The organism is Methanomethylovorans sp. (genome assembly GCF_041305605.1).
In the GTDB taxonomy this organism is placed as follows: domain Archaea; phylum Halobacteriota; class Methanosarcinia; order Methanosarcinales; family Methanosarcinaceae; genus Methanomethylovorans.
Genome location: NZ_JBFYLB010000170.1, coordinates 1 through 57,401, shown reverse-complemented (window position 1 = coordinate 57,401; position 57,401 = coordinate 1). Strand labels below are relative to the sequence as shown.

At 44.4% G+C, this 57,401-nt stretch carries 63 protein-coding genes and 1 tRNA gene (1 of these 64 running past the window's edge); 29 read left to right on the top strand and 35 right to left on the bottom strand.

Annotated elements, in window-relative coordinates:
- From rrp42 to ACCM36_RS10660, 20 genes are all read right to left on the bottom strand, one after another.
- Nucleotides 1-713 carry the 5' portion of an exosome complex protein Rrp42 gene (gene rrp42, locus ACCM36_RS10755; RefSeq protein WP_370573753.1) on the bottom strand. The gene continues 79 nt to the left of window position 1, outside the view, so the window shows 713 of its 792 coding nt (coding positions 1-713); the start codon lies at nt 711-713; its stop codon lies off the left edge, out of view.
- Nucleotides 694-1,677 (bottom strand): exosome complex exonuclease Rrp41, encoded by a 984-nt coding sequence (gene rrp41, locus ACCM36_RS10750; RefSeq protein ID WP_370573752.1) that lies wholly within the window; start codon nt 1,675-1,677, stop codon nt 694-696. The genes rrp42 and rrp41 overlap by 20 nt, the downstream gene beginning before the upstream one ends.
- A 64-nt stretch (nt 1,678-1,741) precedes the next feature.
- A complete protein-coding gene (gene rrp4 / locus ACCM36_RS10745) occupies nt 1,742-2,560 on the bottom strand; it encodes an exosome complex RNA-binding protein Rrp4 (RefSeq protein WP_370573751.1) in 819 nt (272 codons plus the stop codon).
- An 11-nt stretch (nt 2,561-2,571) separates the two neighbouring features.
- Nucleotides 2,572-3,264 carry a ribosome assembly factor SBDS gene (locus tag ACCM36_RS10740; protein WP_370573750.1) on the bottom strand — a complete coding sequence of 231 codons (693 nt, stop codon included), beginning with the start codon at nt 3,262-3,264 and terminating at the stop codon, nt 2,572-2,574.
- Between the two features lie 52 nt (nt 3,265-3,316).
- Nucleotides 3,317-4,102 (bottom strand): archaeal proteasome endopeptidase complex subunit alpha, encoded by a 786-nt coding sequence (gene psmA, locus ACCM36_RS10735; protein WP_370573749.1) that lies wholly within the window; start codon nt 4,100-4,102, stop codon nt 3,317-3,319.
- 68 nt (nt 4,103-4,170) lie between these two features.
- A complete protein-coding gene (locus ACCM36_RS10730) occupies nt 4,171-4,536 on the bottom strand; it encodes an Rpp14/Pop5 family protein (protein ID WP_370573748.1) in 366 nt (121 codons plus the stop codon).
- Nucleotides 4,533-5,267: a ribonuclease P protein component 3 gene (gene rnp3, locus ACCM36_RS10725; RefSeq protein ID WP_370573747.1), complete on the bottom strand. Its 735-nt coding sequence runs from the start codon at nt 5,265-5,267 to the stop codon at nt 4,533-4,535. The genes ACCM36_RS10730 and rnp3 overlap by 4 nt, the downstream gene beginning before the upstream one ends.
- Nucleotides 5,260-5,691, bottom strand: a complete 432-nt coding sequence (locus ACCM36_RS10720; protein ID WP_370573775.1) for an RNA-binding protein — start codon at nt 5,689-5,691, stop codon at nt 5,260-5,262. The genes rnp3 and ACCM36_RS10720 overlap by 8 nt, the downstream gene beginning before the upstream one ends.
- A gap of 20 nt (nt 5,692-5,711) precedes the next feature.
- Nucleotides 5,712-6,302, bottom strand: coding sequence for a 50S ribosomal protein L15e (locus ACCM36_RS10715; RefSeq protein WP_370573746.1), 591 nt, complete (start codon nt 6,300-6,302; stop codon nt 5,712-5,714).
- A 162-nt stretch (nt 6,303-6,464) separates the two neighbouring features.
- The gene (locus ACCM36_RS10710) at nt 6,465-7,475 is read right to left on the bottom strand and encodes a response regulator (protein WP_370573745.1); all 1,011 of its coding nucleotides are present in this window, start codon (nt 7,473-7,475) and stop codon (nt 6,465-6,467) included.
- A 319-nt stretch (nt 7,476-7,794) separates the two neighbouring features.
- Nucleotides 7,795-7,982, bottom strand: a tRNA-Trp gene (locus ACCM36_RS10705).
- 549 nt (nt 7,983-8,531) lie between these two features.
- Nucleotides 8,532-9,596, bottom strand: a complete 1,065-nt coding sequence (cobT, locus tag ACCM36_RS10700) for a nicotinate mononucleotide-dependent phosphoribosyltransferase CobT (RefSeq protein ID WP_370573744.1) — start codon at nt 9,594-9,596, stop codon at nt 8,532-8,534.
- Nucleotides 9,597-9,636: 40 nt separating this feature from the next.
- Entirely contained in the window at nt 9,637-11,073 is a 1,437-nt protein-coding gene (proS, locus tag ACCM36_RS10695) for a proline--tRNA ligase (protein ID WP_370573743.1), read from the bottom strand.
- Nucleotides 11,074-11,206: 133 nt separating this feature from the next.
- Nucleotides 11,207-12,061 carry a hypothetical protein gene (locus ACCM36_RS10690; protein WP_370573742.1) on the bottom strand — a complete coding sequence of 285 codons (855 nt, stop codon included), beginning with the start codon at nt 12,059-12,061 and terminating at the stop codon, nt 11,207-11,209.
- A 95-nt stretch (nt 12,062-12,156) separates the two neighbouring features.
- The gene (locus tag ACCM36_RS10685) at nt 12,157-12,960 is read right to left on the bottom strand and encodes a hypothetical protein (protein WP_370573741.1); all 804 of its coding nucleotides are present in this window, start codon (nt 12,958-12,960) and stop codon (nt 12,157-12,159) included.
- Between the two features lie 95 nt (nt 12,961-13,055).
- A complete protein-coding gene (locus ACCM36_RS10680; protein WP_370573774.1) occupies nt 13,056-13,781 on the bottom strand; it encodes a redoxin domain-containing protein in 726 nt (241 codons plus the stop codon).
- A 78-nt stretch (nt 13,782-13,859) separates the two neighbouring features.
- Nucleotides 13,860-14,495: a ZPR1 zinc finger domain-containing protein gene (locus ACCM36_RS10675; RefSeq protein ID WP_370573740.1), complete on the bottom strand. Its 636-nt coding sequence runs from the start codon at nt 14,493-14,495 to the stop codon at nt 13,860-13,862.
- Complete coding sequence (sepF, locus tag ACCM36_RS10670; RefSeq protein WP_370573739.1) at nt 14,492-14,872, bottom strand: cell division protein SepF; 381 nt, start codon at nt 14,870-14,872, stop codon at nt 14,492-14,494. Before sepF ends, ACCM36_RS10675 begins: the two co-directional genes overlap by 4 nt.
- A gap of 133 nt (nt 14,873-15,005) precedes the next feature.
- On the bottom strand, nt 15,006-15,491 hold the full coding sequence (locus ACCM36_RS10665; protein WP_370573738.1) for an RNA-binding protein: 486 nt from the start codon (nt 15,489-15,491) through the stop codon (nt 15,006-15,008).
- A gap of 89 nt (nt 15,492-15,580) precedes the next feature.
- Nucleotides 15,581-18,181, bottom strand: a complete 2,601-nt coding sequence (locus ACCM36_RS10660; protein ID WP_370573737.1) for a valine--tRNA ligase — start codon at nt 18,179-18,181, stop codon at nt 15,581-15,583.
- 204 nt (nt 18,182-18,385) lie between these two features.
- On the opposite strand from ACCM36_RS10660, the gene ACCM36_RS10655 reads away from it, so the two are divergent.
- The 3 genes from ACCM36_RS10655 (at nt 18,386) to ACCM36_RS10645 (ending at nt 19,518) form a co-directional block, all read left to right on the top strand.
- Complete coding sequence (locus ACCM36_RS10655) at nt 18,386-18,736, top strand: DsrE family protein (protein WP_370573736.1); 351 nt, start codon at nt 18,386-18,388, stop codon at nt 18,734-18,736.
- Between the two features lie 30 nt (nt 18,737-18,766).
- Nucleotides 18,767-18,964: a ferritin-like domain-containing protein gene (locus ACCM36_RS10650; RefSeq protein ID WP_370573735.1), complete on the top strand. Its 198-nt coding sequence runs from the start codon at nt 18,767-18,769 to the stop codon at nt 18,962-18,964.
- Nucleotides 18,965-19,167: 203 nt separating this feature from the next.
- Nucleotides 19,168-19,518 carry a class II SORL domain-containing protein gene (locus ACCM36_RS10645; protein ID WP_370573734.1) on the top strand — a complete coding sequence of 117 codons (351 nt, stop codon included), beginning with the start codon at nt 19,168-19,170 and terminating at the stop codon, nt 19,516-19,518.
- A 204-nt stretch (nt 19,519-19,722) separates the two neighbouring features.
- Here the strand turns inward: ACCM36_RS10645 and ahbC are convergent, their stop codons facing one another.
- The 6 genes from ahbC to ACCM36_RS10615 all read right to left on the bottom strand — a co-directional run bounded on the left by ahbC (nt 19,723) and on the right by ACCM36_RS10615 (nt 26,771).
- Nucleotides 19,723-20,925, bottom strand: coding sequence for a 12,18-didecarboxysiroheme deacetylase (ahbC, locus tag ACCM36_RS10640; RefSeq protein ID WP_370573733.1), 1,203 nt, complete (start codon nt 20,923-20,925; stop codon nt 19,723-19,725).
- A gap of 115 nt (nt 20,926-21,040) precedes the next feature.
- Nucleotides 21,041-21,844, bottom strand: a complete 804-nt coding sequence (locus ACCM36_RS10635; protein ID WP_370573732.1) for a uroporphyrinogen-III synthase — start codon at nt 21,842-21,844, stop codon at nt 21,041-21,043.
- A 5-nt stretch (nt 21,845-21,849) separates the two neighbouring features.
- On the bottom strand, nt 21,850-22,614 hold the full coding sequence (cobA, locus tag ACCM36_RS10630; protein ID WP_370573773.1) for a uroporphyrinogen-III C-methyltransferase: 765 nt from the start codon (nt 22,612-22,614) through the stop codon (nt 21,850-21,852).
- Nucleotides 22,615-22,758: 144 nt separating this feature from the next.
- Entirely contained in the window at nt 22,759-23,160 is a 402-nt protein-coding gene (locus tag ACCM36_RS10625; protein ID WP_370573731.1) for a DUF1699 family protein, read from the bottom strand.
- Between the two features lie 101 nt (nt 23,161-23,261).
- On the bottom strand, nt 23,262-24,542 hold the full coding sequence (gene hisD, locus ACCM36_RS10620; RefSeq protein ID WP_370573730.1) for a histidinol dehydrogenase: 1,281 nt from the start codon (nt 24,540-24,542) through the stop codon (nt 23,262-23,264).
- Nucleotides 24,543-24,566: 24 nt separating this feature from the next.
- Nucleotides 24,567-26,771: an ATP-dependent DNA helicase gene (locus ACCM36_RS10615; RefSeq protein ID WP_370573772.1), complete on the bottom strand. Its 2,205-nt coding sequence runs from the start codon at nt 26,769-26,771 to the stop codon at nt 24,567-24,569.
- A gap of 159 nt (nt 26,772-26,930) precedes the next feature.
- Between ACCM36_RS10615 and ACCM36_RS10610 the strand changes: the two genes are divergently transcribed.
- Complete coding sequence (locus ACCM36_RS10610; protein ID WP_370573729.1) at nt 26,931-27,875, top strand: mechanosensitive ion channel family protein; 945 nt, start codon at nt 26,931-26,933, stop codon at nt 27,873-27,875.
- A gap of 69 nt (nt 27,876-27,944) precedes the next feature.
- On the opposite strand, the gene ACCM36_RS10605 is transcribed toward ACCM36_RS10610, so the two are convergent.
- The gene (locus tag ACCM36_RS10605; protein WP_370573728.1) at nt 27,945-29,249 is read right to left on the bottom strand and encodes a TrpB-like pyridoxal phosphate-dependent enzyme; all 1,305 of its coding nucleotides are present in this window, start codon (nt 29,247-29,249) and stop codon (nt 27,945-27,947) included.
- A 205-nt stretch (nt 29,250-29,454) separates the two neighbouring features.
- Between ACCM36_RS10605 and hisS the strand changes: the two genes are divergently transcribed.
- From hisS to ACCM36_RS10545, 12 genes are all read left to right on the top strand, one after another.
- Nucleotides 29,455-30,696: a histidine--tRNA ligase gene (hisS, locus tag ACCM36_RS10600; protein WP_370573727.1), complete on the top strand. Its 1,242-nt coding sequence runs from the start codon at nt 29,455-29,457 to the stop codon at nt 30,694-30,696.
- A complete protein-coding gene (locus tag ACCM36_RS10595; protein ID WP_370573726.1) occupies nt 30,693-31,187 on the top strand; it encodes a hypothetical protein in 495 nt (164 codons plus the stop codon). Before hisS ends, ACCM36_RS10595 begins: the two co-directional genes overlap by 4 nt.
- A 25-nt stretch (nt 31,188-31,212) precedes the next feature.
- The gene (locus ACCM36_RS10590; RefSeq protein ID WP_370573725.1) at nt 31,213-31,809 is read left to right on the top strand and encodes a hypothetical protein; all 597 of its coding nucleotides are present in this window, start codon (nt 31,213-31,215) and stop codon (nt 31,807-31,809) included.
- On the top strand, nt 31,790-32,290 hold the full coding sequence (locus tag ACCM36_RS10585; protein ID WP_370573724.1) for a hypothetical protein: 501 nt from the start codon (nt 31,790-31,792) through the stop codon (nt 32,288-32,290). Before ACCM36_RS10590 ends, ACCM36_RS10585 begins: the two co-directional genes overlap by 20 nt.
- 15 nt (nt 32,291-32,305) lie before the next feature.
- Nucleotides 32,306-33,499 (top strand): hypothetical protein, encoded by a 1,194-nt coding sequence (locus ACCM36_RS10580; protein WP_370573723.1) that lies wholly within the window; start codon nt 32,306-32,308, stop codon nt 33,497-33,499.
- Nucleotides 33,500-33,667: 168 nt separating this feature from the next.
- Nucleotides 33,668-34,126: a 30S ribosomal protein S15 gene (locus ACCM36_RS10575; protein ID WP_370573722.1), complete on the top strand. Its 459-nt coding sequence runs from the start codon at nt 33,668-33,670 to the stop codon at nt 34,124-34,126.
- A 217-nt stretch (nt 34,127-34,343) separates the two neighbouring features.
- Nucleotides 34,344-35,558 (top strand): bifunctional sugar-1-phosphate nucleotidylyltransferase/acetyltransferase, encoded by a 1,215-nt coding sequence (glmU, locus tag ACCM36_RS10570; RefSeq protein ID WP_370573721.1) that lies wholly within the window; start codon nt 34,344-34,346, stop codon nt 35,556-35,558.
- Nucleotides 35,559-35,568: 10 nt separating this feature from the next.
- Nucleotides 35,569-37,398 (top strand): glutamine--fructose-6-phosphate transaminase (isomerizing), encoded by a 1,830-nt coding sequence (glmS, locus tag ACCM36_RS10565; RefSeq protein WP_370573771.1) that lies wholly within the window; start codon nt 35,569-35,571, stop codon nt 37,396-37,398.
- A gap of 18 nt (nt 37,399-37,416) precedes the next feature.
- Nucleotides 37,417-38,715, top strand: a complete 1,299-nt coding sequence (gene glmM, locus ACCM36_RS10560) for a phosphoglucosamine mutase (RefSeq protein WP_370573720.1) — start codon at nt 37,417-37,419, stop codon at nt 38,713-38,715.
- On the top strand, nt 38,715-39,908 hold the full coding sequence (gene glmU, locus ACCM36_RS10555) for a bifunctional sugar-1-phosphate nucleotidylyltransferase/acetyltransferase (RefSeq protein WP_370573719.1): 1,194 nt from the start codon (nt 38,715-38,717) through the stop codon (nt 39,906-39,908). Before glmM ends, glmU (ACCM36_RS10555) begins: the two co-directional genes overlap by 1 nt.
- 11 nt (nt 39,909-39,919) lie before the next feature.
- Nucleotides 39,920-41,266, top strand: coding sequence for a DHHA1 domain-containing protein (locus ACCM36_RS10550; RefSeq protein ID WP_370573718.1), 1,347 nt, complete (start codon nt 39,920-39,922; stop codon nt 41,264-41,266).
- On the top strand, nt 41,263-41,496 hold the full coding sequence (locus ACCM36_RS10545) for a KEOPS complex subunit Pcc1 (protein WP_370573717.1): 234 nt from the start codon (nt 41,263-41,265) through the stop codon (nt 41,494-41,496). The genes ACCM36_RS10550 and ACCM36_RS10545 overlap by 4 nt, the downstream gene beginning before the upstream one ends.
- 49 nt (nt 41,497-41,545) lie before the next feature.
- Here the strand turns inward: ACCM36_RS10545 and ACCM36_RS10540 are convergent, their stop codons facing one another.
- The 3 genes from ACCM36_RS10540 to ACCM36_RS10530 all read right to left on the bottom strand — a co-directional run bounded on the left by ACCM36_RS10540 (nt 41,546) and on the right by ACCM36_RS10530 (nt 43,468).
- Nucleotides 41,546-41,731, bottom strand: coding sequence for a YegP family protein (locus ACCM36_RS10540; RefSeq protein WP_370573770.1), 186 nt, complete (start codon nt 41,729-41,731; stop codon nt 41,546-41,548).
- Nucleotides 41,732-41,934: 203 nt separating this feature from the next.
- Entirely contained in the window at nt 41,935-42,528 is a 594-nt protein-coding gene (locus ACCM36_RS10535) for a uracil-DNA glycosylase (RefSeq protein ID WP_370573716.1), read from the bottom strand.
- Nucleotides 42,529-42,544: 16 nt separating this feature from the next.
- Entirely contained in the window at nt 42,545-43,468 is a 924-nt protein-coding gene (locus ACCM36_RS10530) for a ketopantoate reductase family protein (protein WP_370573715.1), read from the bottom strand.
- Nucleotides 43,469-43,729: 261 nt separating this feature from the next.
- Here ACCM36_RS10530 and ACCM36_RS10525 point away from each other — a divergent pair, with 261 nt between their 5' ends.
- Nucleotides 43,730-45,238 carry a serine--tRNA ligase gene (locus tag ACCM36_RS10525; RefSeq protein WP_370573714.1) on the top strand — a complete coding sequence of 503 codons (1,509 nt, stop codon included), beginning with the start codon at nt 43,730-43,732 and terminating at the stop codon, nt 45,236-45,238.
- Between the two features lie 175 nt (nt 45,239-45,413).
- The gene (locus ACCM36_RS10520) at nt 45,414-46,001 is read left to right on the top strand and encodes a 30S ribosomal protein S3ae (protein WP_370573713.1); all 588 of its coding nucleotides are present in this window, start codon (nt 45,414-45,416) and stop codon (nt 45,999-46,001) included.
- 103 nt (nt 46,002-46,104) lie between these two features.
- Here ACCM36_RS10520 and ACCM36_RS10515 read toward each other — a convergent pair whose 3' ends face one another.
- Complete coding sequence (locus ACCM36_RS10515) at nt 46,105-46,344, bottom strand: transposase (protein WP_370573712.1); 240 nt, start codon at nt 46,342-46,344, stop codon at nt 46,105-46,107.
- 80 nt (nt 46,345-46,424) lie between these two features.
- Nucleotides 46,425-47,345, bottom strand: coding sequence for a YbgA family protein (locus ACCM36_RS10510; protein WP_370573769.1), 921 nt, complete (start codon nt 47,343-47,345; stop codon nt 46,425-46,427).
- Nucleotides 47,346-47,513: 168 nt separating this feature from the next.
- On the opposite strand from ACCM36_RS10510, the gene ACCM36_RS10505 reads away from it, so the two are divergent.
- Both ACCM36_RS10505 and ACCM36_RS10500 read left to right on the top strand, forming a co-directional pair.
- On the top strand, nt 47,514-47,942 hold the full coding sequence (locus ACCM36_RS10505; protein WP_370573711.1) for a winged helix-turn-helix domain-containing protein: 429 nt from the start codon (nt 47,514-47,516) through the stop codon (nt 47,940-47,942).
- A gap of 421 nt (nt 47,943-48,363) precedes the next feature.
- A complete protein-coding gene (locus tag ACCM36_RS10500) occupies nt 48,364-49,578 on the top strand; it encodes a PLP-dependent aminotransferase family protein (RefSeq protein WP_370573710.1) in 1,215 nt (404 codons plus the stop codon).
- A 69-nt stretch (nt 49,579-49,647) separates the two neighbouring features.
- Here the strand turns inward: ACCM36_RS10500 and ACCM36_RS10495 are convergent, their stop codons facing one another.
- Nucleotides 49,648-50,136: a hypothetical protein gene (locus ACCM36_RS10495; RefSeq protein WP_370573709.1), complete on the bottom strand. Its 489-nt coding sequence runs from the start codon at nt 50,134-50,136 to the stop codon at nt 49,648-49,650.
- A 135-nt stretch (nt 50,137-50,271) separates the two neighbouring features.
- Here ACCM36_RS10495 and queC point away from each other — a divergent pair, with 135 nt between their 5' ends.
- The 6 genes from queC (at nt 50,272) to ACCM36_RS10465 (ending at nt 54,627) form a co-directional block, all read left to right on the top strand.
- Nucleotides 50,272-50,973: a 7-cyano-7-deazaguanine synthase QueC gene (gene queC, locus ACCM36_RS10490; RefSeq protein ID WP_370573768.1), complete on the top strand. Its 702-nt coding sequence runs from the start codon at nt 50,272-50,274 to the stop codon at nt 50,971-50,973.
- Between the two features lie 17 nt (nt 50,974-50,990).
- Entirely contained in the window at nt 50,991-51,548 is a 558-nt protein-coding gene (locus ACCM36_RS10485; RefSeq protein WP_370573708.1) for a DUF366 family protein, read from the top strand.
- Complete coding sequence (locus tag ACCM36_RS10480) at nt 51,548-52,264, top strand: 7-carboxy-7-deazaguanine synthase QueE (protein ID WP_370573707.1); 717 nt, start codon at nt 51,548-51,550, stop codon at nt 52,262-52,264. The genes ACCM36_RS10485 and ACCM36_RS10480 overlap by 1 nt, the downstream gene beginning before the upstream one ends.
- Complete coding sequence (queD, locus tag ACCM36_RS10475; protein WP_370573706.1) at nt 52,264-52,602, top strand: 6-carboxytetrahydropterin synthase QueD; 339 nt, start codon at nt 52,264-52,266, stop codon at nt 52,600-52,602. The genes ACCM36_RS10480 and queD overlap by 1 nt, the downstream gene beginning before the upstream one ends.
- Before the next feature lie 83 nt (nt 52,603-52,685).
- Nucleotides 52,686-53,618: a nitrogenase cofactor biosynthesis protein NifB gene (gene nifB, locus ACCM36_RS10470; RefSeq protein ID WP_370573767.1), complete on the top strand. Its 933-nt coding sequence runs from the start codon at nt 52,686-52,688 to the stop codon at nt 53,616-53,618.
- 31 nt (nt 53,619-53,649) lie between these two features.
- The gene (locus ACCM36_RS10465) at nt 53,650-54,627 is read left to right on the top strand and encodes a methanogenesis marker 2 protein (RefSeq protein ID WP_370573705.1); all 978 of its coding nucleotides are present in this window, start codon (nt 53,650-53,652) and stop codon (nt 54,625-54,627) included.
- 51 nt (nt 54,628-54,678) lie between these two features.
- Here ACCM36_RS10465 and ACCM36_RS10460 read toward each other — a convergent pair whose 3' ends face one another.
- Both ACCM36_RS10460 and ACCM36_RS10455 read right to left on the bottom strand, forming a co-directional pair.
- Nucleotides 54,679-54,966, bottom strand: a complete 288-nt coding sequence (locus ACCM36_RS10460) for a hypothetical protein (RefSeq protein ID WP_370573704.1) — start codon at nt 54,964-54,966, stop codon at nt 54,679-54,681.
- Nucleotides 54,967-55,057: 91 nt separating this feature from the next.
- The gene (locus ACCM36_RS10455) at nt 55,058-55,462 is read right to left on the bottom strand and encodes a pyridoxamine 5'-phosphate oxidase family protein (protein WP_370573703.1); all 405 of its coding nucleotides are present in this window, start codon (nt 55,460-55,462) and stop codon (nt 55,058-55,060) included.
- A gap of 159 nt (nt 55,463-55,621) precedes the next feature.
- On the opposite strand from ACCM36_RS10455, the gene ACCM36_RS10450 reads away from it, so the two are divergent.
- The 3 genes from ACCM36_RS10450 to ACCM36_RS10440 all read left to right on the top strand — a co-directional run bounded on the left by ACCM36_RS10450 (nt 55,622) and on the right by ACCM36_RS10440 (nt 57,242).
- Nucleotides 55,622-56,317 carry a radical SAM protein gene (locus ACCM36_RS10450; RefSeq protein ID WP_370573702.1) on the top strand — a complete coding sequence of 232 codons (696 nt, stop codon included), beginning with the start codon at nt 55,622-55,624 and terminating at the stop codon, nt 56,315-56,317.
- Nucleotides 56,318-56,383: 66 nt separating this feature from the next.
- Nucleotides 56,384-56,695, top strand: a complete 312-nt coding sequence (locus ACCM36_RS10445) for a DUF5611 family protein (protein ID WP_370573701.1) — start codon at nt 56,384-56,386, stop codon at nt 56,693-56,695.
- 34 nt (nt 56,696-56,729) lie between these two features.
- Entirely contained in the window at nt 56,730-57,242 is a 513-nt protein-coding gene (locus ACCM36_RS10440; protein ID WP_370573700.1) for a chorismate pyruvate-lyase family protein, read from the top strand.
- Nucleotides 57,243-57,401: the final 159 nt, after the last annotated feature.

The window sequence follows — 57,401 nt, the reverse complement described above, 5'->3', positions numbered from 1 at the left end:
TGTGTTAGCATGCCCTCTCCTGTTTTCTGCATTGCAGAGATCGAGCCGTTCTGGTTGGATGCTATGGTCAATTTTGAATCTGCTACAGTTTCCTCTGAGAGTCCCGGATCGAGCATCAATTCCCCACCTATGTCCACCAGTGTAATACCTACGGGTATATCCCTGATTGGCATCATCATGTCTTCTCCCTTGCCTTCTCTTTTGGCCGGGATCTTTGCAGTCATGAGGGCAGCGATCGCACCAAGGCATGAGGCATCCTGAAGATTGCCATCGTCATTCAGTACATGCACATCTATGAATACGATCCAGACTTCTTCTCCTTCCGTAATACATAACTTGTTTAAATCAATTGCGCCTGATTCCCGGATTCCTCTGTCGGTGACCCTCGCCATCTCAATTGCGCCCTCTTTTGGTGGTCCTGCCTCGAAGTCCGGTGAAGCAAGTGGATTCATCTCCAGGTTTGTGATAATTACTCCTTCGTCCGGTGAATCGGGGAAAGGGGCACCTACCTGTACTTTAACACCTACCAGTACCTGGGTCTCTCCGATGCATACCTTTGCAGAACCTTCAGCCTTATCAATAACATTCGTCTGCACGGTAATTTTTCGATACTCATCGAACGAGCGACCATCTTCGCGTTTCCCTTTGAGCATCAGGTTGTAGATGTAGTCCTTCTTCAGTGAGGCCATTACTTCACTGCTCATATTTTTCACCTACCTTCTCTGCTTCAGAATCCTCGGAATCAGCCTTTTCGGAGTCTTCATCGTCAGTAAATTCTGTAAACTCATCATCGGAGGTCACTTCAGCAGGCTCAGATGCATCTGTTTTAACTACGATCACTTCGATGCCTTCTTCATCTTCAAAGTCGCATGCTTCAATATCTTCTTCGATGATCTCTATCTCATCCGGTATATCATCCAGCTTTTCTTCATCTACTTCTACAAGGCTTTCTACGACTTCCTCGCGAGATGCGAACTTCTTTTTCAAGGCTTCCTTCTGGATCTCAAGAATTTGTTGGCAGCCTTCTTTTGCCATTTCCAATGCTCTTTTGAACTCTTCCTTTGTCAGGTTTCCATCCATCTGGAGGAGAGATATCTCGCCATCCTGGGTCATGGCAATAGGGAGGTCCGCATCTCCAAAGTTGTCTTCATCTTTGTTAAGGTCAAGTACAAGCTGACCATTCACTTTACCCACGGCACATGCTGATATTAGTCCTTTCATAGGAATTCCGGCATCTGCAAGGGCAATGGATGCGGCGTTAATAGCTGCTGTCCTTGTACCTGCATCTGCCTGAAGCACTTCTGCAAACACGTCTATTACTGCGCTTGGGTAATACTTCGTCATAATAATAGGAGCAAAAGCATCTCTGCTCACTTTTGAGATCTCAATGCTCCTTCTGTTTGGTCCCGGTCTTGCCCGGTCCTCCACAGAAAAAGCTGCCATATTATATCTGTATCTTACTATTGCCTCATCGGGTTTCTGCATCCTGCGGGGGTGCAGTTCCCTTGGACCATATACGGCCGCCAGTATCTTGTTCTTGCCCCACTCCAGATAACATGAACCATCAGCCCTTGATAAGACACCTATCTCGATGGTCATGGGCCTGATCTCATCAACTGCCCGTCCATCCAGGCGCAGGCCGTTCTCATCAATGAACTTCTCAGGTTTATTAGCCATAATACATTCTCCAATATACACCAATCTTAATTCTTCCGATCATATGCAGAACATACAGTAACTTTCAGTTTTCCTCTGTATCAAGTAACTGATCTACTTTTTTGCTGGTTTCGTCTATCTTTTCCACGTCTTCAGCATCTTCTTCATCTTCAGAGGTTACAGTTTCTACTGTTTTCTCCAGATCGGCATCAATTTCTTCTACTCTCTCTTCTTCATGGTCCATTTCATTTTCTTTTTGTACTTCCAGGAATTGGCTGATCTTATCTGTCAGGCCAGATGTGTGGGATTCGCGGATGATCATATCAATGGCTTCTGAAAGTTTATCCATATTCTCATCTTTGCCATTTATCCATATCCTCCCATTCTGCCCGACAAATATCTCACAGTCAGTTTCCTTCTTCAACATTGAGACCATGGAACCATTGTGTCCGATAACACGAGGAACCTTCGAAGGCGGTACTTCAAGCAGCCTTCCTCCTTTGATCTTCCTTAACCCTTTCTCTCTAAGGGTAAGTTCTATCTTCATGGAAGCATCAACATCTTTTATTCTGAGGATAGCACAATCCCCTATGTTGAATATCTCTCGCATCATGGAAGATTCCACACGTCGTGGGTACTCTGATACATGCAACAGACCATCATAAGGAGAGCCAATATCAAAGATCCAGTTGGAAGAGGTTATCTCAAAAACAGTACCTATTACAAAATCCTTTCTTGAAGGAATGTACTTTCCTGAAAAAGGAATAACCGATATCCTGTTCTTTACATTAGTTACTCCATAAAGAAGGGAATATACCTTTCCCTCCTTTACATAGGTTCCGGAGCCCGATTCATTCGTATTCTCGGAAAGAAGTTGACCCGGAACTACAATTTCTCTATCCATTATCTAGCCTCTTATAAAAGTTTAGTTTCAGCATCACCCTTGGTGAGATGGTTCACAAGACCATAAAAATCGTTCTGCATTCCCGCTGGCATTTTTACAATGCCTACCCAGGAGCCATCACGTTGCCACTCTTCCCTGATCAGAGTTCCAAACTTGGCGATCTCCCCATATGATTTCGGTGCATATTCCCCAGGTACCTTTACGGCTATCTGCACTTCTTCAAAGCGTATGGGTATGATAGGCCGGATTGCCTTCATGACGATCATTACTTGTTCATCCACGGGTTTAAATGGATCGATATGCACCTTTGCCTCTTCCATGGCCTTCTCTATTCTGGAAGGGGGGTGTGGGGCTTTGGTCTGTGGATTTATTGCATTCTGTGCGATCGTACTAATTATGCGCTTGGTTTTCTCTTCAAGGATTCTCTTTCTCTGCTCCTTGGTTAACTGCAGTTCTCCATGTGAAATGATCTCCTTTGCAATGACCAGGGCATCTACTGTACCAAAAATATTGAGTAGATCGGATTCAGATGCATGTTCTCCCTGGCCTGCATCAGTAAAAATGGATTCTACTGCAATGATGTCTTCGATCTTTGCATCATCTCCTTTTCTCAATGCCAGTGCTCCCTCTGGCTCAACAAAGACCTCGTAGTGATTCTTGCCCTTTTTAAGCCTTGCAATAACGGATTCATCAAGAGATACCATCTTATATCCCCCTCTTTCATACACGGAGTAATTTTATATCACGTGAGTTCTTTCACTCGCCTGCAGCTTCATTATTGGAAATAGAGCCTGTGTCCTCTTTTACTTCTTTCTTCTGTTCTTCAAGGACCTTCGATACATATTGCTGTACTTCTTCTTCTGCAAGCTTGCGGAATGTGCGGTCCTGCAGTGTGACTACTCCTACTTCCAGTGTTGCAGCATCAAGCTTTCCTTCGGTGGACTTGTATAAGGCAGTCATTCCAAGCAGAATTGCTTCATCAATGCTCAGATCCCCGCGATACTCAGCCTCGAACACTTCCATAAAAGTGTTTCTCCCGGCACCAATAGCCGTGGCTTTATATTCCAGTAAGGCACCACTTGGATCACTTTCAAATAGTCTTGGTCGGGTATCGTCTACACCTGCTATAAGAAGTGCAGTTCCATAGGGCCTGACCCCTCCAAACTGTGTGTAATTCTGTTTGTGATCGCAAATCTTCTTTGCAAGCACTTCAACACCTATGTTTTCATCGTAGGATACTTTGTTGATCTGTGCTTCAACTCTGGCTCTGTCAACCAGTGAACGGGCATCGGCCACTAATCCTGAAGTAGCAACACCTATGTGGCTGTCTATCTGGAATATCTTCTCTATGGATTCAGCTTCGATTAGCCTGCTGGTAATTCTTTTATCCACTAGAAGTACAACGCCTTCCTTTGCCTTGATGCCTGCCGCAGTTGTTCCTCTTTTCACGGCTTCTCTGGCATATTCCACTTGAAAGAGCCTTCCATCCGGACTAAATACTGTGATGGCACGATCATAACCCATCTGTGGCGTCATTTGCATATCTAATCATCTCCTATTATTATCAAATTGTCTATTCTTCGGCTCTGTTCTATGAACATTGTTATTACTTATATATTAATGTGCTCGGTTTCTGATATGGCTGCACACTGTATATACTTTTGTGTCGCACCTTGCACAGTTCCTGATATGCCCAGCACATGTACTATTGCACGTTGCCCTCCAATACTGGTTATAGTGGCAAGCGCTGCACGAGATCTCTCTGCCATCATATGGGAACAGCGAAGTATACCTTTCTGTTTCTCAAAATCCAGCAATCTTAATCCGCATTCACTGGAACCTATATCACCAAACAGTGATCCTGTGGCAGCGAACATCTCGCGTAAAAGTTCTTCTCTTGACACATCACGTTCTGTTATTATCTCTATTGCAAGATAACGTTTCCTTTCTCTCAAACTGGATGGAAGTATTTTCAACAGAAATCCTCCTGCTTTTCAGGATAAACCTGTTCTTCCATGAGTTCAACACCATCCATAATATAGCTACTAGCTTTTCTTTTTGTTTTAAGTATAGCAGTGGGTGTAAGTGTCATGGCTTCTATTGCTTCTTCCTTTGACATCCCGAATAAACTTGCCAATGCTATGAGCTCTCTTGGTCCTCTTATGTCGTAAATGGACCGCGCACCACTTGTTAGCACCATATGCACTTTGAACTTTCTTGCAAGCATCAGGCGCTGCTCAAGTTCTGATAGTGCATGCACTCTTTTCCCGCCTCTATATCTTATCAGTGATCCCACATCGAATTCTAAGGCAATTCCTCTGTCAGCAGCAGATTTTGCGATCACATGATCTAGGCCACTGTCCTTAATGCCAAAAGGTAATGATAATATATCCACATTCGAGGTTTCAACTGCCGACCTGTTGAGTTTATCCGACCCTCCCTGCACTATCACAAAATTAGCCTTTCGAGCATATCGACTGATCTGGGAGTGCAATTTTGAAGGATTCTCTTCATGTATCTCTATTCCATGCACAAGGTCAAAAAAAGTATTGCATGGGCTAGTATATGGTAAAGGCCCTTTATTAGATACTTCCATTATACCCGCACCTGTGAATCCGAAATGTTTTGTAAGTGAGAGGAATCTTTCCATTGCTGGATCATCTTCAGGCACGTAACGAATGCAAAGGTCATAATAACCTTCAACCAAATAACTCCTCCACTATCTTTCCAGCCATTTCCCTGTTCTTAGGGTATGTTTCTATCTTCACTTTAGCAGTAATGGCATCGGAGGATGACACGAGTTTTACACGACCCATGTAAGCTTCTTGTTTATCAAAGCGCAGATGAAATAACTGATCCTCATCAAGCCTGTCGGGCATTTCTCTTCTAAGGATTTCAATATCTTCCAATGTCATATTATTGTGGACGAACTCAGAGAAAGCCTTTGTGTCATGCTTACGGGTGAGCTGTATGCTGAAAATAGTTATTGGGTTCCCATAGTGTCCTTCAGCTTCGACCGTATCAACTATCTCTGCCAAAGAATTGGGAAACTTCTTCTTGAGAGAGTTCTTTAAAAACAAACCCAGGGTATCCATAACCCTGGATTTTTCTTCTGTCGAGTGAGCTATCACTCGCAAACTTATATGGTGGATCACTTGCCCCTGTTCATGTTAGACCTGATACTGGGCCGGTTCTTTTCGGTTCCCGTACCACGTTTCCCCATACCTCTGCCCTTCATGCCGGCACTGGTCTTTCCACGGAATACACGCCTCTTCTGGCTGCTGTTGCAGATCCAATTAAGGTTGCTATCGCTCTTGATCACAGGATGGCTCGGGTCCAGAAGGATCACTTCGTACCACTTGGCTTTACCGTCCTCGCCTACCCAGTAGGAGTTAAGAACTTCCATGTTGGGATATTTTCTCGCTGCACGCTCTTCAGCCATTCTCTGTATGCTTTTGCCTGCAGTGGTCTTGTTCTTACCCATGTTGTGGCTGCGTCTTCCGCGTACATATCTTGGATTCCTGCGGCTGCCTCTTCTTACTTTCGCACGCACCACTATTATTCCTTGTTTTGCCTTGTAGCCAAGAGACCTTGCACGGTCTATACGGGTAGGCCTTCTTATCTTCACGATGGAACCCTGTTCTCTCCATTCCTGGAGCCTCTCCCATCTCAGATCCTTGACATAAGTGGCATCAGGGTTCTTCCAGGCATCTCTTATATATCCATAAAATGATTTAGACAATTGTTTTCACCTTGTTTCATTTTCAGTTTCACGGTTCAGCCCGATTGTGGGCCACATTCCCACGGGATCTCTCCCGAATGAAACGTGACTTAGTACACACTTGATATGATTTAAATGTTTTTGCCAAATGCTGTCTCTCTACTTAATGTAATTCCAACACTTCTATTGCAATTGCTCGCCGGGCTGCCGTTCCAAATAAGCTGAGGCATTCTTCAGAGTCTCGACCATATTCGATATATTTTGCATTATTTTCTCGATATATGCTCTATTCTGTGTTTTTGTCTCCTGGTCCAGGAGCACTTGTACATAATCCTGTATAGCAGATACCGGACCAAGCAAGTCCTGGTTGAGCAGGCCAGTGAACATTTCTCTCATTTCATTTAAACTTAGTAACAGCTCATCTTTCATCCGTAATTCAGTGATGTCCTTTCCGGAACATATCAATGCCTCGATATTCCCATCGCTGTCATAAATAGGTGACTCGCTCCAGCTAACAATTATCGTCCCTCCGTCCTTCTTTAGGATCTTTCTCTCAATAAAGGATGGAGTATCTATTTTCTTCGTTATTATATTGTTGAAAATCTCTTTTTCTCTCTCTCTGTCCTCAGGTAAGACCAGCACATCGAACATATTCTGCCCAATAAGTTCAAACTCATCATAACCAAGGGATTCATTTCCCGTACGGTTCATAAGGTTGATCTTTTGTTCACGGTCCACTACGAGCATTACAACCCCAGCTACATCGATACACTGGTATGCATAATTACGTTCTGCAAGTATCCGGTCCTGGAGATGTTTTATTCTTGTAAGGGATTTTACACGTGTCACAAGTTCAAGCCTATTCACAGGCTTACTTAAGAATTCGTCTGCACCGGACTCAAGGCCTTTGATCTTTTCATCCTTTCCTGAAAGTGCTGTTACCATTATTATAGGAATGAATTGGGTCTCTACAGACGTCTTCAAGACCTTACATACCTCATATCCGTTCATATCAGGCATCATCACATCAAGGATTATTACCGAAGGCTTCTCGGACCTGGCTTTCTCAAGTGCCTCCTTGCCATTATATGCTCTGATTATTTCATAATCTGACTTGAGATAAAGTTCCATAAGATCTACGATAGCTGGCTCATCATCAACTACTAGTACCCTGTCAAGATTTGATCCTATCATGTTAACCTCTACTACAATCTGTTATTCAGGGAAGAATGTATGGTCGTTTTGAATTTGCTATCATCTGGTATAAAGTTCCCTCCACAGCATATATAATTTTTGTGAGCCATTTTTTCAAAGACCTTAATATCATCTATGTCTTTGTACACTCTGTTTCTAAACATGCTATTATCCATCCTTTATACATCTCATTTCCTCATAAAGTCCATATCTATTTGAATAAGTAAATAAGTATCGTATCATCTAAAAGTTCAAAAATAGTAACTACTTTTTGTCAAAAATCTCATGTCTCTTTCAAGTCACATAGCATAATAAAAAATGGGGTTGGTGAGATTTGAACTCACGATCGACGGGTCTCTCCGAACAAATGCTTCTCAGCATTCCGAGCACATATCAGTGCTCCAACGGCTCCTCACCGATAAGCCCCGTCGGGCATATCTCAGTAGACCCGTTGTTCATCATCTATCCGCTGGAGCCCGTCGCCATGCCGGGCTAGGCCACAACCCCTGATAGGTGTATCCCCCTGAATACATCTTATTACTGATATATCTATCGGTAATGGCTCTCGAATCTATCTGTTATTTTCCCTGTATATGATTTCTGCTAAGATGCAACTTTATTTATTTACCGCATGAAATAGTATAGAAAATTGTTAACTTATGTTCATGAATACTTTTAAATAATATTACTTCACATCTTAATCTGGGTTAGGAAGAGAGAATAAGAAAGTTGTATGATCTACATCATATGTTCTTAAAAAAGTCAACTATATCTCTGTGCTTTAGAACTGTGTACCTAAGTGTACTTTCTCTTCCCTATCTACTCAATTTATGGAGAGAATAATGTGTCACTTGCAAGCAGTAAAAATGTTTGTTCTATTGAAGAGCAGCATCTGAATGGCGAATCTCTGAAAAATAATCTTAGTGCACAAGTCAAATTATGCAGTTTTTGCCGAACACCTCTGAAAAAGCAGGTGATCGGCTCAAATATAGTTTACTACTGTAAACACTGTGGATGTACCCGATCCACATAAATTCCTTTTTTTAGTTTTATATCTTACTTCACTCTGTCAATATCTCCATACTTTGAGAGTTTTTCGCAGAGTATTTCTATCTCAGTTCTCAGTCTTTCTACGGGGATGCCGAACATCTGTGTGAGGTATATGGCTCCGCCTGCACCAACTCCTTCTTTTACGAATCCGGCCTCATATTGTCTAAGGCCCTGCAGGCGTGATTGCCCGAATCCAGGGTCAGTGGCATAGGCTTTTGCACCCAGTTCCTCTGCAAGCTGGGCAAAGTGGGCAGAAGTGTCATTCATCACATAGCAAGTTGTCACAATGGTGATGTTATCTGTCTTATGTCCAAGGTGTTTGATCACGCCGAACACTGTTGCCATCTGAGTGCCGCCTGCAAGGATCACCGGTATATCTTCGAGCCCTACAGCTATCCCTGCCACTGCTGCCATCATAGGATCACCCACGCATCTGATAGCTTCCATGGGATTGTTGCGAAGATCGCCTGGTTTGATGCCGGAAGAATCCAAGGCTTCACTTACAACCTGTTTTTTAAGTTCTAGTGGATTGGTGGAAGCACTACTGCTTACATTTCCATTATAACCAAGGGCTGCCAGCACCGCATTAGCAGTAGTGGTGCCTGCTGGTATGCTTTCACCTATCATTACAAAGTCATATTTATCCTTAAGCTCCCTGCCCAGCTTAAACCCGCGTTCAAAGATGCCCTGTGCATCAGGGACAGCTATCGGCTCACGTATATCTTTTCCCGGCGATCCGCTGATATCTATAAGAGGTACTATTTTCGCAGGCAGGATCTTCAGTCCTGCATTAACGAGCATATGTTTAACGCCGGTAAGGTCAAGAGCCACCCTGGTAATAAGTGCAGGGGTAGGTGTATCGTAAGGTGGTGTCATGGGTAGAATGGGAATGTCCACGACCATGCCAGTCTCAAGAACCTCGGCGTCTCCCGGTGGTGTGTAGTCTGTCAGTTTTGCTGTCTTACCGGCAGCAGAGAGACCTTCTATGTAAGCCGTCTCAGTATTTGCCAACACGCACAGGAACAATGGTCTTTCAGGCATCTTCATATTTTCCGGTGATGGTCCTTCCATGATACACCCCTCTTTTTCAGCAAAAAGTAAGTTGCAGGAATCAATATTTCCTTGCTACATAAACTTTTACACTTGCATCCTTACCGCATACAGGGCACTGTCCCTTGTGGTCTTCTTCCTGTCCGGTGGGTATTCCCAGAATGCCTGCACCTATCTCCTCCTCTATCTGCAAACCACATGCCTTTTCGCCACACCAGGGGATCAGTGCGATGCCTTCAGGCAATTTCTCTTTGACATCTTCAAGAGAAGAGCAAGTAAATATGCGTGCTTTTACATCTGCGACTGCTTTCTCAAAGAGGCTGGACTGAATAATTTTAAGTGTCTCTTCAACTTCCGGCAGTATGTTTTCAATAGGTGCCTGTCTTTTTTCGCCAGTATCTCTGCGAACCAGCACAGCAACACCATTTTTGAGATCGCGGGGGCCAATTTCAAGTCTCAGGGGAACACCTTTCATTTCCCATCTATAATATTTGGCTCCGGGGCGATCGTCGCTGACGTCTATTTTCACGCGGATTCCAGCGTCTTGCAGAAGTTGTTGTACCTTTTCGCATGTAAGGATCACATCAGATGGATCCTTGAACACTATGGGGATGATCACTACCTGTATAGGGGCGATTTCCGGGGGCAATACAAGACCTTTGTCATCGCCGTGTATGGATATCAATGCAGCTATTGAGCGTTCTGAAACACCATAGCATGTCTGATTGGCATACACCTGTTCTCCTGCCGGGTTCTCATACTTTATTTCAAATGTCTTGGCAAAGTTGTCACCAAGATGATGGGCCGTACCTACCTGTAAGGTCTTACCGTCAGGCATCAATGCATCAACAGCTATGGTATAATCGGCTCCCGGGAATTTATCCCAGTCAGGACGTTTTGAAGCAAGCACAGGCACTGCCAGTCTGCGATAGAACTCTGTATAGATCCTTATGGCCTCATCCACCTGTTCTGCAGCTTCTTCCCAGGTTGCATGTACGGTGTGGGCCTCTTTGAAAGAAGTGATCTCTCTTAATCTTATTAGTGGCCGGGTATGCTTTGTCTCATACCTGAACGTGTTAACTACCTGATACAATTTCAAAGGCAGATCTGCATGAGAACGCACCCATAATTTGTACATAGGATAAATAGCAGTCTCGCTGGTCGGCCGCAGGGCAAGTTTCACATCCAGGGGAGAAGTACCGCCATGAGTGACCCAGTATACCTCATCCTCAAAGCCCTTTATGTGCTCAGCCTCTTTCATGAACTCATGTTCAGGGATAAGAAGCGGGAACAGTGTTTCCATGTGGTCCTTGTCCAATAGTTCCCTTATTATATTGTATACATTTTTTCTGATCGTAAAACCGAATGGGTACCATACATACAGACCTTTCACAGGATACCGCACATCCATTATTTCAGCTACCTGTAAGAGTTCATTATACCATTCACTAAAATCCTTCTTCGCAGGAAGGGTTGCTTCTTTCTCCTTTTCTGTCATGAAGTCACCTGCTATCTTGATCTGCAGGTATAAACAGATGCATTGCTTATAGGCATTTCCTTCTTAAAGTTGCATTGCCAGTATGTTAATAGTAAAAAAGCAGAGAATGCCTGGAAAGCATCCTCTTCCCATCTTATCTTTTAAGCGATTTCTTTCCCATGAAGATTACAGTAAAAGCAAGTGCTATAGCTGCGCATAGACCACTGAATCCTGGTATTCCAGGTTTTTCTGCTATTGCAGTTTCTTCTGCGGTAGGTTCTTCTATAGGGGCAGCGGCTTCTATAAGGTTATACATCACAGGCTGCTTAAGTTTCATCTCTTTAGGTATGACAGAATCTGTGGCTTTTGTGTTTGCAATTATCTCCCCGTTTTCTACAAGTTGGACATTGAAATCATATTTTTTATCAAGGGGTAGGGTCATGCGTATGGTGCCTCTAATTCTCTCACCAGCTTTGATGTTTCCTATACTGTCAGTTCCAGTTACAACGGTATATGGGTCAACAGCTGCTATGACTTTTATTTTAATTGCATCAGAATCTCCTGCCGGGTTAAATATCCCCGGATATATATCCACAACAGCATCTTTTCCATAGTTGGTAACCTGTTGCATCTCTATTATCATGTCTGTAAGTATTACATCGGATGGAACAGTTTCAGTCTGCATGGAGTTGATTTCCACATTAGTTGTATACTCGTCAACAACAATGTTGTCTTCAAAAAGTTCTACTTCTATTGTCTGTGCTCCTGATATTGGACTTGTAAGAGAAACAGTGTTAGTTACCTGTGAATTGGCTTTTAGATATCCAATATCTTTGGCCTGTTCTGCAACTATAAGGTTTGTTTGTGGATCTCTTGCTTTCACTTTGATTGAAAGGGCTCTAGTATCCATATTCTGCTGATTGTAAACATACACTGTAGCTGTTAGCTTGAATCCATCGCCTTGGGGGGTGGACATTACATCAACTTTGCTAATGTAAAGATCAGCCACATCTTCCCTTTCAACGCAACCACAGGGAAAAAGGCATAGTATGATTGAAAAAAGAAAAAGAAAAGCAAATGAAGATTTCATGTTCTTTCCCAGCCTTATAGCTTCACTACCAGTGTCAAAGTTTGTTCATCAAGCACGTAATCGTCCATCAAAAGCCTGACCTTAACTTCGGTTTCTCCATTAGGTGAATCGCTTTTAACAGGCAGCAAGACTCCTTTTGTGTATGAAGTACCATTCTTTGCCATGGCCTGTTCTATATAAATGGATGTGTTGCCAGCCATAAGTTCATTTTCAGCTTCAAATCTGACTACGAGGGAGTTGGCATTTATGGTGGACTGGCCATTGTTCTTAACAGAGAAACTAATGGTGGCATTTTCACCTTTCTTCAGTTCCCACTTCGGCACAGTCGCATCTCTTAACGTACTCATGTTCTTTACGAAACCAAGGAATTGTAGCTTGGCATCCGGGAGTATCGTTATCTGGACAGGTGCAGATCTATCTCTGATAACCGGATTTCCTTTCTCATCAGAACCGGAAGCATAACTTACCGTAACAGAAGAATTTGTAGTCTCGGTCTTAAATCCCGGTGCTTTAACTCTTACATCAATAGACGATTTACTGGTTTTGTCTATCTTTCCTGGAATGTTCAAAGTATCTGAACCCATTATCAACAGCGGATCAAAAGCTGATACTTGAACGGAATCTATTGCTTGCGTGTCATTGTTTTCAACGGTGATAACAATTGTTTGTTCCTGATATTCCTTAATGGCAACAGGTGACACTGTTACTAGCACATTCTCCGGATTTACCGGTTCAGGTCCTTTCTGAGATGCACATCCTGATACAAGGATTGATATGACCAATACAGCTATGAGTATACATTTTGTATTTATTCTCATTGTACCACAAACTCAATATACTGCAATTCTGTATAAATAAGCTGTGGCAGATTAATATGTATTTGTAAATGTTACGAATTAGGTGGGAAATTAAGTCACTTCTCTGGGTCTTCTTTCAGGCACAGGAACCAATCTCCGCAAGCTTTGCCATCTTCACCCTTTTTGAGCCTTTCCTTTGCCTTATCCCATGATACAGGATTTGGAAGGATAACATCTTCACCGGGATGCCAGTTCTCGGGGGTCTGTACATTGTGCTTGTCTGATACCTGCATTGCCACAAGCAGGCGCTTGATCTCTTCCATGTTCCTACCGTTGGTGAACGGGTAGTATAGCATTGCCCTTATTCTGGCCTTTGGGTCGATAATGAATACTGCCCTTACGGTCTCGGTACTTGATTCCATGAAGTGAAAAGAACCACCCGTTGTCTCCAACTTTTCAAGAACTTCCTCTGGTGTGTAGGATGCACGGGGGTGGATCATGCCATACTTGCGTGCAATCTCCATATTCAGATCTTCAATTATTGGGAAATCAATATCTATTCCTTTAAAACCTTTGTACTCTACTTTTTCTTTGATGGCCGCAAGCCATGATATGTGAGAATACAGGCTATCCACGGAAAGACCAATCAGTTCAGTATTGAGTTGCCTGAATTCCTCCTGCATTGTTGCACATTTGATGAATTCGGTAGTGCATACAGGGGTAAAGTCTGCCGGATGACTGAACAGTATGACCCACTTTCCTTTGTAGTCTTCAGGGAAGTTGATCCTTCCTTTTGTCGTCCTTGCCTGGAAGCCAGGCGCCATATCGCCTATAAGTGGCATTGTAACCCTTTCCGTTCTTTCAGCTTCCATGTTTATCTCCGTATACTTTTTAACCGCTAGTTATTGGATTGACAGGTGTTAATTTCCGATCATATGTTCGTCATACCCATCTATTTCGATTTCAGAACTCTCTGCATCGAAAACTATCATGCCTGTTTTCAGCATGCGTGCCTGTTCCGGGGTAAGCTTGCAGGATACAGCTTTTTCGGATATTATGGCACTATTTCCCAGAGGATCTTCTATAATTACGGTAAGTTTCCTTTTACCATCTACAGCTTCGTGTATCATTTCCTGTAATTGGAGGCCACGTTCATATTTTTCAGGCTCATCCGCTACCCATTTTGTTGCGCTGACCACAACTCCAAGTATCCGGTCAAGCAAACCTTCGATGTTTGTTATGTATGATTCGGAGATAGAACCAGGCTCCACAATTATTCCAAGCTCAGGGACCTCTATAGTCCCTGAAGTAGAGCGCACGACCTTAGCATAAAGGTCTTCTGGTCCTTCTATGACTAGTTCGTATCGGACAGGTTCTTTCTGAGCCAGGATTATCGTATCAGTGAAACGAAAACTACAATCGCAGCATGCAGTAATGTACATGACATCCCCGAAATATGGAATATCATCTCTTTCCCAATTCATTATTATCTCTTTATGGCAAAGAGGACATTGCGTACGGGTGACGAATGCAGCCTGCGGACACTCAATGTTCAATATCTTCCACCAACTATCTTTGAACGATCTATCTTGATACCCGTGGGGGTTACAAGCACCTGGTCTTCTTTAAGTCCGGCTATATCTCCATGCACATCTACGACAACATCTTTCAGGTCCTTCAAAGCTCTGTCCAGCATAAGTTTATCGTTCTTGATAGTGGATATGTCGATCATCAGAATATTGCCCTCATACACTTCTTTCTTGAGCAATGCCAGATCATTCAGATTTGTAAGTTCCGCCACTCTCACATATGTTTCTGCAGGCTCTTCTCCTACTACTTCTTCATACTTGCTCAGATCAAGCTCAGTGAACTCATCTTCACCGGTAGACGATTTTTTAGTTGCGCCAAAAAACTTATCCATTAACTTTGCCATAACATGCACCCTTTATCAAATTGTAGTGTTCATTTCATTATTAGACTGATTGAGTTAACATTATCTATACTGCTTTAGCACCTTCATTATTTATAAGAACACCCATATATTTTAATGATTATGCCCTGTCTCCTTACACCTCGAGATTCCATATCTCATCACCCACATGATGCAGGGATTTCACAGCTTTTCCCGAATCTGAAACCATGGCTTTCCCCGGGACAAGTGCCTTACCAATGGCAAGAGGCTTGCCATATTTCTCTTCTTTGACGATCACGGGGTCCCCTTCCAAAATACTCTCATCGGCACGAACTATACCGGGACTCATAACATCTGCACCATTTACTACAAAGCGCACGGCACCAGAATCAACTACTACCACATTCTTCTCAAAGCCAAGTTCCATGACACCTCTGACAGTTGGGAAATAAATATCGTCAACTGCAAATAAAAGCACTTTACCATCTATGAGGATCACAGAAGTGTCACCTGCATCAGCATGTTCAAATTTGTACGATGCAATCTTCTCCACCACTGTGTCTCCATATATGGGTCTGAGGTCATCAAGGAGTTTGTTCTTGGCAGATTTCCTTAGTTGTATCCTTCCTCTGATCTTCAAGGGACCACCTGGTTCCTTTTTCCAGTGATTAGTATCATAGGGCACCAGCACAATTAAAGATTACGAAAGGGGAGCAATGGTCTCCCCTCTCATCTTATCACTACGACAGGAATGCCCCTTACATCCAATACATCCACAGCTCTGCCGGCAGAGATCACTTCTTTTTCTATCTCCACGCTTTCAGGACCGAGCTCTACAATGCCACTGTTGGTATGAAGGCTTATCTTGCCATTCTGTTCTATCTCGCTCACTAACTTTTTTGGATTAGCTTCTGCCAAAGCATCAATTATGGCCTTTGCCTGGCCTTTGAACTTAGGACCAATGACTCCCATGTTAGGCTTGACATTCACTGGTACGTGCTCGAAATCGGGGTTACCTGAAATTACTTCTACTGGAGTGTTTGTTGCACCGATGACGTCAATGACATCGGTCAGCACTCCATATATCTCCAATTTCTTCAAAGGAGCATTCAGGGCAATACCATGCTCGGATTTATACCGTCTCACGCTGCTTACGATCTCTTTAACGAGTTCTCCGGCTTTACTGGCTTCTTCATCCTTCCAGGAGGCTTCAGCCTTTGGCCACGCTTGCATATGTACACTGCCAGTTCCCAGCCTCGAATACATTTCCTCTGCGAAGAAAGGTGCAAATGGAGCCAGCAATTTTGTCAGTACGTCTATTGTTACGTATAGTGTGTACTGTGCTGCTTTTTTGTCAGGTGCATTGTTGCCATACAAGCGAGACTTGACAAGTTCTATGTAATTATCTGCCACTACCTCCCAGGCAAAACCTCTTATGGCCTTGAAAGCCTCATCGAACTGATATGCATCCATGTTCGCAGTTGCTGTAGTTATCAGTTCGTACAACTTGTCGAACAACCATCTGTCCACAATATGGAGTTCCTCTTTTTTGGGTACATAGGCTGTATCCAGGTCATCTAAGTGGGAAACGGAGAACCTGTATATGCTCCACATTTTGGCGAAGAAGCGTGATGCAGATACTACATCCTTCCATCGGAACATCACATCTGAACCAGGGGAACCTCCTATGGCTGCCCATTGTCTGAAAGAATCAGCACTGTATTTTTCAATTACCTCTTCAGGAGCTATTATATTGCCCAGGGACTTGCTCATCTTGTGGCCATCCTCTCCCAGGACCATGCCATTTACAAGTATGGAATCCCAGGGACGTTTGCCTGCAAGTGCCATGGACCTAAGGATCGTATAGAAGGTCCATGTCCTGATAATGTCATGACCCTGTGGTCTCAACTGTGCCGGCAATCTGCTTTTATGATTAGTGAGCCAGCCAGTTACGTGCTGGACGGTAATGGAAGAATCCATCCATGTATCAAGTACATCTTCTTCAGGTTCGAAATAAGTGCTGCCACATCTGCTGCATGGTTCCCGGGGTGATTCCTGTGTAGGGTCAATGGGCATCCACTCTTCCTTTGCCACAAATACCTCTCCACAATCCTTACAATACCATACGGGTATAGGGGTTGCAAATATGCGCTGCCTGGAGATACACCAGTCCCATTCCATGGTACCCAACCAGTTCTCAAGCCTGACCTTCATATGTTCAGGTGTCCAGTTGATCTCATCGGCAGCTTTTTTGACATCATTGGTATCTATTTTGACGAACCATTGCTTTTCAGAGAGGATCTCTATGGGCGTGTCACATCTCCAGCACATTCCCACGTTCTGCTCGAGTTCCTTCTGCTCAAAGAGGTAGCCCTCTGATCTTAGATCTTCTATGACCGCTTCCTTACATTCCGGAATTGTCATACCTGCATATTTGCCTGCGATCTTTGTCATAAGGCCGTTCTTATCAATGGCCTTGCGCAGGGGTAGTTTATGTTCCACCCACCAGCGTACGTCCTGCTTATCACCAAAGGTACAGATCATCACAACGCCCGTACCAAATACGGGATCAACTACACTATCGCCTATTACAGGAACTTCATGTCCGAATAGAGGCACTTTTACCTTGTTTCCGATATGCGCGTTGTAACGTTCATCTTCGGGGTTTATCGCAACTGCCACACATGCTGCCAGCAGTTCGGGCCTGGTGGTGGCTATCTTCAATTTATCGAAATTGAGGAAATTCAGCTTCGTGCTCCTACCTTCGTATTCGACTTCCGCAAAGGCAATAGCAGTTTCACATCTTGGGCACCAGTTCACAGGATGCTCCGACTGGTAGATCCTGCCCATGTCATACATCCTGCGGAAAGAGCGCTGTGTCTTGGAGTAGTATGCAGGTTCCATGGTGATGAACTCATTACTCCAGTCTACGGAGAAACCCAGGTTCATCATTGTATTGCGCATTTTTGCAATGTTGTTGTTTGTCAGTTCACGGCACATTCTCCTGAACTCTTTTCTGGGAACTTGGTTCTTTGTGATGTTGTGGATCTCTTCCACCTTTACTTCTGTGGGAAGCCCATGGCAGTCCCAGCCCTGCGGGAACATTACATTGTATCCGCACATACGCTTGTACCGGGCAACAAAATCGATGTAACACCAGTTAAGAGAGTTCCCTATATGGAAATTACCAGTGGGATAAGGTGGAGGTGTGTCGATGATGAACTGTGGCTTTTTGTAATCTTCCCAGTCGAAATGGTACATGGACATGTCCCATGCTTCCTTCCACTTTGGTTCGACCTCATGAGGGATATATTCCTTTGGAACCGTCATTGCAACTCTCCGATAAATATGATGTAGTGATTGTATAGTATCCGTAACAGTGGTTTTTCATTATTTAAATATATCTGGTTGATGTCATCTTCGGGTGCAATAGACGCGGTAATTGGGACATCGGTTACAGATACCGAAAATCCTTTATATGAACCAGTTCAATTCCATTAGGGGTAGCCATTACACCGTATTGGAGGAGACTATATGGGCAAGAAAATAGCTGTTTTTGCTTTCAATGGTGAGCCTATGTGTTTTGCTCATGCGTTGATGAATGCTATAGACATGAAAGAAAGGGGACATGATGTAAAACTGGTCATCGAGGGTTCGGCTACCAGGAACATATCTGAACTTATAGATCCTACAAAGCCATTTTCGAGCCTTTACATGAAAGTGAAGAAAGCAGGTCTTGTGGACTGTGTCTGCAAGGCGTGCGCCCAGAAGATGGACAGTATTGACAGTGCAAAAGAACAAGGGCTTCACTTGTGTGATGAGATGTTCGGGCATCCGAGCATGGCCAGATATGTAGAGGAAGGATATGAGATCGTCGTATTTTGAATGAACAGGACTAAAAAGTAGAATGTTGAGATGTTAAGCCAAAAGATGCTGAAAGCACTTTATGAGCAGGGCGAAAAAGTAGTCCCCCGGGCAATAGAGAAACCGCCTTCGGAATTTGGCACACCTATGGAAATGTTCCAGGCTACATTGAAACACGAACAGTTCATTACAAGTTCGATCCACGAACTCGTAACTCTTGCCCTGGAAGAAAAGGACTATGCAACTTAGATATTCCTCCAGTGGTTCGTTACAGAACAGGTCGAAGAAGAAAGCAACGACAATGAGGTCATATCCAAGCTTAAACTTATAGGTGATAACACCAGCAGTCTTTTCATATTTGACAAAGAACTCTCTGTACGTGTGTTCACACCGTCAGCAAACTAGGAATGAACGGAATAAAGATATACGGTAGTAAATAGAAAGGTGACATAATGCAATTCGGAGAAGCACTCAAAGGAAAGGAAGTAGAGGGTAAAGAGAAACATGTTCCAGTCATCGAGATCATAAGAGGTCATGGCTCAACTGGTGCTGATTTTGTACGGGTGGTTGTGGGTAAGGAAGTACCTCATCCCAACACAGTGGAACATCACATTGAATGGGTTGAACTTTACGGTATCACAAAGGATGGGAAGACCATTGACTTTGGAAGAATGAACTTCGAGCCTGTGCACACACAGCCAACAGCCAGTTTCCATATCAACAACATTGATAATTTCAAGGCTTTCTGCGCTCTGGAATACTGCAATATCCACGGTGTCTGGCAGAACTGTATAGAAGTTTAACTTTTTCGGATCTTTATGGCCTCTTTGGAGGTCATGCTCTTTATATACCTGTCCACACTCACTGTAAGCAAAAGGTAAGCAGACAGGTGATGCCTTTGTTTGCAATGTTCTTAAAAACGTTATTTGTATTATTGTTGGCTATGGTACTGGCAGGCCTCTTCGTGGAATATATCTTTGCCTGCATGCAAAGTTGAAAGTGGAAGTTTAGTCCTTCCTGTGGTAGCCTATTTCCTCGTCGGTGAGGTAGCAGGCCGGGTCATCGGCCCATACATTGTCATACACAGCTTCGGCCCTGACCCTGAAATTAGCATTGCATACTTCCAGCCATTTGCACCTTGCACACCTGTCCGCATGTTGTTTTATCAGAGGCTTGCGGTCCTTAAGACCTGCCATCAGCTCGTCAGTGGTATCTCTCCATATCTCACTGAACTTCCTTTCCCGGATATTTCCAAAAGTATAATGTCTCCAGAACTGGTCAGGATGGACCGAGCCATCCCATGAGACACAACCTATGCCTATGCCTGTAGAATTTCCCTGGTTCATCTGCAGCAGTGAATATACCTCTGCAGCTCTTTGTGGATCTTCTTTAAGGAGTTTAAGATAGATGTATGGTCCATCGCAGTGATTGTCAACGGTGAGTACTTCTGCCAGCATTCCTTTCTCATGTAACTGCCTAGTCTTTTCCATTATCAGGTATACTACTTTACGGCTTTCTTCAAGACTTAGGTCCTCTTCTACCATGTCAGATCCCCTGCCTGCATATACCAGGTGGTAGAAGCATATGCGTGGGATGTTCTCTTTTTCGATCAGGTCGAATATGGCGGGGATATCATGTACATTATGTTTATTGATGGTGAACCTGAGCCCGACCTTGATCCCCTCGCTTCTGCAGTTGCGTAGTCCCTCAAGAGCAGCATCAAAAGCACCTTCACATCCTCTGAATTTGTCATTTGTCTCTCTCATTCCATCCAGTGAGATACCCACATAAGACAATCCGATCTCTTTCAGTTTTTTTGCCATTTCTTTATCTATGAGAGTCCCATTCGTAGAAATTACCGCTCTTCTTCCTTTGGATCTGGCGTATGCGGCTAGTTCTGGAAGGTCCTTGCGCATCAAAGGCTCTCCTCCTGAGAACAGGATCACAGGGCAGCCAAAGTCAGCTAGGTCATCTATAAGCGCCTTACCCTCTTCGGTGGTCAGTTCGTTCTTGTAATCAATATCTCTGGAATGTGCATAACAATGGACACATTTGAGGTTGCAGCGTCTGGTCACATTCCAGACGACAACAGGTTTTTTGTCAATTGAGAACTGTAAAAGATGGGAGGGGAGTTTTTTAGAATCCCTGCCGTATCTTAGAGCATCCGATGGTTCCACGGTCCCACAATATAGTTTTGAAATCCCTATCATGATAGTTGTCCCGATATGTAAGTAGAATAAGGCATACAAATACAGCTTTCACGGCATTTGTCCTTTTTGTCCTAAATTTGCATGAGAAAAAGAAAAAATGGTATAAATAGGTTTTTCAGGAACATGCAGGAAGCATGTCCTTAACCTTTCTCAATATCTCTTCAAAGGTGTACTCTTCCGGAATCACGGAGACATTCACATTGTAGCTGCGTAATGTTTCAGCTGTCGGCAAGCCAATAGCTGCTACTATGGAGCCATTGAGCACCTGTACGATATTATCTTCGGTTCCGATCTCTTTTGCAACTTCAAAGAAATTATGTACCATCATGGAACTGGTAAAGGCAAAAGCCGCGATCTTGCCTTTCAGAGCAGACCTTATCAGGTCCTTTTGCTCCTCACTATCCGGCTTAAAGAGGCTGTACACTTTTGTTTCCAGAACATTCGCACCACAACGGGCGAGTCCCTCAGTGAGCACAGTTGAGCCAAAGACGCTGCGAGCCAAGTCTACGTTCTTACCTTTGACATCCTTACAAAGATATTCTACCAGACCCTTTGAACTGTACACTCCTGGCATGCCCATTACTTTGATGCCCTTCTCTTCCAGGGCTTTTTTTGTAGTAGGTCCGATAGCTATGACGTTTGTGCGGTTCAAAGCCTCTACAAACATATCACGCATAACGTAAGGTATCTTCTGTAATGTAAAGTCCAGTCCATTGGCACTTGTGAATATCACATAATCAGCTTCTTTTTTCACGATGTGCTCAAAAAAAGGTTTGAATGAAGAATCCTGCATTCCTGTAAGTTCTATCATGGGAACTGCCAAGGTATCGAATCCCATGGACTCTGCAAGCTTCACTGATTCTTCTTTGTATACAGATGGCCGCATGATGGCCAGAACAGGTCTTTTTTCATCAGCCATTTCAATTAACTCCTTCCCAGGATCTGTTCACCAAGTTCATCGTGTAATTTAACGACATCACCGATTATAGTAATTGCAGGGGTTTTTACTTTTCTTTCCTTCTTAAGGGATACAATATTTTCAAGCGTGCCTACAGTTACTCTCTGGTCCGGACGGGTTCCCCTCTCTATCAGTGCTATTGGTGTGGACGGCGCTTTGCCGTACCTCATAAGTTCATTTACATTGCGTTCCAGCATCTTGACACCCATCAGGATCACAATAGTGCCAGGGAACTTTGCAAGTGTTTCCCAGTCCAGTGCGCTTTCTTCCTTGGTAGGGTCTTCATGACCGGTTATAAAAGTAACCATGGAGGCATGGTCCCTGTGTGTCACAGGGATGCCGGCATAGGCAGGTGCAGAAATAGCAGATGTTATGCCTGGCACTATCTCGAAACTGATTCCTGCCTTTATTAATTCCTGAGCTTCCTCGCCCCCCCGGCCAAAGACATAAGGGTCTCCACCTTTGAGGCGTACCACCATTTTGCCTTCTTTTGCCTTTTCTACTATCAGTTCGTTTATTCTGTCTTGGGGTAGCGTGTGATCTCCGGCATATTTTCCTGCATCGATCTTCTGGGTATTTTGAGGAATAGAAGATAGTATTGCTTCACCCGGAAGCTGGTCATATATGATCACATCTGCATTGTCAATAAGCCTTCGTGCCTTCAGAGTAAGCAGTTCAGGGTCTCCAGGACCTGAACCCACAAGGTATACTTTTCCATAGTTATCAGTCATTATCGCAAAACCTATCGTGTTTTCAAAAGATGAAGTGATAAAGTTATTTATAGGCATCGTTGGGATGCCATATAAGTGCCGCTTAAAAGACAAACCATTTCAGGTACGGAAGATGGAGTAGTAGGTAATAGCTTAAAGATTTGTTCACTTTTGCTTTCCGAGTATGTAGAATATCATTTCCCTGTTAAGTTTCCCTTCCCTTTCGATCTTATCGGCTATCTCAGCATCAGACCTGCCTTCAGCCTTCATTTCCTTAATTTTGTCCATAATGGTAGGTGATATGCTAAAATACTCGTTTATATCCTTCCTGTGACCCCATACATCTCCTTCTACCAGTTTGATATTCTGCATTTGCAGGAACATCTCTATGGACTTGGACACTGTTCTCCTGTAAGAACCTGGTATCTGGATAACCTCTACTTTCGTGCAGGTCTGTACAAGGCTGAATATATCCTTGTTCGACGGACGGAAAGCGAGATGTATCACTTTCTCATTCGGATTGAGCTCATTTATCTCTTCTCTGGAACTTACAACTCTTATTTTCATAGGTGGCCCCCCACCGGTTTGATTCCAAAAATAACTTATTAAACAAATTAGGTATTCACCTATTAAATAATTGTCGATTGAAACAGATACTATATTAGGCCTTAGCTGGAAAAGCGTATGCGTATGGCATCGGCATGTGCTTGCAATCCTTCTTTTTCAGCAAGGGCTATTACAGTATCCCGGATAGTGGCAAGTCCTTCCTTGCTGATACGCTGGATGCTGGAAACCTTCAGAAAATGCATTATATTGAGGCCGGAGTACATTCTGGCATATCCGGCAGTGGGTAATACGTGGTTTGTACCGGATGCATAATCACCGACAGGAACTGGAGCGTAGTTACCCACGAAAATTGAACCCGCGTGCTCTATGTTCTTAAGTACCATATCGTCGTTCTTTGTCATTATCTCCAGGTGTTCCGGAGCGAAGCTGTTTGAGAGTGTTATGCACTGTTCAATGGAATCAGCTATCAGTATGGCTGCATTCTTCAGTGATGAATTTACTATCTCTTTCCTTACAGTGCTTTGTGCCTGCTCAATAACTTCTTCTTTGACCTTAGAGGCAAGGCTTTCGGACGTTGTCACCAGTACAGATACTGCCTGGGGGTCATGCTCTGCCTGTGCTATCATATCGGCCGCAATCATCGCAGGGTGTGCGGAATCATCGGCAATTATCAGCACTTCACTTGGTCCTGCAGGGAAATCTATCTCTGCCATATCTCTTATTTGCATCTTAGCTGCTGTCACGTACACGTTCCCGGGACCCACTATCTTGTCTACCCTCATCACGCTCTCCGTGCCATAAGCCATAGCAGCGATGGCCTGTACACCGCCAACGCGGTACACATGATCAGCACCTGCAACTTTTGCTGCTGCCAATGTAAGGGGGTTGACTCTTCCGTCAGGACCAGGTGGCGTACACATTACAATATTCCTTACACCTGCAACCTTTGCAGGTATGATGGTCATAAGTGCAGTGGAAGGATATGAGGCCCGACCTCCGGGCACATAAGCACCTACGCTTGCAAGTGCAGTGACCTTCTGCCCCAGCTCGATCCCCGGAACAAGCTGCATGAACCACATCTTTTCAGGCATCTGTGCCTCATGGAATTTGCGGATGTTCCCTGCAGCTATTTCCAGATGCCTGATAAGCTCCTTATCTATACTGTTGTATGCGTTTTCCACTTCATCTTTAGATATCTCGATGGCATCGATTTTTGCACCATCAAAACGTTGAGTATATTTCCTTAGGGCTATATCCCCCTCACTGCGTACATCCGCAAGTATGGAAGAGACCGTATCACTGACATTTGCAAGCTCTCCTCCGCGTTCTATGAGTACTTGTATTTCCCTTTCGGGAAGTTCTGATAGTTTTCCGTAAAGCATAATGGATCTCCTTATAAATATGGTCTAATCATCAAAATCGTTGAAGGTTCTCTGTTGTCTTTCCATCGGCCTGTAGACTGCTTCCGCAGAACCGGTCCCATTTTTCTCCTCTGTCGAATATGGACCTCTAATACTGTTCATTATCTTTTCTGCGGTCTTTGTACCTATCGATTTGGCTATTCTCTCAACACCAGCCTGCTTCAATAATTCCATCGATGTGAGTCCGGCATCATACAACTTGCGGGCACGCACCCTGCCCACATCACGAATGCTTAATAATTCAAGTAATTGGGCATTAGCTCCATATTGAATGCGTTTTTCCAATTCATAGGCTTTTTCCGCTCCCTGAAGTTCCATGGTCTCTGCAAGCCTGGCTGTAGCATGCATAAGCCACTGTGCCATATCGGCAAAAGTGTGGATGTCGCCTTCACCAATGTTGAATTGGGTAGTGATCTCGTCCATCGGTATCTCATCTATCCATTTCATCATCATCAAGGCAGTTTTCACTTCTCCCAGGAACCATTCATACTCTATGGCCTTGAAAGGACTGGGCATTCTGGCAAACTCTTCTTTATGAACCGTTGCGAATTCATTGATCATGGTGTAATCAGAGCTGCGCATGTAAAGCTGCTTCATGTCTGGAGTACTGCATACAAGATGCATTAAAGTAAGGTCCGTTAACTTACCGGCTTTTCCCAATCCTTCGAGTATGATAGCAGCTGAAAGCGGGTCAATGTACAGCATGGAAACAAGTTTTCCAAGCCTTGTAGCCCTGAGCCTGTTATCATCCTGCAGCATACCATGTTCCAACAGGAAAGATATACTTTCTTCCACAAGTTCCTGCAGATTGCGCGCCTCCTGCTGGTGTGCGAAGAAGGTTGCACTCATGAACTCCATAAGCCCTTCTTCACTGGAGGCGAATCCATTGACCACGGTAGAAAGGACATGGGTACGCAGGGCATTCTCCGTACCAAGTTTAGACCAGATATCTTCGGCCTTTGCGTTGATATAATTCTCAAAAAGTGCTTCCATCTCGTCATATGAACGGGCTATAAGAACTGATTCGCCATAAGGGTCAAGATGGGGCCTGCCAGCCCTGCCAGCCATTTGTTTATACTCAAGAACTGGTATAGGCTGCATTCCAAAGTTGGCATCATATCTCTTGTAGCTGCGGATAACAACTCTGCGTGCAGGCAGGTTAAGTCCCGCTGCAAGGGTAGGTGTGCTGCATATAACTTTGATCAAGTTATCTCTGAAACCATCCTCTACGAGTCTACGATGAGTTGAGTTCAATCCAGCATGATGAAAAGCCACACCATTTCTGACACATTGTGCAAGCACCCTGGAAGCTTCTGTTTCCGATGCCTCTATTATCGCGCCCACGATATTGTCAAGGGAATCACGTTCCTGTTTGCTGAGTACCTTTTCAACATGTCTCCCAAGTTTCTTCGCAAAACCCACACAATTCTTGCGGCTGCTTTCGAATACAAGGCATTGTCCACCTTCCTCCAGTGTGCCCATAACAATATTGACACCGTCGTCCGAGGATGTGATCCCAACAGCTTTCTGAGAGCCTGCAAAATTTATTGTATCAGCATAGTACACACCTTCACGCAGATCCGTGGGTCGCCATTCGCTCAGTATAAGCCCGCCTTTAAGCCAGTCAGCTATCTCCTGTGCATTGCCCACTGTTGCAGATAATGCAATTATCTGAGCCCTAGGATTAAGCTTTCTCAATTTGGTAATAGTGACTTCCAGAGTAGGGCCTCTGTTAGCTGAATCCAGCAGGTGAACCTCATCAACAACTATTACAGTGATGTCCTGCATCCAGGATGTCTCATTGCGCAGGAGGGAATCTACTTTCTCTGAAGTTGCAACTATTATGTCATTGGCGCCAAGCCACTCATCCCTTGCCTCAAAATCCCCTGTGGATATGCCGGTTTTGATACCAATTTGTCTGAACTTTAAAAAACGGTCCATCTTTTCGGACGCAAGTGCTCTTAAAGGCACAATATATAGTGCTTTTCCCCCCTGCGTGATAGAGCTGAGCATTGCAAGCTCAGCTATGAGGGTTTTCCCGGAGGCCGTGGGTATTGCAGCTACTATGTTATTTCCTTCAAGAAGGCCCTTTCCGATAGCTTCACCCTGAGGAGGATACAATTGTTCAATTCCGGAGTCCAGATAAAAGCCAATAACTTTTTCCGGCAGGCTGAGTTCTTTGATCTGCATGAGGAACCAGTTGAAAGATGGTCTGATGTCTAATAAAAGTTGCTTCTTCAATGTAGTTGACTTATCAAGAGATTCCTTCATATCTATCAACGATCAGTAATCATAGCAAGATAAACAGGGAACTGGATTCATATGTCTATTTTAGGAAACACTTCTTCCATGTCATCAATATCACTGTCAGGCTGGGCTGGATCTTTATCTTTGGATTTTGCAAAAGTTGTCTTTATTTTGCTGGTGATAGTTCTCACCATTGTTGCCGCAAAGATAGTGGATAAACTCATGGTCGTACAAGTGCGTATGATGAATAGAAGGATGAACGTTGACCAGACATCCTATAGCCTTCTAAGGCATTCCAGCGTGGCAGTTGTCTACTTGATAGGTTTGGTTATTGTGATCTCCAGCATTCCTTTCCTGGAGAAGTTTTCACTTGCTCTCTTAGCTGGTGCAGGTTTTGCCGGTATTGTGGTGGGCCTTGCTGCCCAGAGTACTCTTGGGAACATCATATCAGGGATTTCTCTTGCGGTCTTCCGACCATTCAGGGTTGGTGACAGAGTGAATGTAATGAACGAGTATGGTAAGGTAGCAGACATTACTCTGCGCCATACGATCGTAAGGACATGGGATAATCGCAGGCTCATAATCCCGAATAGTGTCATTGGGAATGAAGCCATTATCAACTGGTCCATAGAGGATCCTACTGTAAGATGGTTTGTTGATGTCGGCATAAGTTATGACTCTGATATAGACCTGGCACGCAGGATCATGTTAGAGGAAGCAAGGAAGCATCTTAATGTCATGACATATATGGAACTTAAAAGATACGATCCGGCTGTTCCAAAAGAAGAAATTGTCCAGGTGCTGGTAACTGAGCTGGGTGATTATGCTGTTAATTTGCGTATGTATTTCTGGTGTGCTGATCGTAAATTCTGCTATCTTACAGGATGTGAAATAAGAGAATCCATTAAAAAGCGGTTCGATGCAGAAGGTGTGGAGATACCATTCCCATATCGTACTATTGTCTACAAAAATGACATGGCCTCAAATACAAGGCTTGAGAATGGCTCTTGTGATAGCTCCCCTTCTCAAGTCATTCAGGACAATTAGGTACTTGAGATAGTTATTAAAAAAATATGACCTGCAAATCCTGCAGGCCATTCTTGTATTCCGGGGAAATTATTCATTAGTCAGCTTGCCGCTGAAATACATGTCATAAGATGCCATGTCAAAGTGGCCATGACCACTCAGGTTGAACATAATGGTTTTCTCTTCGCCTGTCTGCTTGCATTTGAGTGCTTCATCAATGGCACATTTTATAGCATGTGCGGACTCTGGGGCAGGTGCAATTCCTTCGCTGCGTGCAAAGGTTACCGCTGCATCGAATATTTCTACCTGGTGATAGGATCTTGCTTCCATCATACCATCAGCAACCAATTTACTGACTATTGGTGAAGCACCGTGGTATCTCAGGCCACCTGCATGAATGGCAGGGGGTATGAATTCAGATCCCAAGGTGTACATCTTTAGCAGTGGTGTCATCTGTGCCATGTCCCCGAAATCATAATCGAACCTGCCTTCTGTCAGGCTGGGGCATGCAGAAGGCTCTACCGCGATGATCCTTGTATCTGTTTTACCTGCGATGTTGTCCCTTATGTATGGCAAACTAATACCTGCCAGGTTACTTCCTCCTCCACAGCATCCGATGACTATATCCGGATAGTCCTCAGTCTTTTCGAACTGTTTCTGTGTCTCAAGGCCTACCACTGTCTGATGGAGGCATGTGTGGTTAAGGACGCTACCCAGAGCATATTTGGTATCGTCGTTAAGTGCTGCTTCTTCTATGGCCTCACTGATGGCTATACCCAGGCTTCCGCTGGTATCGGGATATTTCTCAAGGATCATTCTTCCGAACTGTGTCTCAGTGCTCGGTGAAGGAACAACGTTTGCACCCCAGAGGTTTATCAGGGATTTTCTGTATGGTTTCTGGTAGAAGCTGGAACGTACCATATACACTTTACACTCAATGTCGAAATAGTTGCATGAAAGCGATAGCGCACTACCCCACTGACCGGCACCGGTCTCGGTAGTTATCCTCTCGGTGCCCTCTTTCATATTGTAGTATGCCTGGGCAATGGCTGTATTTGGTTTGTGGCTCCCTGCCGGGCTTACACTTTCATTCTTGTAGTATATCTTAGCAGGTGTGCCAAGCACTTTTTCAAGCCTGTGTGCCCTATAGAGGGGCGATGGTCTCCAGAGCGTATATATATCCAGTATTTCCTGCGGGATATCGATATACTTCTCAGAGCTCATCTCCTGTTTGATAAGCTCTTTTGCGAATATCGGCTCAAGTTCCGAGGGTTTGATGGGTTCCCGGGTTGCAGGGTTAAGCGGGGGTGCAAGGGGTTCAGGGAAATCTGCAAGTATATTGTACCAACGAGTAGGCATCTCGTTTTCATCCAGTAATATTTTCGTGTGCTCCATGGTAGGCCTCAGGCAAATGTATTAAAATGTACAATGATGTGCATAACGGCAATTATATTTAGCACTTTTGGTTTTCCCCTCGATCCCTCGAAATGTGTAACTAATCGAAACAGTAAAATATACTGTATAAATAGTAACCTGCAAAATAGATCAGTCAAGATCTAAACGTTAGATGCTTATCTCACTAATACATCAGGTTGATCCGATGACGATACAAAGACCAAGAGGAACAAGGGATTTCCTTCCGCAAGACATGGCCCGCAGAAGACATCTGGAGAACCGGCTGAGGCAGGTAGTTGGCAGATGGGGTTATCATGAGGTAGTCACACCCACCTTTGAACACCTCGAACTTTTCACGTTGAAGTCAGGTGAAGGTGTGGTAGGTGAACTTTATAATTTCATGGACAAAGGAGAGCGTGAGATGACGCTGCGCCCTGAGCTCACGGCACCAGTGATGAGGATGTTCGTAAATGAAATGCAGGCATTGCCGCGTCCATTGAAACTGTTCTATTTCGAGAACTGTTTCAGATATGAGAGGCCTCAGAAAGGCAGGTTCAGAGAATTCTGGCAGTTCGGCGTGGAACTGATAGGTTCCGAAGGTCCGGATGCGGATGCAGAGGTCATAGCCCTGGCAACTGCCATGCTTGGAGTTGCAGGTATTAAGGGTGACCTGCATGTCGGCTATCTTGGGATCATCCGTCATGTGCTGAGTTCCCTGGAAGTTGAACAACAAGGTAAAATAATGCGTCTGGTGGACAAGAAAGATGATAAGGGACTGGACGATTACCTGGAGGAGATCAATGCACCTATAGACCTGCGCATGAAACTCCTTGGACTGATCTCCCTTACAGGCAGTGAAGCAGTTACCAAGGCCCGTGACCTGCTGGGTTCAATTCCTGAGCTGGATGCTTTCCAGCAGATACTTACTCTTTTAGATGCGTATGATATTGATCATACCATTGATTTCGGTATAGCCAGAGGTCTTGACTACTATACGGGCATGGTCTTTGAGGTATATGCCGAGGGTCTCGGTGCACAGAAGCAGGTATGTGGTGGCGGTTCGTATAAACTGATCCAGCTTTTTGGCGGAGGTGACGTTCCATCTACCGGTTTTGGTCTGGGTTTTGACAGGATCATGGAGATATATAACATTGAACCTGTATCTCAAAAGACGGTTGTAATGGTCACTACGGAAAGCACACGCATCAATGCGATCCCTGTGGCCTGCAAGCTAAGGGAGTATGTCCCTGTGTATCTCGATATCATGAACAGGAATTTCAAATCTCAGTTATCATATGCTAACAATATAGGTGCCCGTTATGCACTCATATTAGGTGACAGGGAAGTGGCCCAAGGTCTTTTTACTTTCAAAGATATGGAGAGCGGCAGTCAGGAATCCCTTACTCTTAATGAGATCATTTTGAAACTGACCGGTGAAATCCATTGAAGCCCTCAAGTAATTTGCATGCCCTGGTAGCTGACACAACTGCTGCGGTTTCCCTGCCCATGCGGTTTGTGGTAGCTTCCATTTTGCTGATGGCGACTATGGTCCTGTTGGCCACAGCAACTTCAGGTTTCCTGGCTCATATGAAAATGAGCGATCTTGAATCGCAGATATCCAGAATGGATGCCACGGCTTCAATCTTATATGCGGGTGGGCCGGGCAGCAACCTTACAGTGGAACTAGATATTCCCAGCGGATGTACAGTGGTCATGGGGTCCATAGCGGGATATGAAGCCGCATGGCCTCGCGATGCAAAGAACTACTTTATGGAATATGACGGAAAGTGTACCTTAAGAGAATCCAGGGCAGCCTATAGCAATGAGTTCATGGATGGTGTGTCTGTTTTTGGTTCAGGTACACACCGGGTATTCATGGAGACTACCGTTAACCCATCAGATGGGATGCTGTTTGTCAGGGTATATGAATTAAAGTGACAGAGAGTTTAGTCAATAGATCAAAATGAAGGTTATTTCAGGTTTTTTCCATGATGAAAGGGCATGGGTGGATTTTGTTCTTTCAAAAACAGCACTTATACTTGCAAGTGTGGTGGTCATTGCTGCTGTATATAATTTTGCGGTAAGCATGGAGGAAGTGAACCGCAAGAAAGAACTAGACCTGCTATCCACAGAATTATTAGCTTTTATTGATAAGGCTGGAAGCAGTCCTGCTGAAATGAAGATCGGCTATAGCTTCAATAAAGAACATCTTTCTCATTTTCAGGGACATCAGGCTGATATTCGTATCTCCGGCGAATATATTGTCATTAATGCTGATATTGATGGCAGGTCTATTATTTCTGCAAAAACTCCTGCTTTCAGAGTATATCCTTATTCGCCTTCGGTCCTGTACAATGATCTTAGATCAGAATATGGTTCGAACGGTAGTATAACAGAACCTGTACGTGCAGAACATACGGATATACTCGGGTATTTGACTTCCAGGACAAGGGAAGTAAGCTTTAATTCCAGTGAACAAGTATACATCCAAAAAACATTTATATATTTTACAGATAATATAAATGTGGAAAAGATAGGATATGTACTGGTTTATCAATGACGACAGGGCTATACTTGAACCGCAGAACGATATTTTCGCCACGGCATTATTAGTCTTGGGTTTTGTGGTTTTTGCTTGTGTGGTATCAAAAACATACATTGCTCATGAGGATAGTGCTTTTGCACTGGAGAATTATGGACAGGCTTCCCTTATTGCCCAGGGAATTGCTCATTCCCAGATGCTTCAGGGCAGCAGGCAGGATCTCATATCTGCTGAAAAGCTCGATAAGCTGAGTGGTCTGCAAGCTGATCCTCATACTTTGAGTTTGTTCTTCGATAGTTTCTCTCCAAATGTACATTTCCAGGTAGATATTTCAACGGAGAACGGTGAACATATCTGGCAGATCCGTAAACCTGCATCTTCATCTTCTCCCGTGGGACAGATAGCAGCTTCCATACCTGTCACACTGGAACTTAATCCGATGCAGCAGGTTCCCGGTACATTGACTGTGAAGCTGTTCAAAGATAGATGGAACAATTGATACGGAGATAAAGCAATGCAACTGAAAAACATAATTAGCAGGCAAATATTATCCGACAAAGAGGCCATTTCCTCGACCATTGATGTCATGTTCTTTCTGTTAATGGTGTCTCTTTCGGCAGTAGTGCTGATGCCGGTTCTACTTTCTTCAGGGCACAATGCGGCAGTTCAGGATGTTGCAGCATACAGGTTCGATGAACAGTTGCTTCGATCTCTTCTGGATAGCAGAGTGGAAGGTTTTGAATATATGGTGGTACCATCCTCTATGTCTTGCATAGTTGATATTCTTCCTGAAAATTCAATGTCTATCTGTCAAAGCAATGATCTGTTTGCAAAGGAACATGCATCCAGGACGTTTGCTGATCTGATCTCTGAAGGCATGCTGTTTTCACTGCGTACTGAAGAGAACGGAACATACTGTTATCTGCACCCGTTCAGTTCTGGATATTCAGAAGCTACAGAACGCATAGTTGAAGAATATCTGGACAGAAGGATAGGTGGCAGGTACAATTACAGGTTAGAGGCTAACTGGCAACCGGTTCCCGGATGTGGACCTTCAGGTCAGCTTGTTGTGGGTGCCATTCCTCCCGACATATCCTTCAGGCAGAGTGCGTTAATCTCTGTGCCATATAATTATGCTGTAAGTTTAGCAGATATATCATCTCCTGCGGGTGACCTTAAATTTGGTCGTGCAGTCAACTCCTCACAAAAGGAGCAGGAATTATGTTCCATGTTCAATGAGTGCATATCCCAGGCAGCCTCCGGTTCTTCGGCATCAATTGTCGGCATATACTATCCGGAAGAATATCTTGAACGGATAAGCAGTGGACAGGCAAACATGGCAGCAATAGGAGATTCTTTGATGGGCTCTCCTTTTTATGAGGGGAATATTGAAAGGACTATAGCTATTGGTATACTGGGCAATGCTGTAAAAGTGACGGACAATATGTGCTCTTATTCAACGGACAATGTCACAAATCTTACCGAAGATAATATTTCATTGGTCGGGAACCAGCTCAGGCAGGAGCATACAAATGATGTATATACTTATCTTTCAGGCGCAATGTCTGAGGAAATCAACAGTACGGTGCAGGCTATGATGCAAACGAATGACAGCATCACTCTGCTTAAGCTCAGGGACAGGCAAATCAGATCTATTCTTATGCATGCGAGACCACCGGCAGCTGAGGTCACCCTTGTGGTATGGTAAAGTCCCTATCACAAATTTTATATGCTATGCTGTTTCATTTACCTCGCCTCGCCAAGGACAATTATCGGCTATGTCTCCATAACGTTCAAGATAGCCTTTAGTGAAATCAACAAAATTTACATAATTTAGATCAAATACTCTCTATTTACTATTATAAGGAGGAATTCAATGGCAAAAATGCATACCCGGAGAAAAGGTCAATCCGGTTCTAAAAGGCCAATGCGCTCTGAAGCCCCTGCCTGGTGCACCATGGGCACAGACGAGATTACAAAAGTTGTGCTGGAAATGTGGAAGCAGGGAATGAGCACAAGTCTTATCGGCATGGTCCTCAGGGACAAATATGGAATGCCAGATGTGAAGCTCGCTACTGGAAAGAAGATCACGGCCATCCTCAAGGAAAATGATCAGAAACCGCCAGTTCCAGAAGATCTGTACAATCTCATTGTAAAAGCAATAGGTCTGAGAAAGCATGTGGTTCACAATCATTCGGACAACCACAACATCCGTTCCTTGCACAATATCGAATCCAAGATCAGAAGGCTTGTAAAATACTATCAGGCTAACAAAGTGCTTCCAGTTGACTGGAAATACAAGCCCGAAACTGCAGAAATGCTTATTACAAGATAAAGGGGTACGTCTTCCGATAGGTTGTAGCCTGTCGGTACTTTATTTTTTTATTTTTGCTTATTCAGGACAAGGAATTACTTTTTTTTGTTCTCTGTTTTTTTTGGAATGGCGATAGTAGCATCACAATCTAAATATATTTTCAATACGCCAAAAATATAAAATCTATAATATAAAGACAAAGGTAAAATATAAATTGTTATAGTGCTCACTATAAGGCATGAAAGCGGTCATTCTTGCAGCGGGAGAAGGCCTCAGATGCCGTCCCCTAACGCTTACCCGTTCAAAGGTAATGCTGCCTGTTGCTGACAGGCCGATTCTTGAACACGTTATCCGTTCCCTTGAACAAAATAACATCAAGGACATCCTACTGATAGTTGGTTATGAGAAAGAGCGCATAATGAACTACTTCAAAGATGGTGTGGATTTCGGGGTAAACATCCGGTATGTTGAGCAAAAGACACAACTTGGTACAGCACATGCGATAGAACAGGCCAGGAGTGAACTTGCCGGCGAACATGAGTTCCTTGCTCTGAACGGCGATAACTTCATAGAGCCCAAAGTGATCAGTGATCTGATCAAATCAAAACGTGGAGACGTAACTATACTTGCCGTCAAGACCGAACATGTGAGCGGATATGGGGTTATCAGGGCAGAAGGGCCCAAGGTATTGGAGATTTTGGAAAATCCCGTTTCTGAAGTCAGTCACTTGGTAAATACCGGAATATATTATTTCAGTTCCAAGATATTTGATTTTATAGGACAAACTCCTCTCTCTCCGAAGGGTGAGTATGCGATCACTGATACGCTCCAGAAGATGATCGAGAATGGCCACGAAGTATCGATGGCTACGACAAGATCCTGGTGGCTGGACGCAGTATATGCATGGGACCTTCTGAGACTTAATTCTGTTACCCTTGGGAAGATCGAAAGGAAAGTCGCATCCACTGCGGTGGAAGATGGAGCCCACATTAAAGGAAACGTATCAATAGGTAAGAATACTATCATCAGATCCGGATGCTATATTGTAGGACCTGTTATGATAGGGGATAACTGTGATGTCGGGCCCAATGCTGTTATATTACCATCCACATCCATAGGCAATAATGTATCCGTGGGTGCTTTTACAAATATCCGTAACAGTATAATAATGAACGATGTACGCATTGGTTCCCACGGCTATGTATCCGATTCTGTCATTGGAAGTAATTGTCACGTCGGCCCATATTTCATTACAGAGACGGGAAGTAACCTGAACATCATATTGAACGAGGAGCTGCATCAGGCAGAGAAACTGGGCACTGTCGTTGGTGATGACACTGATGTTGGTCACCGGGTCCTTGTAAAAGCCGGTATCATGATATCCATCAACTGTCGTATCGGATCAGGTAATATAGTGGATAAGGCGCTGCACAGGGGTACCCTGGTGCTCTGAGGTGATGATGATGTGTGGTATAGTAGGATACATAGGTACTGAGAATGCTGTTGATATCATCATCAGTTCCCTCAAGAAACTGGAATACAGAGGTTATGATTCTGCAGGGGTCACCATTTTCAATGGAAACCTGGAAACATACAAGACCGTAGGCAAGATATCCGAGCTGGAAAAAATAATTCCGGCAGGTTTCACAGGGCATATTGGAATAGGTCATACTCGCTGGGCTACTCACGGAAAGCCCGAGACCAGGAATGCCCATCCCCATCTTTCATCGAATATTGCAGTAGTGCATAATGGTATCATTGAGAACTATATGCACCTTAAGGAAAAGCTGATGCAGCAAGGCTATGAGTTCTCATCGGATACAGATACTGAGGTCATAGCACATCTGCTGCATAAAACAATGAAAAATGAAAAAACATACAGCTTACTGGATGCTGTACGCCATATAATGACCGAGATAGAGGGTTCGTATGCAATTGCAGTGCTGTGCACTGATGAGCCGGACCATATAGTGCTTGCCCGTAAGGACAGTCCTCTTGTCATTGGTCTTGGTAATAATGGTTATTTTGCGGCATCAGATGTAACTGCATTTCTCAGATATACAAAAAATGCTGTATATGTCAATGATAAGGAGCTTGTGCTAATTAGTCCCACAGGTGTGGAATTCTACAATAACGATGGACAAAGGATAGAAAAGAAAGTTGACATCATTGAGTGGAATGAAGAAGCTGCTGAAAAAGCGGGTTATGAACATTTCATGCTCAAAGAAATACATGAACAGCCCATTTCTATCCAGGATACGTATGCAGGTAAGATCTCTGAACTGGAAGGCAGGGTCATACTCGAAGAACTGAAGATGGATGAGGACCAGCTGAGGAATCTGCAAAGGGTGACCATAATTGCCTGTGGAACATCATGGAATGCCGGTTGTGTTGGAAAATATCTGTTCGAGAACCTTGCCGGGATACACACTGATGTTGAGACCGCTTCGGAGTTCAGATACGGTGATCCGATACTTTGTGGTCAGGTATTGACTCTCGCTATAACGCAGTCAGGAGAAACAGCTGACACACTTGCAGCTATCAGGAGTTCAAGGTCATATGGATGTAAGGCGGTTGCCATAACCAATGTAGTGGGTAGTACTATTACCAGGGAAACGGATAGTGTGCTTTTCACACACGCTGGTCCGGAAATAGGAGTTGCTGCCACGAAAACATTCACAGCCCAACTTATAATGCTCTATCTGATGGCTATCCACATAGGAACGGTCAGAGGCCGGTTAACTCCTGAAACTTCCAGAGATATATTGGTTGGCATCAAGCAATTGCCAGGCCAGGTACAAAAGATCCTCAACAATAAAGATGCAATAAAGAAATGTGCTGAACACTATGCAAAGGTACAGGACTATTTCTTCATAGGCAGGCATTTGAACTATCCGGTTTCACTGGAGGGTGCCCTGAAACTCAAAGAGATCTCATATATACATGCTGAAGGATATGCGGCGGGTGAGCTTAAACACGGTCCTCTGGCACTTATCAGCAGTGCAACGCCTGTAGTGGCCATTGCTACAAAAGGGCATACATATGATAAAGTACTGAGCAATATCAAGGAAGTTAAGGCAAGAAGTGCCGAAGTAATAGCTGTTGCCAACCAAAGCGACACTGAGATTACTAAATACGTTGATATGGTGCTAAGGATACCTGATTGTCATGAACTGTTATCCCCGGTGCTTTCATCGGTAGTGTTGCAGTTGCTTGCATATTACACAGCCCTTGCAAGGGATTGCTCTATAGATAAGCCCAGGAACCTTGCGAAAAGCGTTACAGTAGAATGATCTTAAGAGGTTAGAATTATGAAATTGTTTGGTTCTTCCGGTATTAGAGGTCTTGCCAATAAAGAAATTACAGTTGATCTTGCCCTTAAAGTGGGATTAGCTCTTGGCAGGTCCAATAAGTCTGCAGTCATTGGAAGGGATCCGAGGGTATCCAGTGAAATGATCGAATATGCACTGGTCTCGGGACTTGTGTCAGCTGGTTGTAATGTTGTTAAGATCGGTGTTGTCACAACTCCCACACTTGCTTACGCTGCAAGAAAATACGATTGTGGGGTAATGATCACTGCTTCCCATAATCCTGCTCCTTATGTGGGCATCAAGTTATGGAATCCCGATGGCATGGCATTCGATTCTGCACAGCAGGAAGAGATAGAACGCATCATCGGGCAGCAAGATTTCGTGGCTGTGGCATGGAACGAAATAGGGGACATTACATCAGACAGTTCTGCCATAAAAGATCATGCTGAACTTATCCTGAGTAATGTGAAGCCGGTCAAGATGAGAGTTGTCGTTGATTGCGGCTGTGCTGCAGGTAGCACCATCACTCCTTTCCTGTTACGGGAAATGGGGTGCGAGGTCATCACTCTTAATGCACAGCTCGACGGACACTTCCCTGCACGCAATCCGGAACCAATTGAGGAAAATCTGTGGATGCTCAAAAAGGCTGTAAAAGAATTCGGTGCACGTGTCGGAATTGCCCACGACGGCGATGCTGACAGGATGATGGCAGTGGATGAGAACGGAGAGTTCGTATCGGGAGATGAAATGCTTGCTATCTTTGCATTGCGTGAATGCAAAGATTCAGGAAAGCTTGTGGTGCCTGTAGATACTTCTATGATGGTGGCTGATTCCTTACCCCTTTCAGAAGTGGTTTATACGCGTGTAGGTGATGTCTATGTGGCCGAGGAGCTCAAGAAAGTAGGTGCAGAGTTTGGTGGAGAACCTTCGGGAAGCTGGATATTCCCAAGAGTATCATATTGTCCCGATGGTATTCTTGCAGCTGCGCTTCTTGTCGAAATGGTGCAGGAAACTTCACTGGCAAAAATGCGTGCGGTACTTCCTAAATATCCTACTAAGAGAGGTACTCTTCCCTGCGATAACATGGAAAAGGAAAGAGTGATGAAGGCCATTGCTACAAAAATGAAGCAAATGGGCAAGGTTACCGATATAGATGGTGTACGTGTGGAAATGAAGGACGGCTGGGTGCTTATCAGGCCCTCGGGCACAGAACCAAAGATAAGGATAACAGCTGAGTCCCGTGAAAATGTGGAAGAGCTCTATGCAATGGCTGAGAAGATAGTGCGGGAGAATCTTTGATGAAGGCAGTGATACTTGCAGCCGGTGAAGGAACAAGGATGCGCCCGCTGACCGCTGCCCGGCCAAAGGTCATGTTGCCTCTGGCCAACAGGCCCATGCTCGAACATGTAATGGAGGCCTGTATCCAGGTAGGTATAAAGGATTTTGTGATGGTCACAGGTTACAGGGAAGAGACCATTAAGGCCTATTTCGGTGATGGAAAAAGATGGGGGATCCATATTGATTATGTCACTCAGGAAAAGCAGCTTGGTACTGCTCATGCAATAGGTTGTGCCCGGGAATACGTGAATGGGCGATTTGTTCAGTTGAACGGCGACATGCTTGTAGATCCTGTGCATCTTGGAAAGCTCATAAAGCACAACGAGGCTGCTGTCATCAGTGTGAAGGCTGTTGAGAACCCTTCGGAGTTCGGTGTGATCGTTACGGAAGGCGATAAGGTCAGCCGTATCATAGAAAAACCCCTTGATCCCCCTACTAACACTGTTAATGCAGGAATTTACCTCTTTGATACTACTATCTTTGAATATATTGACCGGACCCAGCCATCTCCACGTAACGAATATGAAATAACCGATTCTATGCAGATGATGGTGAACGATGGCATACATGTGGGTTTTGAACCTCTTACCAATGTCTGGCTGGATGTGGGCAGGCCTTGGGATATGCTGGATGCCAACAAAGCAATGCTTGAAAAGCTCAAACCCAGCTGTGAAGGTACTGTGGAACCTCTGGCCACTTTGCATGGCGATGTGGTAATAGGTGAAGGTACGATCGTGCGTAATGGTGCGTATATAATCGGTCCTGTGGTCATCGGTAAGAATTGCGATATCGGCCCCAATTGTTTTATCCGACCCTCAACTTCCATTGGTAACAATGTGCATATTGGCAATGGTGTTGAGGTGAAGAACTGTGTCATCATGGATGGGACCAAGATCGGACACCTTACATACATTGGTGACAGTGTGGTAGGATTCGGTTGCAATTTCGGTGCAGGTACAAAGGTTGCGAATCTTCGCCATGACGGCAAGACCATTAAGTCCGTTATCAAAGGTAAGAGGGTGGACACAGGTCGCAGAAAGCTTGGTGTCATAATGGGGGATGATGTCCATACCGGTATAAACACCAGTATTAATGTAGGTGTTGTTATTGAGAACGGCAGTGGCACCAAACCCGGTGAAGTCCTTATGCAGTGATGGTGATGCAGATGACCTCTGAAAGCACAGCGATGAGCAGGCTCAAAGAGCTTGCAGCAAAAGCTGCCGACGTGATATCTGCACATAGGTACGTGCGTCTCATATGCCACAATGATGCTGATGGGCTTACTTCGGCAGGCATAATGTGCAGAGCTCTTATGAGGAAAAGCATACGTTTCCATGCCACTATCGAAAGCAGGCTGGCACAGGATACCATTGATACCATAAAGAACAGCGTTTCTGCGGGAGACCTGGTCATATTTTGTGATATGGGCAGTGGGCAGGCAGAGCTTATCAGGCAGATCGAGAATGATGTGATTGTTATTGATCATCATACGCCTGTGGGTGATTCTCCTGCAAAGGTAGCCGTTAATCCGCATTATACAGGCATTGATGGAGCTATATATCTCTCTGCTTCAGGTACTACATATCTGGTGGCAAAGGAGATGGATCCGGACAATGTAGATCTGGCGGGACTGGCAATTGCGGGCGCTGTTGGTGATAAACAGCTCTTTGAAAATGCAAATCTGCACATACTTGAGGAGGCCACACAGGCAGGTGTGGTTTCTGTCAAAAAAGGTCTGAAGGTGGGAGATGGTGATATCGCGGATGTGCTGGAGTATACGCCTGAGCCTTATCTGGATATCACGGGTGATCGGAAGAAGATACATGATTTCCTTGCTATCCTTGGAGTGAAGGGAACATTAAGTGAGATGTCTCAGGGTGATCTCAAGAAGCTCACCTCTTCTATCGCGCTCAAGCTTGCAAAGCATGCAAGCCCGGAGGCAGTGGATGCAGCTATAGGGGATGTGTACTATCTTGAAAAAGAGCTTGTAAAGAATGTCTATGACTTTGTTGGCATACTCAATACATGTGGTAAGCTTGAAAAAGCTGGTCTGGCCCTGTCAATGTGCATGCAGGATGCATCTGTTATAGAGGAAGGACGCCAGCTGGCAGTTGAATACCAGAGGTCCATAGTTGCCAACATAAAGGAGGCAGAAAGTATGTTTAAGCAAGGGAAGAATATCTGGTATATGATAGCTAAAGACATGGATAACACGGGAATGATAAGCAGTACTGTGGTAAGATATATGCATCCCGAGAAACCCTGTATTGCAACCAATGAAGTAGAGGGCATTGTCAAAGTCTCAGGCCGGGGTACACGGGCCTTGATAGGTAAAGGGCTTGACCTTGCTTATGCTATGAGAGAAGGGGCCATGGCCGTAGGTGGCCAGGGCGGTGGTCATAATATCGCATCCGGGGCTTCCATTCCACCGGGAAAGGTGCAGGAGTTCATTGATATCGTTGACGGGATAGTGGGACAGCAACTGGGTGAGGATTTAGGCGGCAAAAGATGAGGATACGAACTACTATAACTATGAAAAGTCCACAGGCTTCGCAGATCGCAGAGAAAGTAGCTTTTTCCCTTGCTCCGGATAACCTTTCCGGTATGGGCACAGAAGTTGCTGAAGGCCTGGCAACGATTAGTTTTAGTACTGAAAAGGTCACAACTCTCATTGCCACTATGGATGACCTGCTCATGAATGCCAGGATAGCAGAGGAAGTGCTCGAGAAGGTGGACAAATGACCTTAAAAAATAATTCATTCTTTAACGTTTATTTTTAATCATTTTTATTTCATTTTACCGGATCCATTTCAACCACTTTTGCCGTGAGAGCATTCTTTTTCACGGATTCTATTCCTTTAAGGCAGCCAGCTTTGCTGGCATAGACCTGGCCTGTGGCTATGATCTCGCCGTTCCTTGCTCTCAATCTGAAACTGTATTTTCCGGTGTTATCGGTAAATACTTCGAACTTTGATATCTCCTCACCTCCTCATTTTACAATTAATGATCTCAGCTAAAGCTATCGCTCTGATACTACTCAAATACTATCAATTATCATCGACAGCAGGTATAGTTGAGGTGCCCTCCTCCTAAAGCACTTCTTACCTCAAAAAAAGGTGATCCCCATCTTATAAAAAAGTTCCTTTTAAGGGATACAAATGCATTGAAAAGCTGGAAACCTTAGTGTATTCTCTGCCAGAGGTCTTTATTCCTGTCTATCATCTCTTTCTGCTGTTCCATGAGGGAACGCCGGTAAAGCAGAGCTGCAGGATGATATAGCTTTATAAGGCGTTTGCCCTCCGTAGTGATCACTGCTTTGCCCCAATCCACGGGGGACACGCAAAATGCCTGTTCTGCCGTGTTGCCCAGCAGTATTATCACCTCAGGATCAAGTATCTCTATCTGAGCAAGCAGAAAAGGTCTGCATGTCCGAAGCTCGTTCTGTGTTGGTTTTCTATTGTTCGGAGGTCGGCATTTGACCGTGTTGATTATGGCATATTCATTTTTTTGAAGGGCCATATAAGTGATAAGTTCGTCCAGGACTTTTCCTGCTCTCCCGCAGAAGGGAATGCCAGCTTCATCTTCGTTCTTTCCGGGAGCTTCCCCTATAAAAAGCACTTTTGGCCTTTCAGAACCTCTCATTATCACTTTGTTAGTGATATTTTCATGTAACTGGCACATTTTACATTCCAGTATGTTCTCTGTTATTCCCTTTAGTCCCAATTTGACCAGTTCACCGGGGATCATAGTAGTTGTATTACAGTCGGTGCTCATTTTTAGTTACCATTTTTTAATTACTTTTTGTCCTTAGATCTTCCATGAAATGTATCTGTGAGGTGATGAATGAGTTATATGGGACATCTATGAAATATTCTTTTGCACGCTGCACTACTGCACCATTCAGGAACTCGATCTCTGTTCTCTTACTGGCTGCAAGGTCCTGCAGCATGGAAGAATGATGTGCCCGTGTGTTTGGTAACTGGTATTCTTTCAGGTATCTCAGATATTCGATGGCATTATCCCAGGGTAACCGGACTTTTTCAACAGCCGTGATCCTGAAAGCTTCGTGTATCATTCCTTCGATTATACTCCAGGCATGTGGATTCTCTAATTTGCCATAGGGAACACCCATTATAGCGCCAAGCGGGTTCAATGCACAGTTGTAAAGGACCTTGGACCAGAGTGCTCCTTTTATATTATCTGTGGTAAATACGGGGACACCAGCTTGTTGCAATACCTCTGCAAGCTTTTGTACGCTATCATCCATGCCTGAAGGGAACCTGCCAAGCTGCATAGGGCCACTTTCCACGGATACATGAACACTGGCATCACCGGTCCATTCAAAACCTGTGATAATAGTGCCGCCTATAACATGATCTGTGTATTCTGAGATTATCTCTTCGTTCCCTATGCCATTCTGAAGGCTTATTACTTCATTTCCCTCTATCACATCAGCGAACTGCTCACAAATGGATCTGGTGGCAGTGGACTTGGAACTTATGAATATGTAATCATATTTCCCGTTCTCAGGTATGTCTTCACTGCAACTGAAAAAGCTGGTTTCTTCTCCCCAGATACCGGTCATTTTGAAACCTTCGGCCCTGATAGTATCAGCATGCTTTTGTCTGCACACGGCATGCACATCAGAGACCTTAGAAAGACGGGCTGCAAGGGACAGGCCTACAGCACCTGCGCCTAATATCAATATATCCATTTATATCATCACACTTCAAGGCATAATCCTGTTAGATGGAAACAATAGGGTATGCACTAAGAACGGATATGAAATAAATTTTTTGCTCAACTTTCTTCCTTTCTGAAAGAATGGGCCATAGATCCGGAATGGCTGATCAGTTTGAATATCCGGCCTATTGGCTTCTGATGGAAAATTAATAAAGGATGTAAGCCTTTTTCCATAATGAAAAGCTTACCTACTATGCCGGCTCTTCATTCACTATTACCGAGGAATAAATAAATGGAATTGCATTTTACATTGAAAGTTTCTCTCCGGGCGAGTTCGGATGTCACTCCTGCTCGTGATATGATCGGGGAGTATTTGGAAGAGGCAAACAGGACCATACTCGTCAAGGGTGCTTCCGATGGTTACGGGGCGCAGGTCGTAGAATGGGGTATTAGCGACAACAAGATCGAATTGCTGATCGAATCCGGGAGATATGTACGCGCTCATGATGCGCTCATGCGCATACGCAAGCCCTTGGCAGCAAAATTGGGAAAGGACTTCCGTATTGGTCTTAGGGCGATCGAGGTGGAGTCATTTATTATCACCATGCCGGCAGAAAAGCCTTTAAAACAATTAAAGATCCCCTATGTGAAGTCCATAGAGTATGAGAATGGTGCAATAAAACTGTTTCTGGATGTGGGAGAATCTGAGATCGAGAACAGGGTACCGGACAGGATACTCACTTTGATGGAGGACAAGATCCAACAGCAGTCCTACGGGGGCAAGGCCGAGCATTGGCAAATACTATGGCAGAGCGAAAAGAAAGAACATAAGTTCTTCGAGGATCCCACGCAGGCAATGGTAAAAGAAGGCTGGGTCAAGAGAGGTGCAAGCCGAGGCCAGTGGATACATGGACCACAGTCCACGCAGATGTTCCGGACCTTTGAGAAAATAGTGCTCGAGGAACTTTTGGGTCCATTGGGTTACAGGGAGATGATCTTTCCCAAGCTGGTGCCCTGGGAGGTGTGGCAGAAGTCGGGCCATGCAAAAGGTGTCTATCCGGAGATCTACTATGTATGCCCGCCCAAGACCAGGGACCCGGAGTACTGGGAAGAGGTCAGTGATTATTATAAGGTTACCCACGAGGTTCCCACGGCTCTTATAAAAGAGAAGATCGGTGAGCCTATAGGTGGAATGTGCTATGCACAGTGTCCTCCTTTCTGGGTATACTTGCAGGGTGAGACCATACCTACGGATGAGTTCCCTATCAAGGTATTTGACAGGTCGGGTACTTCTCACAGATATGAGAGCGGTGGTATCCATGGCATGGAGCGTGTGGACGAGTTCCACAGGATAGAGATCGTATGGCTTGGAACCAAGGAGCAGGTCCTGGACTGTGCCAAGGAGCTGCATGAGAGGTATATGCACATATTTAATGAGATTCTGGAGCTGGAATGGAGAAAGGCCTGGGTGACTCCATGGTTCATGGCTCAGGAGGGCCTGACAGGCGTATCTGCACAGAGTGAGGCAGGTACCACTGATTACGAAGCTGTTCTACCCTATCGGGGAGAGAACGGGGAATGGCTGGAGTTCCAGAATGTGAGTGTCAATGGGACCAAGTATCCGGCTGGTTTTAATGTCAAGTGCCAGTCCGGTGAGGAGCTTTGGTCCGGTTGTTCGGGCGTAGGTCTGGAAAGATGGTCTTCTGCTTTCTTTGCTCAGAAAGGTCTTGATCCGACTAACTGGCCTGAAAGATTCGCAAAGCGTGCCGGAAAAGTGTCAAAGGGTATACGCTTCCTGTAAATCTAACTTATCGGTCAGTCTGCTGACCGATTTCTTTATATAGGGACATGTCTAGTATACAGAGCCACTAATCAGGATCTATTCTATGTTATCGTTCTAAGGAACGAATGCACAGTGAACAGATACATTATTCATATCATCTATCATAAGAATTCACATTGATCGGAGGAATTACTTGGCAAGAAAAGTACAGAAAAAATTAGACAAATGGAAGTCAAAATCCTGGTATAACATTGAAACACCTGAGTTCATAGGCAGGAACAATATCGGCACCACTCTGGCAGAAGAACCTGAACAGCTTATCGGCCGCATTGTGGAAGCCACGGTCGGTGACCTCACTAACGATTTCTCTAAGCACAATACTAAGCTCAAGTTCAGGATCAACGATATCAATGGGGATGTTGCACAAACCCGTTTCATCGGACACGAGATAACTACCGATTATCTGCGTTCCATTGTCAAGAGGCAGACCTCCAGGATAGATACTAACCTTAAGGTCACTACCAAGGATGGCTATATTGTCAGAGTGAAACCCATTTGTTTCACTGTCAAGAGGGCAAGGACCAGCCAGATCGAGGGCATCCGTCAGGTAATGGACAGCACTGTGAAGGAAAGGGCAATCGAACTTAACTTCGAGCAGTTTGTGGAAGAAGCCATCATGGGCAAGCTCTCTGCTACTATTTACAGGAATGCAAAGAACATTTATCCACTCAGAAGAGTAGAGATCAGGAAAACAGAGGTCGAAGGCATACCTGCCGCATGACCCTGTTCCAATACTTTTTCTTTCGGGCTTGAGTCACAATGGCACAAGCCGTAACTTGTTTTTCATTTTTGCTTATTTGACAAGATTTATATTATATAGTTATTTATTCTGCATCCCGGGCAGAAGTATTGTACTCTTCCCGGATGAGTTCCATCATCTCTTTATTTGCATCGATTACAAAGGCGCCTATATAACCACAATGTTTGCAGTGGTACAAGCCCTCCACTCCTCCTGCCTCAAAATATAGCTCAGTGCTGCCGCAGATCGGACATACTTCAATGAGTTCTTCGTCTGGCTGAATATCCTCAATGAACTCTTCCATTTCCGCTTCTTCTTCGTTCATCTTATCGCATCCTTCTCATATCCTCAACATCTGTCATTCCCATAGATTAAAGACGGTCAGTGTTCTATATTTACATTCCTCTACACTGGATGCAGAACATCGAGATTTTCAGGATAGGGGTAAAATAGTGTTTGATCCGTCAGGTAATCTACATGGAACTCCACGATCCAGGGAATCATGGCCTTCCTTAATTCCCATAAGGTTAGAGTGCCTTTGCGGTATGCTTCAATGCAGTCGAGCAGATACTGCCTTTTGTCTGATCCCAGCCTGTGGGAAAAATATCCCAAAGCATGCATGAACGCATTGGTGAAATTAGATCTCGAAGGTGGAACTGAGGTCATTCCCTGTAGTGTATTCACGTAAGCTGTTACATTTTCAGTAAAAGACCGGTGTTTGTGGTCAGCCAGGATCCTTCCCAAAACTTTCAATTGCCTCTGATCGTACGCCATGAGAAGCAGTTTGTTGCGGGTCTGGAAGTCCATCAGTTCCTGTATTGAACTATGGTGTAGTCTCAGGTCGGCCTGTATGAAGAGGCTTGTAAGAAAATGCTCTCTTATCCTTTTGTCCATAAGAGACGCTTCATCTGCATAAGTCAAGTTTGCGAACCGATCCAGTATTCCCTTTGCCAGGAACCCAGTACCATGTCTGTGCACCGGATCCTGTGCTTCAGCAGAAGAGAACACTTTTGTTGTTCTGAACCCGCATGAAGGTGACTTTGATTTGAGAATGGATCCATCAACATCCGGTAAATTATCCAGAAAATCGCTGACAAAAACCTGCATCCTATTTGTAATGTCCTGGCCGGTGGATGGCTGTACAAGTCTCATTGTTTCTCTATGGACCAATCGAATAGGATCTCGCGGTACTCCCAATCCGATCTCGCATTCAGGACATACTGTTATAAACTCTACAAAGGGTCGCAGATCCTTTACAATATCATATGGAACCATTTGTCCATCATATCTGCAGTGTTCAAACCCTAAGCATTTGCTTATGATCACTATAGGGTGAGGAAATGTATGAATGCTCAGACCTCCTTTAAAGGATGAGGAGAAAGCAGTATTTATAGGTGATCCGGATGGTATCAAAACGGTTTCAATATTAAGATGAACTTTGCATTCTCTTTTTTTCACAGCTGCTGCTGATGCAGCTTTTAGTGGTGGTGCTTCTTGAAATTTAGTAAGTGTGAGAAAGATCGGACCAAAAAACGTATCATCTGTTTTAAACAACTATTATTGATGCTTATGTCAGATGATCCTCTAAAAGATAGTAGAAAAGAGTGGATAGAAAACATAAAAAAAGAAAAGGGTATAGTACGAAATCCCACTGAAGATCATGATATTGGTCTGAAAACACTTCAGAACCCTGTAAGAAGGAAGATCTTATCCTTCGTTTCTGAAGCTGATAAGACCATTGAAGATATACAAGAGCACTTCAGGTTTGACAGGATGCAGGCTAAATTCCACCTCGATATGCTTGAGAATGCGCTTTATGTTGAAAGAACGGATGAAAATGGAACTGCAATGTATCATCTTTCGCCGAGAGCGGAGGCTTATTTTGAGAATGTGAAGGCTGGTAACGATGGTAGACGGAGCTGATCGGGTATTCCCTAACAACAGTGTCTGGTAATTAGCACACTGCCAGAATAAAGAATTATACTAAAGTTATCGAAAGATAGTATTGAATAGATATATGGCTCAACTTCATGTTTTCATCCTTGAAGTATATGTTAAACATACTTATTTAGTAAAACGTAGCAAATAACACATATGTTTTTATAGGTATGTATTCATCTGTAGATGTACCGACAAAAATTGAGCAAAAGTTGACGGAATGTCTGGTCGGATTGCATTCCGTCCAATCACCTGGCAATATAACTATTTTATTTAGCAGGTTAATATATTAGTAATAGGGTATATACTGTTAATAGGGGCAAATTCTATCTTTTAAAGTATCACTCAAAGAGTATTTATTCATCTAATAAGTGAAACTGTTGATAAGATAAAGAGGTGTTCAATAGTGCATACGATTTTCGCTGACAGGATGCAGATCACACGTAAGTCCTTCATCAGGGAAATACTGAAAGTTACCCAGCAGCCGGAAGTAATATCTTTCGCCGGCGGGCTTCCTAACCCTGGTCTTTTCCCTGTGGAAGAAATCGCATCAGCCTCCACAAAGGTTCTGTCAGACGACGGAAGAACTGTTCTTCAATACAGTACGACAGAAGGATATTTGCCTTTACGTGAGTTCATTGCACAAAGGTATCTCAAAAAGAACGGATTAACGATAGATCCCGGTGAGATCCTGATCACTAACGGCTCACAGCAAAGCATTGACCTTATCGGAAAGATCTTTTTGAACAAAGGTGACAGGGTCGTTGTTGAGAAACCCGGTTACCTCGGGGCGATCCAGGCATTCTCTATCTTTGAAGTCGAATTTGATGCCGTTCCTCTTCTTGAAGATGGTGTAGACACAGAGTTGCTGGACAGGACATTGAGTGAAAACAGTGCAAAGTTATTCTATACTGTTCCCACTTTCCAGAATCCATCCGGAATAACCTACTCTAAGCAAAGGAGAAAAGATGTTGCCAATATTCTCAAAAAACATAATGTTGTTTGTGTTGAGGACAATGCATATGGTGAATTGAGATTTACAGGAGAGGATCTTCCTGCCATCAGGAACTATTCCGATAATACGATCCTTATGGGCTCTTTCTCAAAGATCATTGCTCCGGGGCTTAGAATGGGATGGATATGTGCCAGAAAGGAAATAATGGAAAAACTGCTTGTAGCAAAACAGGCTGCTGATCTTCATTCTAATCATCTCTCTCAGAGGATCATCTATCAGTATCTATTAGATAATGATATCGATGAACATATTGTAAAAATAAAGGATGCGTATGGAGAGCGCCGGGATCTGATGGTAAGTATGATGGCTGAACACTTTCCGGAAGGTGTCAGGTATACAAAACCGGAAGGTGGAATGTTTGTGTGGGTAACACTGCCCCAAAGTGTCTCATCGCTTGACCTGTTCGAGCTTGCAATAGAAGAGAATGTTGCCTTTGTTCCTGGTAATCCTTTTTACACTGATGATACCAGTGGTAGTAACACTTTAAGATTGAATTTCTCCAATTCAGAGCACGAGCAGATAGAAGAAGGAATAAAACGGCTGGCCGTGTGCCTGAAAAAACTCATGAAAGACCCTAAGGTAGCAGATCTTCAGAATAATCCCTGAGGTCCTTTTTTCTTCTTGATTTGTGTAAGGGTCAATAAATAGATGCCATCTTTATTGAAGCATTTACTTTCAGATGGTATTGATTATTTTGAAACCACCTGACTGTTTTGCGCATATTTTTCTGTGTTCTTCTTCATCTTTTATGAGACCTTTTATATCCTGGATGAACTCTTTCCTGTTCATATCATCAGGAAACAGATCTTTGATCACCGCTGGGTCTGCATTCAAAATATCTATATAAGCATCACGTGCAAGTATCTCATATTGCATTATTTCATGGAATACTCTTGTGGGCGCCATTCCACTAAAATTGAAGATCTTTACCGGAAGCCCGGCTGGAACAGTCACAGGAACAGGTATATCTGCTCTTGCGAGCCACTTTTGTAATATGTTCCAATGTTTGTCTGAGTCATGAGAGAGCTGTTCTAAAGCTTCGACGTTCTCTCCCATAAACTGAATACGTGCTTCCCATGTCACAAGCTGTTCCATCTCGGATTCGATCCAGTACATGCGTCTAAGGAGGGCCACAAGCACATCCTTGTCCATAATAGTTGCCATGGTATGATCACCAGAACAATTGTTTATATGGATATTTATATTAATCGCATGTTAATATATCCTTCCCACTCCATCAAGTATAAATAATATCCAGGTATTACTCCAAGAGCATCTAAAGAATATGAGGGATCTATCATCAGCGCAATTGCTTTGTTAAGTAGTGGATTGGATTCTGTCACATCCCTTGCGATAGCACAGAGGGAGACAGATATAAGAATGGCTTTGATATTTGACTACGGACAGAGGGCTGCTGCAAGAGAGATCGAGTATTCCCGGAAAGTTGCTGAAAAATATGGGATCGAGCACAAGGTCATACCTCTTACATGGCTTAAGGATATAACAGCCACCAGCCTTGTGAGCACGGATATGGACGTTCCTCAAATGTCCATGCAGGATATCGCAGAGGAATCTGATCCGGCCATAACACTGGATTCAGCAAAGAAAGTCTGGGTACCCAACCGTAATGGGGTAATGATAAATATTGCTGCAAGCTTTGCAGAGAGCCTGGAGTGCAAGTACGTCATTGTTGGTTTTAACAGTGAAGAGGCTGTGACGTTTCCCGATAATTCCGTTGCATATCTAGACAGTCTTGACAAATGCCTTGGTTATTCGACCCTCAATGGCGTAAAGATGATGGCTCCGGTGGCAGGTCTTGACAAGCAGGGCATCATCCGTAAGGCTCTGGAAACAAAGGCTCCCCTTGAATGGAGCTGGAGCTGTTATCACGGAAAAGAGGTTCCATGCGGTGTATGTGAAAGCTGTACCCGCAGAAAGCGTGCTTTCATGCAGGCTGGCATAAAGGACCCGCTCATGGAAAGACTTGGTATTAATGATTAAATGGCAGAGGAAAGAATATGAGATGGATAGTGCTTAAAAAGCACATTGATTACGATGGCAGTCAGATCTCATCGCTGTGGGGATACATGGCAGCCGATTTGCAGGAAGATTCCATAATTGCTTTCCGTGGTTCATGTGATGTGCAGATCCGTCACATGATAGATCTGGAGGACAGGAAGGAAGGAGATTCCATTTACTCCACCGATATGCTTCATTTCGTGATCGAGCATTTTGATTCCACTGACCTTAAGCTCATCTATGCCAGACAACGCTTGTTCACAGCCATGGTGGCTGAAACCCTGTTACAGAGGGGAATAAAAACTTCAAGGGTCGGAGATGATCTTTTTGTACAGGGCAAGAAACTCAGTATTTCTATTGCCAGTACCTCTGCAGTATCCCAAAAGATACACTTTGGTATGAATGTGGAGCATGCTGTTTATGGCTGTCTCAGTGATCAGGGTGTTCCCGAACAAGATATGTTCTCGCTGATGGAGGAAATATCCAGCAGGTATGTGGAAGAGATCCATGACATAGAAAAGGACCTGCGTAAATCCAGGCCATTAGGTGTGATGTGATGGAAGCACCAATCACAGAGATCTTCTGTTCCGTGCAGGGTGAGGGACCTTATGTAGGCAACAGGCAGGTATTCCTGAGATTTGCCGGATGTAATCTTAATTGCTCGTACTGCGATACGGATGTGCAAATATCTGAAGCTTGCAGGTATGAGGAAGATCCGGGTTCAGGTATTTTCCAGTACATCAGAAATCCGTTGGGTACCGATCAGGTAGCAGAGCTCGTGGACCCTTTCATGAACGTGCATTCCCTGTCCCTTACAGGAGGTGAACCTCTGTTGTATGCGGACTTCATCACAGAGCTAGATGTGGGTTTACCCCTGTACCTGGAATCTAACATGACATTACCGGACATGGCCAGGAAGGTAAGGGATTGCGTTTCATTTGTCTCAGGTGATGTGAAGCTCACCGATGAGTTTCAGGGAGAAAAGCTGGAGTCGCATATTGAAAAGACCATTGAGACTTTCAGTATCCTCCGAAAGACCGAGAACAGGGATTGCTTCTGTAAGATCGTGATGACAAGAGATGTAAACCCGGCTCTTGTGCTGGATGTAGCCGCGTCCATTAACAACTATATTTCATGTATCGTCCTGCAGCCGGTAACACAATATGAGTTAAGGCCTGATGTAAGGACTTTGCTTGAATTACAAAAGGAACTGCTCGGTGATATTGATACTTTGATCGTCCCACAAACTCACAGGATGTGGGGGTGCTTATAATGAAAATGAAACTTGGAATAATAGATCACATTGACAGTGCTCACTACTTACCTCAGCACAAAACATGCGGTATCGTGCACGGTCACACGTATAAGGTTGAGATCGTCATAGAAGGAGAAAAGAACGAAAATGGTATGGTGATGGACTTCTATGACATAAAACAGGTCGTTAAGGAAGTACTCAAGGAATATGACCATAGGTTGCTTAATGATATACTTGAATTCCCAAGTGTGGAAAACCTGTGCGAACACATGCACCAAAACCTTAGTTCGAAACTGAACTTTCCATTATCTGTAAAGGTATGGGAAGGAGAAGGTAAGTGGTGCGAAATTTGTTGAAAATGGAGAAATTCCAAAACATATATAACCTGTAAATGTATAGTTGAGCCAATTTAAAGAACGGAGCTGTGGATGTGACAGGTATGCCGGATGAAGTAAAGAATATATGTGATATAACGGTCTCCAATAGGGAGGAAGAAATGAAGAGGATCATTGCACAACATCCCTGTTACTCAAAAGAGGCACAGCACAAGTTCGGCAGAATACACCTGCCCGTAGCTCCTGCATGCAATATCCAGTGCAACTATTGTGATCGGAAGTTCGATTGCGTGAACGAGAGCCGCCCTGGTGTCACAAGTGAAGTTCTGACACCTCTCGAAGCTCTGGAAAAGACCAAGCAGGTGCTCAAGGAATTCCCATTCATCAAGGTAGTTGCAGTGGCAGGTCCCGGAGATCCTCTGGCCAATGATGCTACTTTTGATACTTTCCGGCTTGTAAAGGCCGAGTTACCGGATGTTACTCTATGTCTGAGTACCAATGGGCTTGCTCTTCCTGATAAAATGCATGAGATCATTGATACAGGTGTGGACACGCTGACTGTAACACTAAATGCCATAGACCCCACAATAGAAGCACAGCTCATAAGTCATGTAGTCTATAAGGGTAAGATCTACAAGGGTGTGGAAGCTGCTGAGATCCTTATCAGGAACCAGCTTGCAGGTATTAAGATGGCTGTAGATGCAGGTATTGTCGTGAAGATCAATACTGTGATGGTGCCAGGTATAAATGACAAGCACATAGTTGAAGTGGCGAAGAAGATCAACGAGATGGGCGTTTATATAATGAACATCATGCCACTCATCTGCCAGGCCAAGTTCGCAGATATGGAACCGCCGACAGCTGAAGAAAGGCAGGCTGTGCAGGATGCATGTGAACCCTACGTGCAGCAGATGAGACACTGCCGTCAGTGCAGGTCCGATGCGTTCGGCCTTATCGGAAAGGATCTTTCCCAGATGAGCGAAGAGCGCCGTAAAACCATAAAGCTGGAAATGGCAGAGAAGTCTGAAAAAGCATAGGCAGATACTCTTTAACCTGTCGGTGGCCTGGATGGACCTGGAGACGCTTGCCCGCAATCTGCGGGAGTTCGAAGGGGTTTCACGCAAGAAACCCATCGCTGAAATTTTTAAGATATTCGAGAGCGTTCGCCATGAGTATGGTAATGTTATCGCAGATTTTGGCGATGATGCCGCTGTGATAGATATAGGCGGAGATGATGTGATCCTGTTCGCTGCAGATGGTATCTGGGGCAGGATCGTGGAGAAGAGCCCCTGGTGGACCGGTTACACGTCCGTAGTGGTCAATGTTAACGATATCTCGGCCATGGGAGGAAAGCCTCTTGCAATGGTAAATATAATGTCTTCCGACGACCCGGAGTCCATCAAAGGCATTATGGAAGGTATAAGGGATGGGATCACCAAATTCGGTGTGCCGATGGTAGGAGGCCACACTCATCCGGACACTCCTTACAATTCCCTTGCAGTCGCCATCATAGGCATAGCTAAAAAGGACTGTGTTATCAGAAGCGATACTGCAAGTCCCGGAGATGTTGTTATCCTTGCATACGACATGGATGGCAGGGTGGGTAAGAATTCGCCATATAGCTGGGACACTACTTCTTTCAAAGACCCTCAGTTTGTCAGGGAATGTTATATGGTGATGGTGACCATAGCCGAAAGGAAGCTTGTGACTGCCGGGAAGGATATCAGTAACCCTGGCTCCATAGGCACTCTGGGTATGCTATGTGAGACCAGTAAGGTAGGGGCTTCCGTAGACATTACGAAGATACCCAAGCCTGAGAATATGGATATGGAGCAGTGGTTGAAGATATATCCCGCAACTGGTTATGTTGTGACCGCAAAGCCGCAGAACGTGCAGGCATGTCTGGATGTATTCTGTCAGGTAGGTATCACTGCTGCTGCTGTGGGTGAGATAACCGATAGTCAAAGGTTAGAGATCCACGACCGGAAGGAAAAAGCTATTGTTTTTGATCTCACGAAAGATATCATTACCGGCATTGATGAATGAATATGTGAATGGTCAATGCATGTAGTGTATATTAAAAAAGCATGAGGTATTTCAATGCTCGCTGTTTACCCATGCAGCCAGTTCATCGTACAGAAATCTCTCGGCAGCCTGCACAACTTCGAGTTTACCGCGCAGTACCAGAAGTTCTCTCTCGTCACATTCGATTATGCTTACTGATATCTTTCTCTCCATGGGTTCAAGTTCGAACTCTTCTACCATATCGTATATGATATAAGATGGAGTTCCCGGTGGGATTATCAGGTCATAGAGCTCTTCAAGTTGCTTTTCCTCAGTCTCTTTTTTTGGTTTCAGGTCTTCAATTGTTAGTTTTCTTGCCATGTGCCTCACCTATTGCAGAGACCTCATATTCAGCTTCAGCATAAAAAGTAAACGGATAAGAAGAGAAAAAAGATGGTACATTGAGTACCGATCAAAGGACTTTCTCACCGGCGTGGGGACCGGGCATGGAGTTATAAACTTCTTCTACATGCACTACAACGGCTGCCTTCTTTGGCATGTTGGGCATAGCTGAGTCTACCCAATGCTTCATTTCTTCATAGACCTTGCCGTCAGTGATCATTTTCACACTGCCCTTTATCTGGAAGCACTTCTTTGTGTAGCTGTCATGTACCACGAAGGCTACTTTTGGGTTGTGTTTGAGGTTGTCCTCGGTCTTGAAGAAGAAATTATCCGAGATGAGAATGGTCTCAGGGTCCATTACTTTGAGGAAGCCTACAAGGGCAACGTTTGGGGTTCCATTTGCGCTTGATGTCGCTACTGGCACGGGGTTCTGTTTGGCGATAGTTTCCATTATTTCTTTTGTCATCTTTACCATTGTTTACCACTCCTGTGTGATCCTCAATGTCTCGTTTTTCTTTGAAAACTACTTGGAACTACATACATATCTTAATTGTGGTGGCAGTTGGCAGAAGTCTTTATACCTGGTACATCCCTAATTTCTATATGTATTTCGATATGTAGAGGAAGTCATAAAATGCGTTTGATAAATATTGCTGAGACCGAGGGCCAGATCAGGATGGAATTTGCGGGATGCAATATGAAGTGCCCTTACTGTGTGCATATTCACCAGCTGTTCACTGATGTTCTCTTGGATAAGGCTCTGGAGTTCGCAAGATCTTCAGCTATGAAGACCATCTATCTGGGAGGTGCAGAACCGACATTGCAGAAAGAATTGCTTCCTCTGCTTGAGGGCTTGCATGATGCCGGAAAACAGGTGCTGCTTAAGTCCAATGGAATGAAGCCGGATGTTATTGAGCAGTCTCTGCCTTTTGTGCATGGTATTGTGCTGGAGATCAAAGCGCCTCTTGACGATGTGGACGGGCTAATGGAGCTTACGGGGATGTCACGGGAACGCACTGAGAAATACATAGACCTGCTAAAACAATCCCTCGCCATTGCAAAGCAGAAGTGGCTGCGTGTCTGGTTACGGGTTATCCCGGAGTTTGTCAATAAGGATTCCATTTACAGGATCCTGCCGGATGTGGAAGGTGCGGATGAGATGATGCTGTACCAGTTCATGAGCAAGACGGATTTTGACAGGCCGTTTTTGGGGCATGTTGGGCCTACACCTTCCTGGGAAGAGCTGGAGGAGCTTGGAATAATAGCCATGGAGAAGATCCCGAAGGTGATACTGCTGGGTGAGAAGGGTAGAATAGTGTTGGGAAAGTGACTTTTCAGGGTGTACAAAAATACCGGAATGTTTATGCTTTTGACCAGCCTTTAATGTGTGATAGCAATGCAGGAATACAGTTTAAAACGTGGAAATAAGCCGGATCTTGAAAGGATCCATGAATGCCTGGCGGAGAGCTTTCCCGCTGAGATAAAAAAGAACGGCGATAAGCTTGTAATATCTTATGGCATCTTCAAGACGCTTACCGTATGGATACAGAACAAGAAAATGGCAGTGGAAACTGAATCCGATATCACGGTCACCAATGATGGAGTTATTCTGGACACTAACAAGAGATACAGGGATTTCCTGTACAAGGCCACCGGCTACACAGCCAAGGAACGCCTGAAAAAGGCTAAAGAGGAAGTATCCAAGTAAATTTCTCCCGGAAACTATCAAAAATATCATTCACATGGACAGCGAATTCCTTGAAAAACTGAAGGGTTTCCATATTCCCACCTGCCTGCGGGTGTGCGCCGGTACTGACGGATCTGTGACGTTCCTGCTGGAGATCATGACCGGCCATCCTACGGCAGTGGTGACGGAGTACCAGCATATCATTCCTGCTGACAAGTGGATGGCGCAGATGTTCGGCGTGGAGGTGGGTGCGGATATCAATGACCGCGTGGTCACTCTCACTGCCGGTGAGGTGCCTTATGTGTATGCCCGTTCCCTCTCTGCCATTGAGAAAATGCCTCCTGGAGTTAAATGTGATATGATGAAAGCCGATATCCCCATCGGCAGGATACTGCGCGATCACAATATCGAGACACGCCGGGACTTTGAGGATATCGAGCTCCACAGTCAGGAATCTCTTTTCGGCGCAAAATCCGTGCTTTCCCGCTCCTACAAGATAGTACACCATAACGGTGTGCTTATGTGGATCAACGAACGGTTCCCCATCGATGATCGCTGGCTGTTATAAACGCTTTGCACAGATGCCATGAACCAGGCGAACCAAGTCGGATCCAACCGAAACCTTATTAACAGATTCTGCATATTACAGGGTTGCCCCACTGATTCTGTGTGCCTCGGTGGCTTAGGGGTATAGCGCGTCCTTGGTAAGGACGAGGCCGCGGGTTCA

Bases quoted from the DNA above. Each gene is read 5' to 3' on its own strand.
- ACCM36_RS10615 (WP_370573772.1), bottom strand. From the start codon at position 26,771: ATGCAGATCAAAGAACTCAGCCTGCCGGAAAAAGTTATTGGCTTTTAT.
- cobA (WP_370573773.1), bottom strand. From the start codon at position 22,614: ATGACTGATAACTATGGAAAAGTATACCTTGTGGGTTCAGGTCCTGGA.
- ACCM36_RS10575 (WP_370573722.1), top strand. From the start codon at position 33,668: ATGGCAAAAATGCATACCCGGAGAAAAGGTCAATCCGGTTCTAAAAGG.
- ACCM36_RS10530 (WP_370573715.1), bottom strand. From the start codon at position 43,468: ATGGATATATTGATATTAGGCGCAGGTGCTGTAGGCCTGTCCCTTGCA.
- ACCM36_RS10485 (WP_370573708.1), top strand. From the start codon at position 50,991: ATGAGATGGATAGTGCTTAAAAAGCACATTGATTACGATGGCAGTCAG.
- ACCM36_RS10465 (WP_370573705.1), top strand. From the start codon at position 53,650: ATGGACCTGGAGACGCTTGCCCGCAATCTGCGGGAGTTCGAAGGGGTT.
- glmU (WP_370573721.1), top strand. From the start codon at position 34,344: ATGAAAGCGGTCATTCTTGCAGCGGGAGAAGGCCTCAGATGCCGTCCC.
- ACCM36_RS10625 (WP_370573731.1), bottom strand. From the start codon at position 23,160: ATGAAAATAAGAGTTGTAAGTTCCAGAGAAGAGATAAATGAGCTCAAT.
- ACCM36_RS10495 (WP_370573709.1), bottom strand. From the start codon at position 50,136: ATGGCAACTATTATGGACAAGGATGTGCTTGTGGCCCTCCTTAGACGC.
- ACCM36_RS10455 (WP_370573703.1), bottom strand. From the start codon at position 55,462: ATGGTAAAGATGACAAAAGAAATAATGGAAACTATCGCCAAACAGAAC.
- ACCM36_RS10480 (WP_370573707.1), top strand. From the start codon at position 51,548: ATGGAAGCACCAATCACAGAGATCTTCTGTTCCGTGCAGGGTGAGGGA.
- hisS (WP_370573727.1), top strand. From the start codon at position 29,455: ATGACGATACAAAGACCAAGAGGAACAAGGGATTTCCTTCCGCAAGAC.
- rrp41 (WP_370573752.1), bottom strand. From the start codon at position 1,677: ATGGCTAATAAACCTGAGAAGTTCATTGATGAGAACGGCCTGCGCCTG.
- ACCM36_RS10585 (WP_370573724.1), top strand. From the start codon at position 31,790: ATGTACTGGTTTATCAATGACGACAGGGCTATACTTGAACCGCAGAAC.
- ahbC (WP_370573733.1), bottom strand. From the start codon at position 20,925: ATGATAGGGATTTCAAAACTATATTGTGGGACCGTGGAACCATCGGAT.
- ACCM36_RS10545 (WP_370573717.1), top strand. From the start codon at position 41,263: ATGAGGATACGAACTACTATAACTATGAAAAGTCCACAGGCTTCGCAG.
- hisD (WP_370573730.1), bottom strand. From the start codon at position 24,542: ATGCTTTACGGAAAACTATCAGAACTTCCCGAAAGGGAAATACAAGTA.
- queD (WP_370573706.1), top strand. From the start codon at position 52,264: ATGAAAATGAAACTTGGAATAATAGATCACATTGACAGTGCTCACTAC.
- glmU (WP_370573719.1), top strand. From the start codon at position 38,715: ATGAAGGCAGTGATACTTGCAGCCGGTGAAGGAACAAGGATGCGCCCG.
- nifB (WP_370573767.1), top strand. From the start codon at position 52,686: ATGCCGGATGAAGTAAAGAATATATGTGATATAACGGTCTCCAATAGG.
- psmA (WP_370573749.1), bottom strand. From the start codon at position 4,102: ATGCAAATGACGCCACAGATGGGTTATGATCGTGCCATCACAGTATTT.
- ACCM36_RS10660 (WP_370573737.1), bottom strand. From the start codon at position 18,181: ATGACGGTTCCAAAGGAATATATCCCTCATGAGGTCGAACCAAAGTGG.
- ACCM36_RS10460 (WP_370573704.1), bottom strand. From the start codon at position 54,966: ATGGCAAGAAAACTAACAATTGAAGACCTGAAACCAAAAAAAGAGACT.
- ACCM36_RS10550 (WP_370573718.1), top strand. From the start codon at position 39,920: ATGACCTCTGAAAGCACAGCGATGAGCAGGCTCAAAGAGCTTGCAGCA.
- glmM (WP_370573720.1), top strand. From the start codon at position 37,417: ATGAAATTGTTTGGTTCTTCCGGTATTAGAGGTCTTGCCAATAAAGAA.
- proS (WP_370573743.1), bottom strand. From the start codon at position 11,073: ATGACAGAAAAGGAGAAAGAAGCAACCCTTCCTGCGAAGAAGGATTTT.
- ACCM36_RS10650 (WP_370573735.1), top strand. From the start codon at position 18,767: ATGTTAAGCCAAAAGATGCTGAAAGCACTTTATGAGCAGGGCGAAAAA.
- ACCM36_RS10605 (WP_370573728.1), bottom strand. From the start codon at position 29,249: ATGGAGCACACGAAAATATTACTGGATGAAAACGAGATGCCTACTCGT.
- ACCM36_RS10450 (WP_370573702.1), top strand. From the start codon at position 55,622: ATGCGTTTGATAAATATTGCTGAGACCGAGGGCCAGATCAGGATGGAA.
- ACCM36_RS10535 (WP_370573716.1), bottom strand. From the start codon at position 42,528: ATGAGCACCGACTGTAATACAACTACTATGATCCCCGGTGAACTGGTC.
- cobT (WP_370573744.1), bottom strand. From the start codon at position 9,596: ATGGAAGGACCATCACCGGAAAATATGAAGATGCCTGAAAGACCATTG.
- ACCM36_RS10685 (WP_370573741.1), bottom strand. From the start codon at position 12,960: ATGAGAATAAATACAAAATGTATACTCATAGCTGTATTGGTCATATCA.
- ACCM36_RS10525 (WP_370573714.1), top strand. From the start codon at position 43,730: ATGGAATTGCATTTTACATTGAAAGTTTCTCTCCGGGCGAGTTCGGAT.
- glmS (WP_370573771.1), top strand. From the start codon at position 35,569: ATGTGTGGTATAGTAGGATACATAGGTACTGAGAATGCTGTTGATATC.
- ACCM36_RS10740 (WP_370573750.1), bottom strand. From the start codon at position 3,264: ATGGTATCTCTTGATGAATCCGTTATTGCAAGGCTTAAAAAGGGCAAG.
- ACCM36_RS10590 (WP_370573725.1), top strand. From the start codon at position 31,213: ATGAAGGTTATTTCAGGTTTTTTCCATGATGAAAGGGCATGGGTGGAT.
- ACCM36_RS10635 (WP_370573732.1), bottom strand. From the start codon at position 21,844: ATGGCTGATGAAAAAAGACCTGTTCTGGCCATCATGCGGCCATCTGTA.
- ACCM36_RS10515 (WP_370573712.1), bottom strand. From the start codon at position 46,344: ATGAACGAAGAAGAAGCGGAAATGGAAGAGTTCATTGAGGATATTCAG.
- ACCM36_RS10445 (WP_370573701.1), top strand. From the start codon at position 56,384: ATGCAGGAATACAGTTTAAAACGTGGAAATAAGCCGGATCTTGAAAGG.
- ACCM36_RS10645 (WP_370573734.1), top strand. From the start codon at position 19,168: ATGCAATTCGGAGAAGCACTCAAAGGAAAGGAAGTAGAGGGTAAAGAG.
- ACCM36_RS10710 (WP_370573745.1), bottom strand. From the start codon at position 7,475: ATGATAGGATCAAATCTTGACAGGGTACTAGTAGTTGATGATGAGCCA.
- ACCM36_RS10580 (WP_370573723.1), top strand. From the start codon at position 32,306: ATGCAACTGAAAAACATAATTAGCAGGCAAATATTATCCGACAAAGAG.
- ACCM36_RS10610 (WP_370573729.1), top strand. From the start codon at position 26,931: ATGTCATCAATATCACTGTCAGGCTGGGCTGGATCTTTATCTTTGGAT.
- rrp4 (WP_370573751.1), bottom strand. From the start codon at position 2,560: ATGGATAGAGAAATTGTAGTTCCGGGTCAACTTCTTTCCGAGAATACG.
- ACCM36_RS10440 (WP_370573700.1), top strand. From the start codon at position 56,730: ATGGACAGCGAATTCCTTGAAAAACTGAAGGGTTTCCATATTCCCACC.
- ACCM36_RS10680 (WP_370573774.1), bottom strand. From the start codon at position 13,781: ATGCCACTTATAGGCGATATGGCGCCTGGCTTCCAGGCAAGGACGACA.
- ACCM36_RS10655 (WP_370573736.1), top strand. From the start codon at position 18,386: ATGGGCAAGAAAATAGCTGTTTTTGCTTTCAATGGTGAGCCTATGTGT.
- sepF (WP_370573739.1), bottom strand. From the start codon at position 14,872: ATGGCAAAGTTAATGGATAAGTTTTTTGGCGCAACTAAAAAATCGTCT.